The sequence below is a fragment of the Pseudomonas sp. IPO3774 genome (genome assembly GCF_013386835.1).
Taxonomy (GTDB): Bacteria; Pseudomonadota; Gammaproteobacteria; order Pseudomonadales; family Pseudomonadaceae; genus Aquipseudomonas.
In genome coordinates, this window is the sequence record NZ_JACAQY010000005.1 from 1 (window position 1) to 54,003 (window position 54,003).

A 54,003-nucleotide genomic window follows, 5' to 3' on the forward strand; every position below is an offset into this window, starting at 1 on the left:
GGCACCGAGTGGTGGGGCAAAGCGTTTTTTGGTTACTTTTTTAGGCGTTTGTAAAAAAGTGACCCGCTGTAAGAGCGGAACCATAAGTGGCCGTTACCGCAGCAACGGATATGTACACCCCACCCCACCCCACCTCACCCCAACTACCATCACCGCTCCACCGGCACCGAAAGCCCCGAATTCCCAAGCGCATGACTACGCGCATCAAAAAACCGCAACTCCACCTCCATCCCCTCAAACAACTCCGCAAAACGCCGCTTCTGCTGCTGGATAAACCCCGCACTGCGGCCAAACACCGAAATCGCCAACGTGCTGATCTTCGCCTGTCGAATCGCCTGCACCAGATGCACATCCTGCGCGCCGAGGTGATGCCCAAAGATGCATAGCCCACCTTCATGGCCCAACAACTGCTCATAACAGAACGACAAATAGTCAGAACTGCGAATGGTCTTCAGCTTCTCCTCAACCTTGCCCTCGCTGACAAACAACGGCACATCATCCAGCGTCTTGATCGTGTTGTTGATCGCAAAACTGCTAAGCAACGTGCTGTCAGTGGTCGGCAATTTACGCGCCGTACCATCAAGGTTACGCACCAGGTGCAGGCCACCATGCAGATACAAAATGCGCGTGGTGTCGCAAGCAGTATTACGCAGGTCAAAGCTCGCATCGGCACTGCGAAACAGATCGTCGATGCCCGGCGCATGCAGGATCGCCCAGTAGTTGAGCAGGTCGTAATTGCTGGTGAACACCGTCGGGTAACTCGCCAGCTCCTGATGGAGGGTCGCCAGTGTCGACGGCTTCACCAGGCGCCACGGAATATGCACGCTGTGGATCGTATTGATCAGCGCTTCCTTGATCGCGTAATAGCGATTACGCGGCGCAGCCGAGCTGACCGCCAGGGCCTTGTTGACCCGGCTGGTGGTTTTCAGTGCACCCAGCACCTGCTCGAAGCTGCGGGTCTGCATCGCGTCAAACACGCTGAGTTCGGACTGGCTCAGGGGTTTTTCTTCCACGGTGCGGGCGTTTTCGAACAGTGAGTCGTAGGCAAAATCTTCCCACACTGCGCGGCTGGCGCCGTTGCCGATCAGGATCCCGCTGATGGCGGTACTGCTGCGCAAGGCGTTCCAGTCTTCTAGGTGGGCATCAAAATCCTGGGAATCCTTCATTGCGGCGGGTCTACTCGAAATCGGCTGGGCGGTGACTTTATCACGAGCGGGCGTTGATCCTGGTCAAGATGCCGCAGGCAATCGAGGTCGATGCTGTAGGCATAACGACTTTAAAGGATTAGCCACCATGAGCAGCACCTTCTTCATTCCCGCCGTCAACATCATGGGCCTCGACTGCCTCGACGAAGCCATGACCGCGATTCGCAACTACGGTTTTCGCAGGGCGCTGATCGTCACTGACGCCGGGATGGCCAAGGCAGGTGTGGCCAGCATGATCGCCGAGAAGCTTGCGATGCAAGACATCGACTCGGTGATCTATGACGGCGCCAAGCCCAACCCGAACGTCGAGAACGTCGAAAAAGGCCTGGCGCTGCTGCAACAGAGTGCCTGTGATTTCGTGGTGTCACTGGGCGGTGGCTCACCCCATGACTGTGCCAAGGGCATTGCCCTGTGTGCGACCAACGGCGGGCACATCGGCGACTACGAAGGCGTCGATCAGTCGGCCAAACCGCAACTGCCGCTGGTGGCCATCAACACCACCGCCGGCACGGCCAGCGAAATGACCCGCTTCTGCATCATCACCGACGAAACCCGCCACGTGAAAATGGCCATCGTCGACCGCAACGTCACGCCGCTGCTGTCGGTCAACGACCCGGCGCTGATGGTCGGCATGCCCAAGGGCCTGACTGCCGCCACCGGCATGGACGCGCTCACCCACGCAATCGAAGCCTACGTGTCCACTGCCGCCAACCCGATCACCGATGCCTGCGCGATCAAGGCCATCGAGCTGATCAGCGCCAACCTGCGGATTGCGGTGCGCGACGGTAAAGACCTGGCCGCCCGGGAGAACATGGCCTACGCGCAGTTCCTCGCCGGTATGGCCTTCAACAACGCGTCCCTGGGGTTCGTGCACGCCATGGCGCACCAGTTGGGCGGGCTGTATGACTTGCCTCACGGCGTGTGCAATGCGGTGCTGTTGCCCCATGTGCAAAGCTTCAACGCCAGCGTCAGCGCCGAGCGCCTGAGCCATGTGGCACGGGCCCTTGGCGCAGATATCAAGGGTACGTCGGTGGAAGAGGGCGCCCAGGCGGCCATCGCGGCGATTCGCAGCCTGTCCCAGGATGTGGAAATTCCTGCCGGGTTGCGGGAGCTGGGCGCCAAGTTGCAGGACATCCCGCTGCTGGCGTCCAACGCCCTGAAGGACGCCTGCGGCCTGACCAACCCACGGCGGGCGGATCAGCGTCAGATTGAAGAGATCTTCCGCAGCGCGTTCTGATCAGTCCTGGCCATGGCGACGCACAGCAGTGCGCCGCCCGCCAGCGTCACGCATAACACCGCCAACGGCCAGGCCTGCTGACTCGCCAGCAGGCTGGCCACGCCACCGATCGCCGCAGCCATCAACTGATGCATAAAGCCGCTCAAGGCCATGGCGTAGGAGCCGCTCACCGGTGATTCATCATTGGCCAGGGACAGGCTGATGGGATAACTCATCGATTGGCCGAACACCGCCAGGCAATACGGCAGCCACAGCAGGATCGCCAGCCCATTGGCAAACAGGCTGCCCAGCAACATCGTCGCGCTGCCGCACATCACCAACGCCACGCCCCAACTCATCATCGACAGGCGCCCGGTGCGGGCGACGAGGCGATTGACCATCAACGCCCCCGCCAGATACGCCCCGCTGATCGGCCAGCCGAGCCAGCCATATTGCGCCGCGCTCCACTCGAAATGGCCCTGCAAAATCAACGGTGCGCAGGTATTGAACGCGATGATCACCCCGTAACCCAAACCGCCCGCCAACGCAGGCCGCAGGAACGCCGGATGACGCAGGATCGTGCCGTAGATGCGCCAGGCCGAGACGTGCCCGGCGGCTTTTTCCAGTGTTGCAAACACCACCCGTTGCAGCGCAATCATCAGGCCGACAGCCGCGACCGCCAGCCCATAAAAGATCGCCTCCCAACCAAACGCCACTTGCAACAGCGAGCCCACAAACTGCCCGATGCCCAGGGCGATCACGAACGTCTTGCCCAGCCACGACAAACCTTTGGCCAACAGGGCACCGCTGAAGCTGTCACGAACCAGCACCCGCGCCATCACCGACACACCGCCCGCACCGAGGCCTTGAACCAGGCGCAGGCCGAGGAACGATTCGAGGCTGTAGGCGGACGGAATCGCCGCACTGGCCAGCGCATACAACGCCAACGCTGCCAGCAACACCGGCTTTCTACCCAGGCGCTCACCGAGGCTGCCCCAGAGCAGCATCGGCAACGCCATGCCGATCAAGTACACCGCCAGGGCCAGTGCCACCTGGTCCTCTGCAGCGGTCAATGACAAGGCAATCGCCGGCACGGCGGGCAGATAACTGCTGATGCCAACCTGGGACAAAAAGGCCGCGCTGCAGGCAATGGCGAGGGTCGTGGTGCTTTTCAAGGGGCAAAAGATCCTGTTGAGCAGTAAGCTGCAAGCCGCAAGCTACAAGTTGCCAGTGGGTTTGTCTCTACCTTGCAGCCTGAAGCTAACCGCTTGTCGCTTAGGAACCAACCTTATGAGAGTTCTATTATTCGGCGCCACCGGCATGGTCGGCCAAGGCGTGTTGCGCGAGTGCCTGCTGGCCAGTGACGTGCAGGAAGTCGTCGCCGTCGGCCGTACCGCGCTGACCCAGGAACACGGCAAGCTGCATCAAGTGCTGCATGCCGACATGTTTGATTTCCAGCCCCTGGAGCATCTGCTGCAAGGTTTTGACGCCTGCTTCTTTTGCCTGGGCGTGTCCTCGGTGGGCATGGATGAAGCCAAGTACACCCATTTGAGCTACGACTTGACGCTGGTGGCCGCCAGCACCCTGGCGCGGCTTAACCCGCAGATGACCTTCATCTACGTGTCCGGCGCCGGGACTGACAGCAGCGAAACCGGCAAAACCATGTGGGCACGGATCAAGGGCAAGACCGAGAATGCGTTGCTGCGCCTGCCGTTCAAGGCGGTGTACCTGTTCCGTCCCGGGGTGATCCAGCCGTTGCACGGTGTGCGCTCGAAAACCCCGCTCTACCAGTCCATCTACACCGTGGCCGGCCCGTTGTTGTCGCTGCTGCGCCATGTGCGACCGGCCTGGGTGGTGAGCACTGAAACCGTTGGCCGCGCGATGCTCTCGGCCGTCCGGCACGGCGCACCTCTGCCGGTGGTGGAGCAGGCCGATATCAATCGCCTGGCCACCGAGCGCGCCTAGATGCTGCACAAAAGCCTGGTTCGCCGCCTTGACCTGATCACCCTGCAATTGTTTGTGGCAGTGCATGAGGAAGGCACGCTGACCCGCGCCGCCGCCCGTGAAGCCATCGCGGTCTCCGCGGCCAGCAAGCGCTTGATGGAGCTGGAACAGGTGCTGGGCGTCAGCCTGTTTGTGCGCCAGGCCAAGGGCATGCAGCTCACGGCTGCCGGCGAGACCTTGCTGCACCATGCACGGCAGATGCTGTTCAATGTCGAGAAGATGGGCCTGGAGCTGGGCGAACACAGTCACGGCGTGCGCGGTTATGTGCGGATGCTGGCGAACCTCTCGGCAATCATTCAGTTCCTGCCCGAAGACTTGCGCGACTTTTCCGCGCTGCATCCACAGGTGAAGGCCGACCTGGAAGAGCGGCCCAGCAACGGCGTGGTCCAGGGTGTGATTGACGGCGTTGCGGACCTGGGCATCTGTTCCAGCGACACCGATACCAAAGGCCTGCCCGGTGTGACCTATCGCCGGGACAAACTGGTGGTGCTGATGCCGGCGGATTACCCGTTGGCCTCGCGCAAGACCCTGACGTTCGCCGAGACGCTGGACAGCGACTACGTGGGGCTGCATTCCGCCAGTTCGATCAACATGCGCACCCATGCGGCGGCGCGGGAGGCGGGCAAGGTGCTGCGCTTGCGGATCCATGTGCCGGGCTTCGATGCCATGTGCCGGATGGTCCAGGCCAACATGGGCATCGGCATCCTGCCGCAAAAAGCCTATGAACTGTTTGGCCGGGCGTTGGGCTTGCACGCGGTGCCGCTGACGGATGCCTGGTCGGACCGCAGCCTGATCCTGGTGGTGCGTGACGAGGCGCAGCTGTCGCCGGTGAGCCGGTTGTTGTTCGATTACCTGCGGCGGGAGCAGGCGTAAGCAAACCCTGTGGCGAGGGCCCTTGCTGTGGCGAGGGAGCTTGCTGTGGCGAGGGAGCTTGCTCCCGCTGGGGCGCGAAGCGGCCCCAAAATCCAGGGAGCGCTACGCACTCCAGCGGGAGCAAGCTCCCTCGCCACAACCAGTCCTTACTCAAGCGTTCGCATTTGGCGAACGCTCGTTGCCAACTGACGGTTGGATTTCTACTGCCTGCGTCCTCTAGCCTTGGCCCCACATTCCAAGAACAAGAGGTACACCCCATGACGGCTCCCCTGAGCGGTATCAAGGTGATCGAGATCGGCACCCTGATTGCCGCGCCCTTCGCCGCCCGGCTGATGGCCGAGTTTGGCGCCGAGGTGATCAAGATCGAAGCCATGGGGCAGGGCGATCCGCTTCGCAAATGGCGAAAGCTTCACGAAGGTACGTCGCTGTGGTGGTACCTGCAATCGCGTAACAAAAAGTCCCTGGCCCTGGACCTCAAGTCGGCAGAAGGCCTGGACCTGGTCAAGCAATTGCTGGGCGATGCCGACGTGCTGATCGAAAACCTGCGCCCCGGCGGCCTGGAAAAACTCGGCCTGGGCTGGGACGTGCTGCACGCCCTCAACCCCAAGCTGACCCTGGTGCGCATCTCCGGCTACGGCCAGACCGGCCCTTACCGCGACCGCCCGGGCTTCGGTGCCATCGGCGAGGCCATGGGCGGGATTCGCTACACCACCGGCAACCCGGATTCACCACCGGCGCGGGTCGGCGTGAGCCTCGGTGATTCCCTGGCGTCGCTGCACGGTGTGATCGGCGCGCTGATGTCGCTGCTGCGGGTCAAGACCGGCCAGGGCGACGGCCAGATTGTCGACGTGTCCCTGGCCGAAAGCGTGTTCAACCTGATGGAAAGCCTGGTGCCGGAATACGACATGCTCGGCCATGTGCGCGAACGCAGCGGCGGCGCCTTGCCCGGCATCGCACCGTCCAACACCTACCTGACCGCCGATGGCGCCTATGTGGTGATCGCCGGCAACAGCGACCCGATCTACAAGCGCCTGATGCTCGCCATCGGCCGCGCCGACCTGGCCGAAGCGCCGGAGTTTGCCCACAACGATGGCCGCGCTGCCAAGAGCGGCCTGCTGGACGCCGCCATCACCCACTGGACCAGCAGCCTGCCCATCGACCAGGTGCTCAGTGCCCTGGAAGCCGCCGAAGTACCGGCGGGGCGCATCTATTCAGTGGCCGATATCGTCGCCGATCCGCACTACCAGGCCCGCGACATGCTGCTCAGCGCCGACCTGCCCGGCGGCCTCACGGTGAAGATGCCCGGTATCGTGCCCAAACTGTCGGAAACCCCCGGCGCGGTGAATTGGCAGGGCCCGAGCCTGGGCCAGCACACTGATTCAATCCTCGGCGACCTGGGCCTGAGCGGCGCCGATATTCAACGCCTGAAATCCTCGGGAGTGGTGCAATGAAAAACTATTCCGATGCCCTGGTCGTGCAGGAAGTCTCACCCCGTGACGGCCTGCAAATCGAGCCGACCTGGGTCGAGACTGTCGACAAGATCGCGTTGATCGATCAACTGTCCATGGCCGGGTTTTCCCGGATCGAAGCCGGCTCGTTCGTGTCGCCCAAGGCCATCCCTGCGTTGCGCGATGGTGAACAGGTTTTCCAGGGCATCACCCGTCATCCCGGGGTTATCTACGTGGCGTTGATCCCCAACCTCAAGGGCGCCCAGCGTGCCATCGAGTCCCGGGCCGATGAGTTGAACCTGGTGATGTCCGCCAGCCAGACCCACAACCTGGCGAATATGCGCATGCGTTGCGAGGCATCGTTGGCCGCATTCGGCGATATCGTGAGCTTTGCTGCCGAGCACCCGGTGCGCCTCAACGGCAGCATCGCTACCACTTTTGGTTGCCCGTTCGAGGGCAAGATCGATGAGGACCGCGTGCTGCAATTGGTCGACGCCTACCGCGAGCTGGGCATCCAGGGCATCAGCCTGGCCGACACCACCGGCATGGCCAATCCGCGTCAGGTCGAGCGCCTGGTCAAGCGTGTGCTCGAATGTGTTCCGGCGAGCGACCTGACCCTGCATTTCCACAACACCCGCGGCCTGGGTTTGTGCAATGTGCTGGCCGCCTACGAGGCCGGTGCGCGACGGTTTGATGCGGCATTGGGCGGCCTCGGCGGTTGCCCGTTTGCGCCCGGCGCGTCGGGCAATATCTGCACTGAAGACCTGGTCAACCTGTGTGATGAAGTCGGGATCCACACCGGCATCGACCTGCCGCACCTGCTGAAAATGTCGCGGCAACTGCCGGCCTTGCTGGGCCATGAGTTGCCGGGCCAGGTGGCCAAGGCCGGGCGCAATTGCGACCTGCATCCGCCACCGGCCTACATCGCCACCTTGTAAGCCGTAACCAGACAACAAAAACAATCGGACGCCTGCGAGCAGTCCGCTGGAGAGAATCGATGAGCCTTAATACGTTGGAGGCCGGCGTGCGCCCGGCCGCTGAACACGATGCCGAAAAAGCCCTGGTCAGCAAGGTCGCCTGGCGCCTGATGCCGCTGATCATGGTCTGCTATCTGTTCGCGTTTTTTGACCGCATCAACATCAGCTTCGCCAAGTTCCAGCTACAGGCCGACCTGAGCCTGAGTGACACTGCCTATGGTCTCGGCGCCGGGCTGTTTGTGGTGGGCTATGTGATCTTTGAAGTGCCGAGCAACATGATGCTGTACAAGGTCGGCGCCCGCCGCTGGATCGCTCGCATCATGATGTCGTGGGGGCTGGCGACGGCCGCTATGGTGTTCGTCACGGCCGAATGGCAGTTCTACGGCCTGCGTTTCATCATCGGTGCGATGGAGGCCGGGTTTGCCCCGGGCGTGCTGTATTACCTGACGTTGTGGTTCCCGCAGCACTACCGTGGGCGTATCACCTCGATGCTGTTCTTGGCGTCGGCGTTTGCCGGGCTGGTGGGCGCGCCGTTCTCCGGGCTGGTGCTGGAACACCTCGACGGTGTGCTGCAAATGCGCGGCTGGCACTGGTTGTTCTTGCTCGGTGGCTTGCCCTGTGTGGGCCTGGGGTTCCTGGTGCTCAAGCTGCTCAAGGATCGTATCGAGGATGCCCACTGGCTGACCCCGTCGGAGAAGACGTTGCTGGCCAGTCGCATTGCCGTGCATGAACCCCACAAGAGCGGTGGCTCGTTGCTGGCTGCATTGCGTATCCCAGGCTTCCTGATGCTGGGTTTTATCTACTTCCTGATCCAGGTGGCGTCCTACGGGTTGAACTTCTGGACGCCGCAACTGATCCGCAGCGCCGGCACCCAGAGCCCGGTGATGATCGGCTTGCTGACGGCGATTCCCTACGTCTGCGGCGCCATCAGCATGGTGGTGATCGGACGCTTGTCCGACGCCACCGGCGAACGTCGCAAGTTCGTCAGCGGCCTGGTGGCGCTGGGGGCGGTGGGGTTCTTCTGTGCCGGGATCTTTGCCGATCACACCACGTTCCTGATCGTCGCCCTGAGCTTGCTGGGCGCCGGGATCATCGCTTCGATCCCGACGTTCTGGACGCTGCCGCCGAAGTTGTTGGCCGGTGCCGGCGCGGGCGCTGCTGGCGGGATCGCGGTGATCAACACGTTGGGCCAGTTCGGCGGCATCGTCAGCCCGGTGATGGTCGGCCGGATCAAGGACCTCACTGGCAGCACCACGCCGGCGCTGTATGTCATCGGCGTGTGTGCGTTGCTGGCGGCGGCGCTGTTGCTGTGGGGCTTGCCTCAGAAGCTGCGCACCCTCGACAAGCGCTGATCAGCCGGCGGTCACCAGCGAGCGGGTGGGTGCGGCACTGAATTGAATCAGGGCCACACCGCCAATCAACATCAGCGCCCCGATCAACCGGGGCGCGGTCAATTGGCGTTCCACCAGCCCGAACAAGCCGAAGTGGTCCAGCATCAACGAGGCGACGATTTGCCCGGCCATCGCCAGGGCGATAAACCCCGAGGCGCCGAGCTTGGGCATCAGGATCAACGCCAGCGAAATGAAGCACACGCCGAACGCGCCGCCGCTCCACATCCACAGCGGCGCCTTGGTGATAAAACCCAGGTTGGGCAGCGGCAGGCGCAGGGCCAGGATCACCGGCAGCAGCACGATGATGCTCACCAGCAGCGAGGCCAGGGTGGCCCACAGCGGATGCCCCAGGCCGCGTCCCAGGTTGGCGTTTATCGCGCTTTGAAACGGCACCACTGCCCCGGCAAACGCGGCCAACAGCAACAAACCTACCCAATGCAACGTCGTCATGATCAATATCCCAGAGGTTTTGCTGGACTCTAGGCTATTCGTCGCGCAAATTTAAATTCCAAGTTCTTATGCAGAACATGCAGCTGATGAATGATCTACGACGCATCGACCTTAACCTGCTGGTGATCCTTGACGCCTTGCTCAGCGAGCAACACGTGACCCGTGCCGCCGAGCGCCTGCACCTGAGCCAGCCGGCGGTGAGCCACGCGCTGGCGCGGTTGCGGGACTTGCTCGGAGACGCGTTGCTGGTGCGCCAGGGCAGCTCGCTGGTGCCCACTGCTCGTGCTCTGGAACTGGCCATGCCGCTGGCGGAAGCGCTGGCCCAGGTACAGGCGCTGCTGGAGCCCAATCGTTTTGATCCGGCGTCGGCCAAGCGCACCTTCCGGGTCGCCATGTCGGACTACAGTGCGGCGATTTTCTTGCCGGGGCTGGTGCGCACCTTGCGCCGGGAAGCGCCGGGGATTGATTTGCAGATTATCCAGGCCAGTCGCGAAGGCATGCTTGACGGTGTGCTCAATGGCGATATCGACCTGGCGGCCGGGGTGTTTCCCGACATGCCTGCCGAGCTGCGCAGCACGCCGCTGTTTGAAGAGCATTACGTGTGCCTGGTGGACCGCGACAGCCTGCCGGCAAGCGGTGTACTCGACCTGCCCACCTATCTGGCGCGGCCCCACGTATTGCTGGAAATGCGTGGCAGCGGCACCCCGGAAATCGAACGGGCGCTGACGGCGATTCGTGAGCGCCGGCACGTGTCTATCAGCTTGCCTCATTGGGGTGTTGCGCCGCAGTTGATCCAGGGCACGGACCTGATTCTTACCGTGTCGTCTCGCGGGCTGCTGAACATTGATCACGAACAGTTGTTGGCGGTGCCGCCGCCGTTTCACATTCCGTCGTTTGCGTTTGTGCTGGCGTGGCATTCGCGGCGGGGTGGGGACGCGGCGTTGCAGTGGTTGAATGGGCAGGTGCAGGTTGTGATACAGGGTTGATCGGCGTTACCAACTGTTCGGTGGTTGGCGCCGTGTGTGAAATATTCGAAGAACCTGTAACCGTCCCTCGCGAATACGATATGGCACGAGATAGGGCCAGCGTGGCATCACCCACTCACGTGTACCAGGAACGCGTCCTTCTCGACCCATCGCCGGAAACTCAGCAACATGCTCAAGCCCCGTCCGGATGGCCTGAACAAACTCATAAGCCGCTTTGGGGTTTTCCTGGGCGATGAAAGCTGCTTCATCATCAAGATTTTTGAGTGCTGCCTTCAGCCACTCAACGCGCATTGGCACGCCATTTGTTTGCCACTGCGTCTACTTCGGCGGCAGTTGCAAAGTCACCCGCATCGGCTTCTTTCAACGCCTTTTGAATTTCCTCGATTTGCCATGCTTCACGCGTCAGGTATTCGCGTAACGCATCGACGGCGAGGAACGATTTGCTGCGCCCGGTGGCCTTGGCAAGGCTGGCGAGTGTTTCGGAGATGTCTTCAGGTAGACGTAATGACATGACCGACATAAGTGCCTCGATGTAGTGATGTGTAATACAACATACTACATTGTCACCGTTGCATCGTTGTGTCCCGTTCGTCAGGACTGCTCCTCAGTAAGCCCTGACGACCGTTCGTCGCACTAACAAGTTTTTTCTAAACCTTTGCCGCCCTGAAAATTCAGATTCAGAGCGGGGCTCGTTTCCCTGCACCTGTTTATTACCTGGAGGAACCCATCATGAGCCGCATGGCTATCCGGTTACGCACCGCCAGTTTCGCGATGCTGCTGGGCCTCGGCGCCAGCAATGCTTTCGCCCAGTCGCCTGCCGATTTCATCGAGCAGGCTTCGGCCAAGGGCATGGCCGATATCGAGACCAGCCGCATGGCACACGCCAAGACTTCGTCCCAGGAGATCAAGGACTACACCATCGAAGTCATCAATGAACGCACCCTGGCCAATCAGCACCTGGCGGCCATCGCCAAGAAGCTCGACTTGCCGGTGGCCCCACGGGACAAGATTGTCGACAAGGCCGAATCGCTGATGCCCGAGCTCAAGGACGGCGACTCCTTTGACGCCGCCTACACCGCCCAGCAGATCAAGGCCAACGAAGACGCGATCGCCTTGTTCAAGCAGGAGGGCGCCGAGTCCGATATCCCGGAAATAAAGGCTTTGGTGGATGAGACCTTGCCCAAGTTGGAAGAGCGCCTGGAGAAAGCCCGGGCGCTGGCGTCGACGTACGGTAAGGGTCACCAGGGCGACGGTTGATTGCCTTGAGTACCCCATGAAAAACGGTGGCTGGAGTGATCCAGCCGCCGTTTTTTTATGCCTGGTTCAGGTCCGTCTTGGACCGGCCATTGTCATCCGTTGTTTCGGTAACCAGCGTCGTCACAGTGATGGTTTCACTGTCGCCGATGGTCTTGTATTCCTTGCGCAGTTTCTCCAGTTCCTTGCGGTCCAGGCCGTCCAGGCTCAATACGGCGTTTTGTGCATCCTTGGTGGCGCGCAGCAACTCGTCAATCTTGATATGCAAAATGTCGTTGTCGCGGTTTTGCGTGTTCTGGATCAGGAACACCATCAGGAAGGTGATGATGGTGGTGGAGGTGTTGATGATCAGCTGCCACGTGTCGTTGTAGTGGAAATAAGGCCCGCTCAGACTCCACAGGAGGATCAATCCCACCGCCGCGTAGAACGTGCGGGCGCTGCCTGCCCAGCGGGACAGGGATTGTGAGATGGCGGAGAATTTCATGACCGTTTTCCTATAAGGGTGGGTGATGAAAATACTGACCGCAGGCGCGCTCTGAAATTTCTTTTTACAATTGAGGATCTGAACAAAGTTGTACGTTTTCCTGCTGGGGGTCAGCCGTGATCCTCCAGCGCCAGCAGATACTGCTTGGCCTCAAGCCCGCCGGCGAACCCGGTCAAGCCACCCGACGCACCAATCACCCGATGGCACGGCGCAACAATCGAAATCGGATTGCGCCCGTTGGCGGCGCCGACGGCACGCACGGCCTTGGGGTTGCCTATCTGCGCAGCGATCTGGCTGTAGCTGCGGGTCTCTCCGAACGGGATGGTCAACAGCGCCTGCCAGACTTTCTTCTGGAAGTCGGTGCCGGCGAAGTCCAGTTCCAGCTCGAAACGATTGCGGGCACCGGCGAAGTACTCCTTCAACTGTCGCTCGGTCTCCAGCAGTATTGGGCTGTTGCTGGCTTCTTGCAGGGTACCCAGGCGAACGCGATTGGGCCGCTCTTTTTCCCAGAGAATGGCGGTGAGTTTTCCGTCACGGGCCACGAGGGTGAGTTGGCCGACGGGGGAGGGCATGTATTTGTATTCGTAGGACATGGTCGGGCTCCTTGAGTGGGTATGGCTCTACTGTAGATAGGCCGGCCCAGGGTGGAACTACGTTTCTTGCGGTCGAATTCGCGAACGACTTAGAAGTTCCAGTAAACCCAATCGGCGTAATACGGATACCAATAAAACCACGAGAACCAGTACAGCGCCTTGAGTACCGATGCCGTGCCAATGACAAAAAATGAAGCGATGTTGAGCAGCGTGATGATCACGGCAAATACGGTTACACGCCGACTGGCATGCAGTTGGGCAAACCGGGCGCCATAAACGGAGGCCGTGATGGACGCCAGCACCAACACGAGTCCCAGCGCAAAGGGCAGCCTGAGGAACGAGAGCAGCAGAGGAGCGATCAGCACCCAGCCCAGTACCTTGCGCAGTACGGGGCTGGGCGTGCGGTGTGAGGGAGGGAGCATTGCGCGGTTCCTTGAAGTGCTGTTACCGGTCCTGTTGCAATACCTTGAGGGCAGCAGACGCAAGAAAGCCCGAACGGCTTTTTTCTTCCGGATGATGCAGGACGTATTCGTCAATGCGGTTCAGCAGGTAGCCGGGCAACGTGATATTGAGTTTCTGTGCCTTGCCCAGGTACTTGGTCACATCAATATCCACCACCGCCCACGTACAGCCGGCATATTGCGGGTTGGCGGCATGGAGGGTGACTTTCTGTGCTGTAGGAATGGGCGCACCGTCTTCTGCGAGGATCTCGAAGTGGCCTTCGATCGCTTCGCGAGCCATGGCCATGGCGTCGTCCAGATCATCTCCAGCTGAGAAGCAACCGGGAATGTCCGGGACTTCCACACCCCAGGCATGGTCCTCGTCACCGGTTAAAATTGCGATTGGGTACAGCATGTTTGTTGTCCTCCACGAACGTGTTAGCTGAGCAGAGCTTGTTTCAAAATGCTCTTTGCGGTCTTGTCCAGCAGGTCCTTTTTAGGATGGGGAATCGTCACGAGCCCCGGCTTTGTCGGGTGCTTGAAATGATGATGGCTGCCTCTGATTCGCACCAGATACCAGCCATCCGCAACGATGTGACCTATCAAATATCGGCTGTCCACAGCACCTCCTTGTGGTGTGTGTTGGTGGAGACTATAACTACTGAAAATAAATTATCAACACTCTACCTACCAGCGGTCGATGACCGGTGTTTCTGTAGGGCGTGTATGTAGTGTATGAGCGCATGGGGACGGTGCCCGGCGGAGGTATTGCGAGGTTTTTCGAGAGAACAATCAGGCTTTCTGACGAGCCTGCAGCAACTCATCAATTACCGTGAGAAATGCCGTGACCATCAAGCTGCTTGCGCCGCTACGCGTAAGAACGAGCAGCCGTGCATACGCTTCCGCGTCCACCAACGGCCGATACGTCACGCCCTTGTTCATCAAACTCTGCGTACATTCCGGCACCAGCGCCACACCTTGTCCCGCCGCCACCAGTGCAATGATCGAGGTAATTTGCCGTCCCGACGGCCCGGCCCTCAGTGGCAAACCTTTGTGCCGATAAAGCTGCTCAATGGACTGGTTAAGCCCCGAGCCATAATCGGCTGGGAACAGAATCAACGGGTACCCACTCAACTGCGCCAGGCTGACCTCGGCCTGGTTGGCCAACGGGCTGTCGCTGGACACCGCCGCCACCAGCCGCTCCTCACCCAACGACAACGCTTGCACCTCAGTCTGACCGTCCTGGGGCAGTAACCGGCTCAAGCCGATATCCAGGCGGCCATCAGCCACCTGTGCGCCCAGGCTGCCGGAGGCGCATTCCACCAGCGTCAGTTGCACATCGGGAAAGCGTTGGGCGAAGGCTTGAATCGCCTGGCTGAACAAGTCCGACAGGGCTATCGAACTGACGTAACCCAGCGCCAGCTGCCCGGCGGCACCCGCCGCCAGTTTGCCCGCGATGACTTCAGCGAGGTCGACCTGCTCCAGCACCGCCCGTGCGTAGGGCAGGAACGCGCGCCCCTGGGGAGTGAGCGAAACCGTGCGACTGGTGCGGTCGAACAGGCGAAATCCCAGCTCAGTCTCCAGCGCGGAAATCTGCCGGGTCAACGGCGGCTGGGCCAGGTGCAGGCGAATGGCCGCTCGGCCGAAGTGCAATTCTTCGGCGACGGTCAGAAAGTAACGCAGCTTGCGTAGGTCGAGCATCCTGGCCCCAGGGTATTGATCGGTTCAAAATCGGTATTGGTCTCGGGTGTGCGGGTCATTCTATAAAGGCCTCAGATAATAAAACGAGAGGTTTCATGAAACCGCGCCTGCATTGTGCCCGTCTTGCCCTGTTCCTGTGTGGCTGCGCGGCGTTTCTCAACCTCTACGCCACCCAGAGCATTTTGCAGAACCTTGCCGCCAGCTTTGAAGTGAGCGCCAGGGCGGCCGGTTGGAGCATTACCGTCACCACCTTGGCGGTAGCGCTGACCGCGCCCTTTGTCAGCCGCCTGACCGGGCGTTTTGAGCAACGCACGGTGATCTCGGCGGCCGCGCTGTTGCTGGCGTTGCCGGCTTTGATGACTGCCTATGCCAGCAGCTTTGCCGAACTGCTGGTGTGGCGCTTTATCGAAGGCATGCTGATCCCCGTGGTGTTCGCCACCAGCGTGGCCTACATCGGTGATCGCTGGCGCGGCGGCACCGTCACCGAAGTCACCAGCCTCTATGTGGCCGGCACCGTGCTCGGCGGGTTTGCCGGGCGCTTCGTCACCGGTGTGATGACCGAGTACGTCGGCTGGCGTGAAGCCTTCGAGCTGTTGGCAGTGTTGAGCCTGATGGTGGGCGGGTTTATCCAGTTCCTGCTGCCGGGCAATCCACCCCGAATTGCGCGACCTTCAACCACCTGGGCCGATGTGCTCGGCACGCCGCTGCTGGCAGCCTACGCCGTAGGATTTTGCGTGCTGTTCTCCCAAGTGGCGACGTTTACCTACGCTGGCCTTTACCTCAGCCAAGCCCCGTTCGACCTTGGCCCGGCGGCGCTGGGCACGATCTATATGGTGTTCCTGCTGGCCCTGGTAGTCATTCCCGTTGCCGGGCGCCTGAGCAAATCCCGCCCGCAATCCGAACTGCTGACGGCGGCTGCGGTGCTTGGCGTTTGTGGCTCGGGCCTGACCTTGCTGCCATCCCTGTGGTGCATCGTATGGGGCCTGGCCCTCAGCTCTACGGGCGTGTTCCTCGCCCAGGCCGCCGCCAGCGCCTTCACCACCGCCACCGCCCGCCACAACAAGGCCGGCGCCGTGGGCCTGTACCTCACCTGCTATTACCTGGGCGGCAGCTTCGGCGCCATCGTCCCGGCGCTGATCTGGGGGCGTTGGGGTTGGGTGGGGTGTGTGGCGCTGATCATCGGTTTCCAGCTACTGTCGTTGCTGATCGCCCTGGCGGGCTGGAAGCCCCTCCAACCTGAACTGAGCAAGACCTCATGAACGATGCCGTTGCCCTGCCGGTACCCGAGACTTCCGCCCGTCGCCGCTCGTTGATCGCCGGCTGCAGCGCCCACGCGATTCACGATGGCCTGACCGATGTGATCTACGTGCTGCTGCCGATCTGGCAAGCGCAGTTCGGCATGACCTACGCCCAGGTCGGCCTGCTGCGCGGTGCCTATTCCGGGATGATGGCGGTGTTTCAGTTGATGGCCAGTCGTGCCGCCAAACGCTGGGGACGCACGCCGATGCTGGTGGGCGGCACGGCGCTTGCCGGTGTTGCTTATCTGTTGGTGGGACAGGCGACCGGGTTGGGCATGTTGTTGCTGGCGCTGCTGTTGGGCGGGCTGGGGGCGAGTACCCAGCATCCGCTGGCTTCTTCGATGATCACCGACACCTACGAGAGCGGTGGTGGGGTCAAGGAAGCGCTGTCTCAATACAACTTCTCCGGGGACATTGGCAAAACCCTGGTTCCCGGGCTGGTCGGCCTGTTGCTGACCGTCATCAGCTGGCGCGCGAGCGTCACGCTTCTTGGAATGCTGGGATTGGCCGCGGCGGGGTTGCTGTGGTGGCTGATCCCAACGCAGGCAGCGGCGCCCACTTCCGGGAAAACCGCCAGGACACTGGTAGGAAGCGGCTCCGTCAGCGGCCTGCGTGCGCTGATCGTCACGGGCACACTCGACAGTGCCGTGCGCATGGGCTTTCTCACGTTTCTGCCCTTTCTTCTGCAAGCTAAAGGCGCCGGCACTGCGGGCATCGGTCTCGCGCTGACCATGCTGTTTATCGGCGGCGCCTTTGGCAAATTGCTCTGCGGCTACCTCGGCGCACGCATCGGCATGATGAAAACCGTGTGGCTGACGGAGAGCAGCACGGCGGTGTTGATCGTTGCGGCGGTGTACCTGCCGTTGAGCGGGTTGATGGTGATGTTGCCGGTGTTGGGGCTGGCATTGAATGGCACGTCGTCGGTGCTTTACGGCGCGGTCCCGGACCTGGCCGGCGCGGGTAAACGCGAGCAGGCGTTTGCCGTGTTCTACACCGGCACCATCGGCGGTGGCGCGTTGGCGCCGGTTCTTTTTGGCGGGCTGGGGGACTTGATGGGCGTGCCGGTGGCGGTGATGGTGCTGGCCGGGATGTTGTTGCTGACGTTGCCGTTGGCGTGGGTGGTGCAGCGGGGCTGCTCACTCAAATAATCGAATGATTGGCGACATGCCCCGGCTGTGCTTGCAGATCGATACCCAGTGCGTGAAGCACCTTGAGTACCGTTTCGAAGCGGGGCTTTGCTCCAGGGGCAAATGCCTTGTACAGACTCTCACGGCCCATGCCGGTATCGGTCGCGACCCGCGCCATCCCGCGAGCTTTGGCCACGTACCCGACGGCCCTGAGGAACTCCTCGTTATCGCCGTCGGCCAGAACTTGAGAAAGGTATTCGCTGATGGCTTCATCACTGTCGAGCAGTGCCGCCATATCAAATGTCGTCAGTGTTTGGCTCATGATCAAACTTCCTTTGCCAGTTTTTTTGCTCGCCGGATGTCGGCGTCTTGTGAGGATTTGTCGCCACCGGCCAGCAAGACGATGACGGTTCTTCCTCGCTGCGTGAAATACACTCGATAACCCAGACCGATATCTACGCGCATTTCCGAGACACCATTGCCTACCGTCTTTATATCGCCCAGATTGCCAGCAGATGCGCGATCGATGCGCCGGGCGATGGCGATTTTTGCGCGTAAATCACGTATTGCTGAATGCCAGGTAATGAAGGTCTGCGTTTGCTGGACATGATAGTTCACGGGTTCTCACTGTATCCATATGGATACTGGCTGGCAATAGGCATGAGCACGTGCGCGCGGCGCGGTTAGGCGCAGGAGAACGATGTGAGTAAGGCTAAGGATTCAAATGGTCTCTTGTTGCGAGCGATTGCAGTGTCGAAGTCTCTTGCAGTTGCTGGCGCCTAATCCATCAAGGATGCGATCCGCTGCGCATCCTCCGGCGTCGCCGGGTTGTACACCACCATATTCAGATCCTTGCGCCCATCGACCGCAAACACCGAATACTCAAATTCGATCGGCCCCAACACCGAATGGCGTATCCGCTTGATGCGATCACCATGGGCGCCCTGAACATCGTTTTCGCTCCACATCGCCTTAAATTCAGGGCTGCGTCGACACAGTTCATCCACCAGCGGCTGCACCTGCTCCGCCGCGCCTGAGCGCGCCGTATCAATCCTGAAAGCCCCCAACACAAACCGCGCCACGCTTTCCCAGTCGTATTGGGCCGCGCGGGAATTGGGATCAAGGAACATGAACCGCAGGATATTTCGCTGTTCCGGCGCCTGGGATCCGTAGTCCATCAACATCACCGTCGCCGCCTGGTTCCACGCCACCACGTCCCAGGTCGCCGTACGCAGGATCGCGGCGCTGGGGTTCAAGGCATCCAGTACCCGTTGCAGGCGTGGCGTCACCGTTTCGTTTTGCTGATAGCGCACTTCGGGTGGGCGTCCGAAGGCCAGCAGGAACAGATGCTCGCGTTCGATATCGGTCAACATCAGCGCATGGGCAATCCGCTCCAGCACTTCCACCGACGGCGCGCCGCCACGGCCCTGTTCGAGCCAGGTGTACCAGGTAGGGCTGATGTTCGCGCGTTGGGCCACCTCTTCGCGGCGCAAACCTGGCGTACGCCGTCGTGCCGATGAGAAGCCGAATGCCGCCGGATCAAGCCGGGTACGTCGGTCTTTCAGATAGCTGCCCAACTGGTTTGCGCTCATAGCCTGTTAGCCTCTATACCCTGATAACTTCACTACTTTACCCGTATAGGGCAAGCGCACAGATTAGTCTCTGAATACACACGGAGATACGGTTCATGCGCATATTTATAACGGGTGCCAGCGGATTTATCGGGTCGGCTGTCGTCAAGGAACTGATCGCGGCGGGCCATCAGGTGCTGGGGTTGTGCCGCTCGGATGACAAGGTGGCAGCGCTGGAGGCCGCCGGGGCTCAGGTACATCGTGGGTCGCTTGAGGACCTGGGAAGCCTCAAGTCTGGTGTTGCCCAGGCGGATGGCGTGATTCACCTGGCGTTCAATCACGACTTCTCGAAATTCGTCGCGAACTGCGAGGACGACCGCCGGGTTATCCAGGCGCTGGGAGAGGCACTTGCCGGGTCGGATCGACCGCTGATCATTACCTCCGGTGTCGGAATTGCGAGCACCGTGCCGGGGCAGTTGGCGACGGAGGATGGTGCGGTGGTTACCTCAGCGCAGATTCCTCGTGCAGCGTCGGAAGAAGCGGCTAACGCTGTAGCCGCGACGGGGGTGAATGTGTCGGTGATGCGTTTGCCTCAAGTACACGACACCGTCAGGCAGGGGCTGGTTAGCCCGGTGATCGAGTTGTATCGCGAGAAGGGCGTTTGCGCTTACATCGCCGACGGGAAAAACCGTTGGCCGGCGGCACATATTCTGGATGTGGCTCGGCTCTACAGGCTGGCGATTGAAAAGGCCGAGCCGGGCACGAGGTATCACGCGGTGGCGGAGGAGGGTGTGTCGCAACGGGAGATTGCCGAGGTGTTGGGGACGCGGCTTGGTTTGCCGGTTAAATCCATTTCGGCGCAAGAGGCTCAGGGGTTTTTTGGTTGGTTGGCAAGGTTTACCGCTCACGATATGCCTGCATCCAGTGCGATCACGCGCAAGACGTTGGGATGGGAACCGGTGGGGCCGGGGTTGCTTGCGGATCTTGCGCAGTTGGAGGGAACTGAAGGCTGAAGCGCGGATTGGCCTGAATATTTGAACCTTGCTCCATTGCCTACACAACCATCAGAATCGTCCCGGTTGTACGCCTTGGGCAACCTCTTTAAGGTTCGTCAGCCGCTGCCCATCAGCGGTCGGGTTTAGTAGCCCGGTGAAGTTTTGGCGTACGGCTGTTCTATCGGTCAGGCATCTTATTGCCTGTGCCTAATGGTAGCTGTGCGCAGGGCGTCTTCGGGCGCGCCGGTTCTGAAACTTCCCGGTCTACTAACCTGCGTACAGCTGCCACCCTATCTCCGTAGTACTGGGTGGTGGTCCTTCTTGAGGATCAACAGATGTGTACTGACTCGTATAACTCACCCGTAAGAATCTTCAGCGTACGTCCCGAAATCGGCACCGATGCATTGCTCGCCAACGCTTACGAAACCATTGCCGGCGCTGGCGCAATGACCAACGAATTTGCCGATAACCTGCCAGATAAGCATCGCAGTCTGGCCTTGGCGATTCAGCAAATGATTGAACTGGGGCTTTTACTGGTAGAAGCCGTGCAGGACCGAGTGGATCGGGTTTCTTGATTCTGTAAAAGGCTTTCCCTTCCAGGCCGCACATACCAAGGGAAGGGCAGCCCTCCAATATTTTTTTCTCTTTCGGCAGTAAGGCGCATTACATTGATTCGACACCCGCAACAGCTATCGGATCTGCTGGCGTTGGAGTTGGGGCTTTGACGAATAATTGGTGACGGTGATGCACGCATTTAAAGTGTTTGGCGCTAGAGTTATCGCGGTGTCGGTAGTGGCCATCGGAGCGATTTTTAACGGTGGAAATGCCTTTGCCCTGGATGCCACAAAACCCCCAGGCGACAACCTGTCCAACCTGAGCCGTGCCTACGTGCTTCAGGATTTCAATGCGCAAGGTCAGGCAGAAGAAGTCGCGATCGGCGAAAATCTTCAGAACGCCTATTTCTACACAAACTGTTATCGCACATCGGGATGCCATCAAGGCGTGCCTGAAGGAGCGCTGGTATTCAACACACCCTCGGGTCTTGACGCGACGCCCAACAGTCACTACCCCCGTGTTGAGCTGCGGGCAAAAAGAGAGTTCACCGCAGGTGGGGTGTTTGATAATACCCAGTCCGGCGAGCTTTATGTGGTGCAAAATCCAAGCACAAAATCGATCATTTTTGCCCAGATACATGGCGACAAGGCGGGAGGTTCGGAGCTGCTGAAGCTTCGCTGGGAAGGTGGCTCGATCATCGCCGGGACCAAAACGCGCTATGGGCAGAAGGAGCAACGGACAGTATTGCTGAAGGGGCTCGAGCTTAACGACAAGCTGAATTACAAGATTGAGGTCAAGGGCTCCGAGGGTGGCATGGTGCTGCTGGTTTCGGCTGCGGCGAATGGCAGGCAGGCCAGCCGGGAGTTCGATATTCCGCCATCGGGTTGGCAGGGCATCAATCTGTATTTCAAGGCCGGGAATTACAACCAGACCGCTGAGCAGGACGGCGGGGCAGCTATTGTTGCGTACACCTCCCTGGATGTTAGTTATCGATAAATAGGACAGTTTGGGGGGAGTTCCCCTCCTTGACCGATCCGTACCGTTATTTCTTGAAGTACATCATTGCATCAATAAACCGCTCAGCTTTTTGCTGAGTGTCGACCAGAGAAAAGTTCATGGTGCTACCCGCCTGATTTCGGGTAATCACCACCCAACGGCCGCGCTTGGAGTAAAGCGTCGCGGTACCAATTGAGTTGAAATAGATCCTGGTTTGTACCGACTTGGACGAGGTGACCGAGCTTCCGGCAGCTATTGCCCCGTTACCAATCGGTACTGCACTGGCAAACCCGCTGCTGGACGAGACGATGCCGTTGCCATAACCGATGTACTCGTCGGTGAAAAATACCTGCTCAGGCCTGGTCTTTTGCGGTTGCTCCATCAGGACCTGCTCGATTATTGATCTTGCCTGTTCCGCAGTGATGGGGGCCGGCGTGTATTCAACGACTTTGGCGGCGCAGCCGGTGATCAATAACATGACTGTAATAACGAAAGCCTTCATCCCTGATCCCTTGAAATTGATATTGGCAACTCTGCCACGGCGAACATGAGAGCAGCATGATTGCTGCACGTTGTACCAAATCCCACCCATAAAAAAACCGGTCACCAAGGACCGGTTTTTTTACACATCCCCCGTCAAAACCAGCCTGACGCAGGAGCAAAATCTGAGTGGAGCGGGTAGAGGGAATCGAACCCTCATCTAAAGCTTGGGAAGCTTTCGTTCTACCACTAAACTATACCCGCTCAGAGCGGCTGACTTTGTACCAGATGTGCTCGCGGATTTGAAGTTTTTCTTCGAAAATTCTGTGTTTTACGTGCCAACGGTCGATCATGGGCAGGCGGCCCCCCTGGGAAATCCGGCCCGCCCACAACCCCACCGCTCATACGGCAAACGCATGCTGTGGCTGTGACGCGTGGTACCGCAACCGGCTTGGCTGCTGCTCCGGTCTCAAAAAGCCCATCAACGCCTCCCGGCTATCCCGGCACGCGGCCTTGTGCTCCATATCCAGAAAGTGCCCGGTCGCCTGAATCGTGCCGAAGCTGCTTTTCGCAATATGTTGCCCAAACAGCTTGGCATCCTGGGCACTGGTGTACTCGTCCCATTCGCCGTTCAAGAACAACACCGGTATATCAATCTGCTTAGCGGCCTTGAGGTAGCACAGCCGGTCGCTGTTGAGCACGTGGCTGATGTGAAAGTGCATCTGCCCATACTCGTGCTCGGCCAGGCTGCTCACGTGTTTGTGATTGAAGCGTTTGAACAGCGACGGCAGGTGTTTGCCGATGGTGCTGTTGACCAGGTGGCCCACGCGGTCGCGGTCGAGGTTGCCGAGGTAGTCGACACCGCGCTCCAGGTAGTCGCGCATCGGGGCGTTGATCACCGGGGAGAACGAGCTGATCACGGCCTTTTCCACACGGCGCGGGCGGTGGGCGAGGGCGACGAGGGTCGCGGCGCCGCCCCAGGAAAAGGACAGCACGTGTTCGGCGGCGAAGTGGTCGATGAGTTCCAGAAGGATCTGGCCCTCGACTTCTTTCGTCAGCATATGCTCGTGGCGGTTGTGGATTTTGGAGCGGCCAGCGTAGGGCTGGTCATACAAAACCACGTTGAACGTCGGGTGCAGGCTTTTCACGGTCTGGGCGAAAGACGCAGTGGTGGCCATTGAGCCGTTGACCAGGATGATGGTCTTGGCTGCTGCGTCCGCGCGATAGAACTCCGTGTAAACCCGATACTGACCCTGTATATCCAGCACAGCGATTTCTGGCCTCATGTCGTAAGACTCCTGGCAAGCGGGTAATGCGCGCAGATCACTCTGCACGAGCTTTGTGACAGGTAGGCATACGCCTGGAAGTGAGGGCCCATGTCGATCCGGTACTGGCTGGCCGACGGGTGTTGTTATGGCGGGCAATTTGCCGTGAGAGGCCCGCAGGTCAAGCGTGCGGACGGGCAAAGTGTTTCTTGTAGGTAGGGGTGACTCGCCAGTCAGATTGCGGCTGGCTGGGTTGATTCAAGCATCAGGGATGCCAGTTCGCCAGTCGATGGCGTGGGTTTTTGCCATCATCGGCTGAACGGTCATCAGACCTGTTGGATTTCAGCCTCTGTAAGCGCCCGGTAATGGCCTGGCGCAAGGGCTGCGTCCAACTCCAGCGGTCCCATGCGTTCGCGGTGCAGGCGTATCACTTTGTTGTCGAAGTGCCCGAACATGCGCTTCACCTGGTGATAACGCCCTTCAATGATGCTCAGGCGCGCCGTTCTGGGGCCCAATAGTTCCAGTTCCGCCGGTTGGGTGGTGAGCTCTTCAAAGGCGAAGTACAGGCCGGCGGCGAAGGTGGCCGCGTATTGCGGGCCGATGTCCTGCTCGGTCTCGACGTAGTAGACCTTGGGCAGTTTGGTTTGCGGCTGGGTCAGGCGGCGCGACCACTGGCCGTCGTTGGTGATCAGCATCAGGCCGGTGGTGTTGAAATCCAGACGACCGGCGATGTGCAGCTCGTGCTTGTCCGGTTCATCCAGCAGGTCGAGCACCGTGGGGTGTTGCGGGTCGGACGTGGCGCTGACGCAGCCCTGGGGTTTGTGCAGCATGAAGTAACGCGCGGGTTTGCCGGCTTGCAGCACTTCGTCATCCAGCAACACACGGCTGAACTCGCTTACCGGGTGGTGCGGATCGCTGGTGGCCTGGCCGTCGACGCTGATCCGCCGCTCCACCAGCAACAGGCGAACCTGTTTACGGTTGAAACGGGGCAGGTTGCTGAGGAAACGATCTACGCGCATTACGACCGCTCGTTGCCGCGCAGTTGTTCGTCCACCTGAGCACAACGCGGGCACAGGCAGGCTTTATTGCGCAGTTCCGCCGGCAAGGCTTCGAGCACTGCGGGGTCGATGCTGACGGAATAGCACCAGCACGCCTGGTCGGCAGTGCGCGGGTCGGCCAGGACGCAATCGTTGCGGGCGCCGCAGGCGGGGCAGAGGGTTGGCGTGGTCATCGGTCGGTTCAGGCTGTATCGGACAAGGTCCCGGTGAAACCCGGTGTGCCTTGCACGATACAGCCCCGCCGCGTTATTGCAAATCACGCTCCAGCACCACCACCCGTTGGCCTGCGCCAATGCCGCTGCCGGGCTGCACCGGAATTTCCCGCACGGTGCCGGCGAACGGTGCGACTACCGGGATTTCCATTTTCATCGACTCCAGGATCACCAGCACATCTCCCGCCGCCACGCGTTCGCCAGCGCTGACCTGCACTTGCCAGAGATTGCCGGCGATGTGGCTGTCGATGCTGTATTCGTTGGCCTGCAAGGGCGTGTCTGCGCCCTGTGGTGCGGCGAGTTCCTCGCTGTCGAAATGCGCCTGGCCGCTGGCGATCCAGCGTTCGCGTTCGGCGTTGAACGCGCGCTGCTGTTGCCCGCGAAACGCGCCGATGCTTTCGGCTTCCTGCGCGAGAAAGGCCTGGTAATCCGTCAGGTTCAACTGGCTGTGTTCGATGCTCAGTTCAAACCGCCCAAGGGGGAAATCCCGGCGTATCTGCACCAGCTCATCGGCGCTCACCGGGTAAAAGCGGATCTGGTCGAAGAAGCGCAGCAACCACGGTTTGCCATCGAACGCGGCGACTTCCCGGTAGCGGTTCCACATCTGCAAGGTACGCCCGACGAACTGATAACCGCCGGGGCCTTCCATGCCGTACACGCACAGGTAGGCGCCACCGATGCCCACGGAGTTTTCGGCGGTCCAGGTGCGTGCCGGGTTGTACTTGGTGGTGACCAGGCGGTGACGCGGGTCCAGCGGCGTGGCCACGGGCGCGCCGAGGTAGACGTCGCCCAGGCCCATCACCAGGTAGCTGGCATCGAGCACGGTGTGGCGCACTTCGTCGAGGTTGGCCAGGTCGTTGATGCGGCGGATGAACTCCAGGTTGCTCGGGCACCACGGGGCATCCTTGCGCACGGTGGTCATGTATTTTTCGATCGCCAGTTGGCAGGCCGGGTCGTCCCAGGACAGTGGCAGGTGGACGATGCGCGACGGCACCTGCAGGTTTTGGCTGGCGCAGACGGCGTGCCATTCGGCGGTGATCAGCGCCAGGAGGTCGGCGAGGGTAAGTTGTTCGGGCTGGTAGTGGATTTGCAGGGAGCGGATGCCGGGTGTCAGGTCGATGACGCCGTGCAGGGCTTGTGCTTCGAGGGCTTGCATCAGGGCGTGGGCGCGAAAGCGCAACACCAGGTCGAGTTCCGGGGCGCCGATTTCCAGGAGCAGGTGGGTGTCGCCGGCGAGGCGGGCGACCAGGCGGGTGTCGGCCTGGCCGATGTCCAGAACAACAGGCGACTCAATCAAATGTGGGAGCGGGCTTGCTCGCGAAAGCATCGCCTCGGTTTGCCTGTCGGACCGAGTTGCCTGCATCGCGAGCAAGCCCGGCTCCCACACTTGATCCCATTTCAAGGCGAGGTCTCGGGCGGTCTTGATATCGACGGGGGTGAAGCAGATTTTGTCACCCGCCTTGAGCTGGCCCAGCTGCCACAAGTCCGCCTCGATCACCGTCACCGGGCATACAAACCCACCCAGGCTCGGGCCGTCGGGGCCGAGGATCACCGGCATGTCCCCGGTAAAATCCACCGCACCGATCGCATACGGATTGTCGTGAATATTCGACGGATGCAACCCCGCCTCACCGCCATCCGTACGCGCCCACAGAGGCTTCGGCCCGATCAACCTCACACCCGTGCGGCTGGAGTTGAAATGCACTTCCCACTGGGTGGCAAAGAACGTCTCGATGTACTCGGGCTTGAAGTATTCCGGCGCGCCGTGGGGGCCGTAGATCACCCGCAGTGTTCGCACCTCGCCAAGCGGTTCAGGCACTAGCGTATTGCCGCAACTGACATCCTCCAACGGCAGTAAGTGCAACACATCACCCGCCCGCAAAGCCCACCCGCCATGCCCACCAAACTGGCCAAGGGTGAAGGTACTTTTGCTTCCCAGATAATCCGGAACCTGCAGCCCGCCGCGCACGCAAAGGTAGCTGCGAGCTCCGGCCCCGGCGATGGTGCCCAGGCTCAAGGTTGCGCCCGCCGGGATCAGCAACGCGGTGTTCATCGGTACCGCTTCATCATTCAAGCGCAGCACAATGTCTGCACCCGTCACCGCCACCACCGCCGCACAATTGAAGCGCAGCAACGGCCCGCTCATGGTGATTTCCAGCGCAGCGGTGCCCTCGGCATTGCCCAGCAGGCGATTGCCCAGGCGCAGCGCGCGACTGTCCATCGGCCCCGACGGCGGCACGCCTACGGCCCAGTAACCGAGGCGCCCCGGATAGTCCTGCACACTGGTTTGCGTGCCGGCGCTGAGCACTTCAAACGTGTTGGCGTGGTACACCAAATCTTCAAGGCAGCGCGTCCACGGATGGCCACTGGCGAACGGTGTAGCGAGCAGAATCTGGCGCAGATAATCGCGGTTGGTTTCCACACCGTACAGTTGGCTGTTGCTCAGGGCTTGATGCAAATCCAGGCGTGCCTGTTCGCGGGTCGGCGCCCAGGTGATGAGCTTGGCGATCATCGGGTCGAAGTAGGGCGGAATCTCGCAACCGGCCTCCACCCACGTGTCGATGCGCAGGCCTTCAGCGACCGGGAAGTCCACATACGTCAAAAGCCCCGGGCTTGGCTGAAACTCCCGGCCCGGATCTTCGGCGTACAGGCGTGCCTGAATCGCGTGGCCGTGAGGCTTCAGTTGCAGTTCCCGCAATGGCGGCATTTCCCCGGCGGCCAATTGCACCATCCAGCGCACCAGGTCCACGCCCCACACTTGCTCGGTGACGCCATGCTCCACCTGCAACCGGGTGTTCACTTCCAGAAAATAGAAGCGGCCATCGGCGCTATCAAAGATAAATTCCACGGTGCCGGCGCTGCGGTAATCCACTGCCTTGGCCAGGGTGATGGCGGCACGGCACAGCTCATCCGCCATGCCGTCGGGCAGGTTCGGCGCCGGGGTTTCTTCAAGCACTTTCTGGTTGCGCCGCTGCACCGAACAGTCGCGCACGCCGAGGGCGATCACCTCGCCGCAGCCATCACCAAACACCTGCACTTCCAGGTGCCGGGCGTGCTGGATGTACTTCTCGATAAACACACCGGCATCGCTGAAATTGTTCTGGCCCAGGCGTTTCACCGCCTCGAAACAGTCGCGCAATTCATCGGCGCTGTGGCACACGCGCATGCCGATCCCGCCACCACCGGCGGTGCTTTTAAGCATGATCGGATAGCCCACGGTTTCCCCGGCCAGTAGTGCGGCGTCGAGGCTGTTGAGCAGCTCGGTGCCTTCCAGCAGCGGGATGTTGTGCTGCCTGGCCAACGCGCGCGCGGTGTGCTTGAGGCCGAATACCCGCAGCTGTTCCGGCGTCGGGCCGACGAAGGCGATGCCTGCTGTTTCGCAGGCTTCGGCGAAGGCGGCGTTTTCCGATAGAAAGCCATAGCCGGGATGAATCGCGGTGGCGCCACACGCCTTGGCCGTGGCGAGGATTTTCTCCACCGACAAATAGGTGCCGGCCGCCGCGCCTTCGCCCAGGCTGTAGGCCTCATCCGCTTGCTGGATATGCAGGCTCGCGGCATCGGCTTCGGAATACACCGCCACGCCCTTGACCGAAAGCTCACGCAAGGTGCGCAGGATGCGGCAGGCGATGGCGCCACGGTTGGCGATCAACAGTTTTTCGAACATGGCAAAACCCCGCAGGCCGATGAGTGCTCGGCCTTGTCCTGGGATGCGGGCCGTCCCGCAAATGTGGATGGCGCTGCGGTCGTCCGCAGCGCATGCAGTCAGTGTGGGAGGTGGAGTGTGGGAGCGGGCTTGCTCGCGAATGCGGTGGTTCAGTCAATACATCAGTCGCCTGATACGCCGCTTTCGCGAGCAAGCCCGCTCCCACACAATCTCGCTCCCACAGGTGATCTTCAGCGTTTTCGCAGGCACTGCCCGGCCCGGGCCTGGCACAGGGCGAACAACCACTGGCGCAACCGCTTGATCTTCAGTTCCATACCAGTAACTCCGCAGGGGTTGGGTTGTAGCCGTTGCACGGGTTGTTCAGTTGCGGGCAGTTGGAGATCAGTACGATCACGTCCATCTCGGCCCGCAGGTCGACGTACTTGCCGGGGGCGGAAATCCCGTCCTCGAAGGTCAACCCGCCATCGGCGGTCACCGGCACGTTCATGAAGAAATTGATGTTCGGCCCGATGTCGCTTTTACCCAGCCGGCCATCGTGGGCGCAGGCCCGCAGGTAGTTGTCGCGGCAGCTGTGCATGTAGCGTTTTTCCAGGGCGTAGCGCACGGTGTTGCTCTCTTGGGCGCAGGCGCCGCCAAGGGTGTCGTGGCGTCCGCAGGTGTCGTCGACGATGGTCAGCATTGGCTGGCCGAGGTTGGAATACAGCACGCTGCCGGTGCTCAGGTACACGCTGTTTTGCCGACGCAGGGTGCGCTGCACGTCGTAGCGTTCCCTGGGGTTTTTCAGGCTGTAGAACAGCGTGTCGACCGCCTGGTTGCCCTCAAGGTCGAGGATGCGCAGGGTCTGGCCGGCTTTGACTTCCATCAGCCAGGGGTCGCCGGCGGGAATGGTCGCGCGGTACACGGCCGCGTCCGGTTGTTTGGCGAGTGCGATAGACATGGCAGGTCCTCAGGCGAACAGACGGTCTGTGTTGATAAAGCCGCGCTCGTTTTCCGGGCGCGAGGTACGGCAGTGTTCGGCGACGCTTGGGTCGGCGTTCATCCAGCTGAGTTTCAGCGGCTGCGGCGCGTACTCGGGGTTGGGGTCCATGGGATGTTGCAGCGCGGTGAGCACCACCAGTGTGTCCATCGGTGCGTAGAGTTCGATGTAGTCGCCGGCCTTGGAGTGACCGGGGACAAAGTGCAGGCTGCCAGCTTCATCTACCGTGACTTTGCTGAACAGGTTGAGGGTCATCAGCAGGTCAGACAGCCCCAGGCCCCACTTGCCCAGTTCCACCAGCAGGTTGTCGGTGCCGTTGCGGTAGAAGCCGTTGCGCAGCTCTTGATAGCGGCCTTTGCCGTATTTTTCCGCGACCTCGGAGGCGCATGACACGCCGCCGATACTGTCACTCCAGCCGCAGGTGTCGGCGGTGATGGCAGCCAGCACGCGGCCCATGTCCGAGTACAGGCAATGGCCGTTGGTGAGCTTGGCGGTGTGTTGGCATTTGAGGCTGTCGGGCAGGTTCAGGCGCTCGGTTTTTTCATTGGCATTGAGCAGGGTCAGGCTGACGTTGGCGCCGCCGCGAATGTCGGTGAGGCGCAGCAGTTGGCCGCGCTTGAGTACAAAGGAACGGTGGCCGCCGCCGGGGAGCATTTCCTCGGCGAAAGGTGGGAACAATTGAGTTGAGTCGGTCATTTGGAAGTGGCTCCAAGTTCGGCGGCGATCGCCTTGCGGCGCTCGCTGTTCAAAGGGATGTCGTAGGTGATACGGGCGCCGTAGGCGCCGGGGGCGTGTGGGTCGAGGCGCACCTTGTCGAATACCAGCAAGCGGGTGCCGAGGCTGAAGCCTTCACTCAGGTCGTGGGTGACCATGAACACCGTCAGCCTGGTTTCGCGCCACAGCTCCAGCAACAGCAGGTGCATGTCTTTGCGAATGCCCGGGTCGAGGGCGCCGAAGGGTTCGTCCAGCAGCAACACGCGGGGCTTCATGATCAGCGCCTGGGCGATGGCCAGCCGCTGCTGCATACCGCCGGAAAGCTGCGCCGGGTACTTGTCCAGGGCATGGCCCAAACCGACTTTATGCAGCAGCGCTGCGGCCTGTTCCCGGGCCTGTTTTTTCGCGTTGCCGAACAGGCGGCCGAGCAACGCTGAACGCGGCAACTCAAGGCCCAGCGCAACGTTGTCCAGCACCGTCAGATGCGGGAACACCGAGTAGCGCTGGAACACCACGCCACGGCTGGCATCGGGTTCGGCGGCGAGCGGTTTACCGTCCAGCAGGATCTCGCCATGGCTGGCGGTTTCCTGCCCCAGCAGCAGGCGCAGGAAGGTCGATTTGCCGCAACCGGAGGTGCCGACCAGGGTGCAGAATTCGCCTTCAGCCACGTGCAGGTTCAGGCGCTCCAATACCACCTGGTCGCCATAGCGCTGCCACACATTGTTGACGTTGATAAAGCTCATGCCCGCGCTCCTTCGTACCAGGGGAACGCGCGCCGGGTCAGGGCCTTGAGGCCCCAGTCCATCAGCCAGGCCAGCAGGGTGATCCACACCACGTAGGGCAGGATCACGTCCATCGCCAGGTAGCGGCGCACCAGGAAGATCCGGTAACCCAAACCGTCGGTGGAGGCGATGGCTTCGGCTGCAATCAGGAACAGCCACGCCGAGCCGAGCATCAGGCGCAGGGAGATCAGCAAACGTGGCAGCAATTGCGGCAGCACCACCCGCAGCATCAGGGTCCAGGTGGAGGCGCCGAGGGTCTGTGCCTTCACCAGCAACTCCACGGGAATTTCCCGTGCCCGCTGTTCCAGGTCCCGCGCCAGGGCCGGGGTGATACCGATCACGATCAGCATCACTTTCGACAATTCCCCCAGCCCGAACACGATGAACAGGATCGGCAGGATCGCCAGCGGCGGCACCATCGACAGCACCGTCAGTAACGGCGACAACGGTGCGCCAAACAGCGGCAAGGTGCCGGCTGCAATGCCCAGGCACAGGCCGGCGAGGGCGCTGATGCCCAGGCCGATCGCCAGGCGGCGCAGGCTTGAGGCGCTGTCTTGCCACAGCACGTATTCACCGGTGCGAGTGTCGGCGCTGAAGGCCAGGCGTTTCACTGCGTCGCCCATTTGTGCGGCGCTGGGCAGCAGCTTGTCGTTGGGGTTGTCTGCCAGGCGCTCGGCCGAGCCCACGAAGTAGGCGAACAGCAGCAGGGCGAAGGGCAGCAGCACCAACAGCAGGCGACTGGAGCGTTCCGGGTGACGGTTGATCAGGCGCATGGCCGCGTCCTCTTACAGCGTGCCGTCGGCGGCCATCTGTACGTAGCTGGGGTCGAAATGCAGCTTGAGGTTGGCAGTGTCGCCGCGGGTCACGCCATTGGCGAAGCTCATGCCCACGGCGTTGGTGTCCTTGGCACCTTCACCCAGCAGGCCGTGTTTAAACGAGAACTCGGCGACTTTGCCCATGGTGGCGGGCAACTGCGCGCTGGTGGCAAAGGCCAGGGCTTCCTTGGGCGTGGCGAACAGCTTGGTGGTGTCCAGTTGCGACTGGAAGCCCTTGAGGTCGGTGCCGGAGGCCTTGGCCATGTGTTCCAGGGCGTCGGTGCTGGCGGCGTTTTTCGCGTTCATCAGCGCCACCACTTCAAACCAGGCGCCGGTCAACGCTTTGCCCAGCTTGGGGTTGTCCTTGAGGGTCTGGGTGTTGACCACCATCATGTCCATGATTTCGCCGGGCACTTTGCTGGAGTCGAACACTTCGGTGACACCGGGCTTGGCCTTGATCTCCGAGAGCATCGGGTTCCAGGTGGTGACGGCCTTGACCTGGTCGGTGTTGAAGGCGGCGGCGATGTCGGCGTCGGAGGTGTTGACCACTTTCAGGTCTTTTTCGCTGAGGTTGGCCGACTCCAGGGCGCGGGCCAGCAGATAGTGGGACACGGAGAGTTCCACCAGGTTGACGTTCATGCCCTTAAGGTCGGCGACGGTCTTGCCTTCACCTTTGATGACCACGCCATCGTTGCCATTGGAGAAGTCGCTGACCACCAGCGCGGTGCTGTCCACGCCGCCGGCGGCGGGAATGGTCAGGGCGTCCATGTTGGTCATGGTGCAGCCGTCGAACTGGCCGGCGGTGTACTGGTTGATGGATTCGACGTAGTCATTGAGCTGCACCATGTCGATCTTGATGCCGTACTTCTTGGCCCACTTGTCGAGGATGCCTTGGCTGCCGGCGTATTCCCACGGCATCCAGCCGGCATAGATCGTCCAGCACACGCTGAAATGGTCTTTGGGGGCGGCTTGGGCGGAAAAACTCACCACGGCGGCGAAGGCGGCGGCGAGCAGGGCGGGTAAACGTATCGAGGGCATGGATGCTTCTCCAGTTGATCAAGGGCGAGCAGGAGCAACGCGGCACCGTGAACGGTGGCTTGTCTCCCGGGCTTTTATCCCGCCGTGTAACCTCAACTGGAGGTCGCCGACTCTCGGACCAGCCACTCGCCTTAGCGAGCCGGAACCCTAGTCAGCCATTGCAAATTGTGGTGCCGCGAACCTGTGATGACTCCTGCACGGGAGAGGTAAAGCGAGAGTCGTGCCAAGTGGCACGGGTGCAGTAATGGCGTGGGTTGGCGCGAGGAGGGGGGGCGCAACGTGCGGTGAATATGCGTCGTGGTGGTGCGGGATTGCACTGCAATGAGGCGACCGGCAGATGTATCAATCTATGTCTAAATCGCACCAGATTCCGTTTTTGATGTCAGATATTTCGTCAGGCAGTGAAAGCTGTTTGCCGCCCCCCAGCGTCGCTGGGTGTGCTCTTCCGCGGTCCAGGAGGCCGCCATGTATCGTCGACTGCTTCTCATCGCTTTGCTCGGCTTGACCCTGTCTGCGTGCGCGCCTTATTACGGTGGCGGCCAGGCCTACTACGGTTCCGAGGTCTACACGGCGCCCGCGCCGGCGTATTACTACGGCGGCGGCCCGTATTACCATTACCGCCAGGGATACTACCCGCCACCGCAGCGTTATTACCCGTCGCCGCGTTATTACCAGCCGGCGCCGCGCTATTATCCTGCGGGGCCGCGCGCGGGTTATCGGCCTTACCCAAACCAGGGTTGGGGCAACAGTCACTGGGGTAATGGCGGCGGACATGGCCAGGGTGGTGGTCAGGGTGGAGGCCGTGGCGGCGGTCATCGCTGATAGGAATAATTGGAAAAACGGCGCTCAGGCGCCGTTTTTGTTTACCGTTGGTCGGCACTGTCATATTTGACAGCTATCCTGTGGGTTACGCCTGTAGTTAATTGGGAGCAGTCGCCTGTTTGGCGTATCGCTTCCAGCATCGACTGATGGAACCCATGACATGAACGTCAGCCCGCTCTACCTGTTATTTTTTGCTTTTCTTGGCGTCAGTACGTTGGCAGCAGCGCAATCCTGTCCTTACCCGAGTGCTGTACGGTACGTTGACGGTCACTTTCAGGGAACTGACAGCGACTCGCCATGGATAAGCCAGGCAATGAGCGGCGGGGAATTCGTGGAAACCTTTGTCGGCGCGCTTTTTACTCCAAGCGAGCAGGACGAGCGCAAGCATGGCTATCTGGAAAAGTGCATTTATAAAACCCTGAGGGGTAAGACAGTCACCCTGAGGTACGGCACGGCTCAAGCCGGGGGGGCGATGTCGCTGGCAGATACCACGCATTGGGTACCGGGCACCGATGCTTTCGGGCAACAGATTTTCCAGTGCGACGACCACCAACCCGATAATTGTGCCTTCACGTTCGAGGGCAAAAAAGCGCCGACGGGCGCTCAATAGTCAGACAGGTCCGCCAGCGGATGCCGCCCTTCCCAGACCTTGTGGAAGTGCGCCTGCACCACGGCCTCGGGGATCAAGTTGATGTCCGGCCAGTGCCAGTGTGGCTGCTGGTCCTTGTCGATCAACCGCGCCCGCACACCTTCGCTGAATTCCGGGTGACGGCAGCAGTTCAGGCTCAAGGTGTATTCCATCTGGAACACCTGGGCCAGGGACAGGTGCCGCGCTCGCTGGATCTGTTCCCACACCAGGTGCGCGGTCAGCGGGCAGCCTTCGTTCAGGGTCTTGCCTGCGCGGCGGAGCAGCGGGTCGGTGTGATCGCGTAACTGGCTCAAGGCTCGCCACGCACAGCGCACATCCCCCACGTCCAGCCACTCGTCGATCTGCCCACGGCGCGGCAGCCATTGGGCTTCGGGCAACTGGCCGGCGGCTTCCTGGGCCAGGGCCTTGAGCAGGCTGTTGAGCTGCATGTCGGTCTGTTCCTGCCAGTTCAGTTGCAGCAGGCCTTCAAGCAGTTCGTCTTGTTGTTCATCCAGCAGGAAACGGTCAGCCAGGCCCAGGTCCAGGGCGTCGCGGCCGTTCATATGGGCGCCGGTCAGGCCGAGGAACAACCCCAACTTGCCGGGCAGGCGAGACAGGAACCAACTGGCGCCCACGTCCGGGTACAGGCCGATGCTGATTTCCGGCATGGCCAGGCGGCTGCTTGGCGTGACGATGCGCACGGCGGCGCTTTGCAGCAAGCCCATGCCACCGCCCAGCACATAGCCGTGGCCCCAGCAGATCAGCGGTTTGGGGTAGGTGTGCAGGCGGTAGTCGAGTCGGTATTCCGCGGCGAAAAAATGCGCGGCCAGCGCCGGTACTTCGCCGGGATGTTCACGGCAGGCCTGGGCCAGGCTGCGCACTTCGCCACCGGCGCAAAAAGCCTTGGGGCCATTGCCGCGCAGCAGCACGCAGACGATTTGCGGGTCTTTGGCCCAGGCGTCCAGGCGTTCGCTCAGGGCCAGGATCATCGGCAACGACAAGGCATTGAGGGATTTTTCCGCGTCCAGGCTGGCGATGCCAACGCGGGCGCCGCCGGTGCCAATCAGCTCTTCGAAGTGCAGGTTCATCATGACCTCAATCGATAAAGTGAAGGTTCAGTATGATCGCTTCGCAGGAAAGTGCGGTATCTGCGTCAGATCAATTGACAAGCAAGGTCGGCTTTCCTAGGGTTCGCCTCATTCTTTTGACTAGACAGCGTAACCATGACCACCGACGACCGTATCAAACTCGAACCCAGCTGGAAACACGCCCTGCGTGACGAGTTCGACCAGCCGTACATGGCCCAGTTGCGGGAATTCCTGCGCCAGGAGCACGCGGCAGGCAAGGAGATCTACCCACCCGGCCCGATGATCTTCAACGCACTCAACTCAACGCCCCTGGACAAGGTCAAGGTGGTGATCCTCGGCCAGGACCCGTATCACGGCCCGGGCCAGGCCCACGGCTTGTGCTTCTCGGTGCAACCGGGCGTGCCGGCACCGCCGTCGCTGGTCAATATCTACAAAGAACTCAAGCGTGACCTGAACATCGACATTCCCAACCACGGCTACCTGCAAAGCTGGGCCGACCAGGGCGTGCTGATGATCAACACCACCATGACCGTGGAGCGCGCGAATGCCAACGCCCATGCGGGCAAGGGCTGGCAGTTCTTTACCGATCGGATTATTGAAGTGGTGAGCGAGCATCAGCCGCACCTGGTGTTCTTGCTGTGGGGCGCCCATGCGCAGGGCAAGCAGAAGCTGATCGACGCCACCAAGCACCTGGTGCTGACGTCGGTGCATCCGTCGCCGTTGTCGGCCTATAGAGGGTTTATTGGCTGCGGGCATTTCAGCCGCACCAACAAGTTTCTTGAGCAGAATGGCGAGACGCCGATCGAGTGGCGATTGCCGCCGGTTTGACATAGCTCCAATGTAGGAGCTGTCTCGCTAAAGCTCGACAGCTCCTACAATTGAACGTCTCTTGGGCTTCAGATTTTGTCTGGCTGCCGGTTCCAGTGCCGAAACAAAGGCTCCGCCAGAAACAGCACAAACAACAAACGCATCACCTGCATCGCCGTCACCAACGGCACCGACAGTTGCAGGGTTTCCGCCGTCAGGCTCATTTCCGCAATTCCGCCTGGCATCATGCCCAGTGTCAGCGAACGCAGGTCCAGATGTGTGAGTGCACTCAAGCCCACAGCCGCCAGCGTCGCAATCAACATGGTCAACGCCGTACCGATCAACGTACGTCCCATGAACAACGGCGCGCGCCGGAAGAACTGCCGGTTGAAGTGGCAGCCCAGGCCGCTGCCGATCAGCCACTGGCCGATCTGGCTGCCGCCGTCGGGCAGCCCGATGTGCAAGTCCCAGGTAATGCTGGCGGCGGCACTGACCAGCAGCGGCCCGAACAGCCAGGGGTTTGGCTGACGCAAGCGTTGCCAGCCCCAGGCCACCAGGGCGCCGACGGGAAACAGCAGCGCCAGCCAGGTCCAATCCACCGTCGCCGGATGAAACTGCGGGGCACCTTCCCCCAGCAAATACTTGAACGCCGCCGGCACGCAGAGCACCACCACCAATACCCGCAAACTCTGGCCCGCCGCGACGCGGCTGAGCACTGCGCCATTGCGTGCGCCGAGGTTGACCATCTCCCCCGATCCACCTGGCATGCTCGAGAAAAACGCCGTGGCGCGGTCTTCACCGCTGCGGCGCATCAACCACACACCCACAATGCTGGAGAGGCTGGTGACCAGCGCGCCGAAGAAGATCAGGCCGAAGTGGCTCATCACCTGCTCGATCACCACCGGGGTGAAGTGCAGGCCGATGCCGATGCCCACCACCCATTGGCCGCATTTGCGGCCGCCGGGAATTTCCGCGAGCTGCCAGGGTGTCAGGCAGCGCACCAGGATGATCGCCAGTAACGAGCCGACCATGTACGGCAGTGGCCAGCCGATCTGGCTGGCGAGATACCCGCCCAGCAGACCGACCAGCGGTGTTGCCCACCAGTTTCTGAACGTGGCCTCAGACATCGGCCACGGCACGACGCTGCAGGGAACGCTTGCGCCAGATGCGCAGGAGCGGGAACAACAGCATCAAGGCCGTCAGTACCCACACGCCGAAGGTGATCGGGCTCGACCAGAGGATCTGCAATTCGCCGTTGGAAATCGACAGCGCACGACGCAGGTTCTGCTCCATCAACCCGCCGAGGATAAAGCCCAGCAGCACCGGCGAGAGCGGGAAATCCAGCTTGCGCAGGATGTAGCCGAAGATGCCGATGCCGACCATCAGGAACAGGTCGAAGGTGGTGGCGTGAACCGCGTACACACCGATCGCAGTGATGATGGCGATCACCGGCACCAGTGCCCAGTTCGGCACGGCAAGGATGCGGGTGAAGATGCGGATCATCGGGATGTTGAGGATCACCAGCATGATGTTGGCGATAAACAACGAGGCGATCAGGCCCCAGACGATGTCCGGTTGCTGTTGGAACAGCAGCGGGCCGGGGGTGATGTTGTACAGCGACAGGGCGCCGATCATCACCGCCGTGGTGCCCGAGCCGGGTACGCCGAGGGTCAGCATCGGCACCAGGGCGCCGCAGGCGGAAGCGCCGATCGCGGTTTCCGGAGCCGCCAGGCCGCGCATGTCGCCCTGGCCGAATTTACCGCTGGCACCGGCCAGGCGTTTTTCGGTCATGTAGGCCACGGCCGAGGCCAGTGTGGCACCCGCGCCCGGCAAGACACCCATGATGAAACCCAGCAGGCCGCAGCGAATATTCACGACGAATACCGCGCAAGCTTCCTTCAGGTTGAACATCATGCGTCCGGTGGCTTTCACGGCTTCCTGGCCACGGTGGGTTTTTTCCAGCAGCAACAGGATCTCGCTGATGGAGAACAGGCCCAATACAAGCACCACGAACTGGATGCCGTCGGTCAGGTGGATGTTATCGCCGGTGAATCGGTAAACGCCGCTGTTGGCATCGATACCCACTGCTGACAGAAACAGGCCGATCAAGGCCGCGACAAAGGTCTTCAGCGGCTTGTCACCGGCCATGCCGCCCAGGCAGACGATGGCAAACACCATCAGTACGAAATATTCCGCCGGGCCGAAGGCAATCGCCCATTTGGCCAGCAGCGGGGCGAACAGCACCATGCCGCAGGTGGCGATAAACGCACCGATGAACGAACTCCACGCCGACAGCGACAACGCCACGCCCGCCAGGCCTTTGCGAGCCATCGGGTAGCCGTAGAGGGTGGTCATCACGGTGGAAGCTTCACCCGGGATGTTCAACAGGATCGAGCTGATGCGCCCGCCGTATTCGCAGCCCAGGTACACGGCCGCCAACAGGATCAAGGCCGACTCAGGCGGCAGCCCCAGGGCAAATGCGATGGGGATCAACAGCGCTACGCCGTTGATCGGCCCAAGGCCCGGCAACAGGCCGACCACGGTGCCGATCAAGGTGCCGCACAGTGCGGTGATCAGGTTGTAAGGGGTCAGTGCAACGCCGAAGCCCTGGCCCAAATAGCTGAACGTATCCATATCAGTTCTCCAGAACTTCAAGCAGGCCGAGCGGCAGCGGTACATCCATGGCCTTGTCGAACAGCAGGTAAAGACCGATGCTCATCAAGGTCACGATCACCACGCTGGGCATCCAGCGGCCGCCATACAGGCGCGCCATCGGAATGCCGATCAGCATGCTGCTGAGGATGAAACCCAAGGGTTCGAAGGTGCCGGCAAACACCAGCAGCAACCCGACGCAGATGCCGATCTTGATCAGGGTCTGGCGGTCCAGCGCGGGCTCTTCTTCTGTGTGCTTGGTGGGCTGTGGACGAAACAGCATGTAGATCAGGCCCAGGCCCATCAGCCCGAGCATCAGCAGCGGGTAGGCCCGAGGCCCTACCGGCTCGTAGGAAAACGACGCCTGATATGGCCAGGCCATCAGTGCGAGGCCGGCACAGACCAGCAACATCACTGAGGCGAAAATGCGTTGTAAGAGCATGGGAAACTCCTTGGAGACTCTTGTAGGCGCGAGCTTGCTCACGAAGAACGCCAGGACGTCGCGTTTATACAGGCAGCACGCGTCATCGTTGAAGTTTTTCGCGGGCAAGCCCGCCCCCACAGAGGGGCGATTACTGGATCAGGCCGAACTCTTTGGCCAGCACTTTGTAGTCAGCCACCTGTTTCTTCACGTAGGTGTCCAGCTCCGGGCCGGTCATGGCGAACGGGAACAGCTCGCGCTGGTCACGCAGCTTGGCGAACTCTTCGGAAGCCAGCAGTTTGTCGAAGGCGTCTTTCCACCAGGCATAGTCTTCGTCGCTGACTTTTGGCCCGAGGTAGAAGCCACGCACCACCGGCCAGACGATGTCGTAGCCTTGTTCCTTGGCGGTCGGGATGTTCTTCATTTCCGGCTCGTCCAGGCGTTCGTCGGAGAACACCGCCAGCAGGCGCATGTCACCACTGAGGATGTGCGGCATGGAGTCGGAGATGTCGGTACTGCCTACCTGGATATGGCCGCCTAGCAGGGCGGTGGCGATCTCGCCGCCGCCTTCCAGTGCCACGTAGCGCAGGTCACGCGGGTTGATGCCGGCGGCCTTGGCGATCAGGGCGGTTTGCATCCAGTCCTGGCTGCCGACGGTGCCGCCGGAACCGATGACCACGCTGCCCGGATCTTTCTTCAGGGCCTTGACCAGATCGTCGAGGTTTTTGTAGGGCGAATCGTTTTTCACCGCGATGGCACCGTAGCTGGTGCCGACGGCCGCGAGCCAGCGCACGGCGCTTTCATCGAAGCGGCCAAATTTGCCCTGGGCCAGGTTCAACAGCGAGCCGCTGGACCACGCCACCAGCGTGCCGGCGTCGGCCGGACGCTGCGCCACGACGGCGTTGTAGGCCACCGCGCCCACGCCGCCGGGCATGTAGGTCACGCGCATCGGCTTGCTCAGCAGTTTCTCGTTGACCAGCGCGCTCTGCGCCAGTTTGCAGGTCAGGTCGAAACCACCGCCAGGGGACGCCGGGGCGATGCACTCCGGGCGCTTGGGCTCGGCGGCCAGCAGTTGGCTGGCGAACAGCATGCAGCTGGCCGTCAGGGCAAATTTACGCAGTGAAAGGGTCATGTTCATCTCCATCATTGTTGTTATGAGGTTGCTGTTACCAGAGTGCGACGCTGTAGCTCACCAGCAGGCGCACTTCATCCGCATCACGGGCCGAATAGTTGGAACGGTAGGTGGCATTGCGCAGACGCACGGCCACGTCCTTGAACGTGCCGCTTTGCACCACGTAGCGGATCTCGCTGTTGCGTTCCCACTCCTTGCCGGTCTCGCCGTTCTTGAGCTTGATGTTGTCACCCGACAGGTAACGGCTCATGAAACTCAGGCCGGGAATCCCCAGCTTGGCGAAGTCGTAGTCGTAGCGGGCCTGCCAGGAGCGTTCTTCGGCCCCGGCAAAGTCGTTGATCTGCACGAAGTTGACAAGGTAAGGATCGCTACCGTCCACGTAGGGAAAGGCGCTGTCGCCGGACATGTGCTGGTAACCGGCGCTGAGCTTATGGCCATTGAGGGCATAGCTGAAGAGGCCGTTGAGGGAGGTGTTGTCGATCTTGCCGCCGCGCGCCGCGCCGGTGTCGTCACTGACGGCCAGGCGGAGGTCGGCGCCGAAGGTGCCGGGGCCCATCGGGCGCGAGGCCACGAGGCCGAGGAAATGCTGGCGGTACACGTCGTCGAGTTGGGCGAAGTGGTAGCTACCGGTGATCTTGTCGGCGAACTTGTAGTCCACGCCGCCGAAGTCGAAATGCTTGCCGGTGGCGCCGCTGAGGAAGCGGCTGTTTTTGTTGTTGAGGCCGATGTCTTCGTAGTTGGTGTCGTCGCGGTCCTTGGCCTTGTTCAGGCGGCCGCCGGTGAACACCAGGTTCTTGAATTCCCTGGAACTGAGCAGGCCGCCTTCAAACGTCTGCGGCAGGATGCGCCCGTCGTTGGGCTTGAGGATCGGCAATTCGGGGATCAGCGCGCCGATCTTCAGCTCGGTGGCGGAGATCTTCACTTTGCCGGTCAGGCCGAGTTTGGAATATTCGTTGGCGGCGCGGCCGTCGTCGTGGGTCGGCAACAGCCCGGTGCCGGTGCGGTCGGGGCTGGAGTCGAGCTTGACCCCGAGCATGCCCAGCGCATCCACGCCGAAGCCGACGGTACCGTCGGTATAGCCCGACTGCAGGTTGAGCATGAAGCCCTGGGCCCACTCGTCGCGCTTGGATTGTTGTGCGCTGGTGCCGTCGCGAAAGTCGCGGTTGAAGTACATGTTGCGGGTTTCGAGGGTGGCGGTGCTGTCCTCGAAAAAGGCGGCCTGGCCTGCGGGCGAAAAGCCGGCGAGGGCGGCGGCACTGGCAAGGGCGGTCTGGGTGATACGAGAAGAACGAGCAGGCGGCTGTGTGCGCAGCATCGTGGGTGTACTCCGTTATTGTTCTTATTTTGGCGAAAACGCTTCGAGGCGTTTTTCGGGCGCTATGGGTGAAATAGCTCGGCAGGCGAAACCCACCGTGGCTGGATGCTAAAGGGCGAAGCTTTCACTAACCTTTCAGTCGCCTTTCAATGTTTTCGGGCTTCACAGCGCAGGCCGCGCCTGTAAACTCCCCGGCAAAGCGTGGCGCCGACCACCCCCGAACGAGGTAAAAACCCATGCGTGTCCTTCTGGTCGAAGACCATCTGCAGCTAGCCGAAAGTGTCGCCCAGGCGCTCAAGAGCACGGGTTTGACCGTCGACGTGTTGCACGATGGAGTGGCGGCGGACCTGGCCTTGAGCAGCGAGGAATACGCGGTGGCGATTCTCGATGTGGGCCTGCCGCGCATGGACGGTTTCGAAGTATTGGCGCGCCTGCGGGCCCGTGGGAAAAATCTGCCGGTGTTGATGTTGACCGCACGCAGTGATGTGAAGGACCGCGTGCATGGCCTCAACCTGGGCGCGGATGACTACCTGGCCAAGCCGTTCGAACTGACGGAGCTGGAAGCCCGGGTCAAGGCGCTGCTGCGCCGTAGCGTGCTGGGCGGTGAGCGGCAACAGGCGTGTGGCGTGCTGATTTACGACCTGGATACGCGGCGCTTCACCCTGGGTGGTGAACTGCTGACCCTGACCTCCCGCGAGCAGGCGGTGCTTGAGGCGCTGATCGCGCGCCCGGGCCGGGTCATGAGCAAGGAGCAACTGGCTTCCCAGGTGTTTGGCCTGGATGAAGAGGCCAGCCCCGATGCCATCGAAATCTACGTGCACCGCCTGCGCAAGAAACTCGATGGCCAGCCTGTAGCCATCGTCACCTTCCGTGGCCTGGGGTACCTGCTGGAAGCCCGCGATGCATAAGCCCAGCAGCCTGCGCTGGCGCCTGCTGTGGAACCTGGCGCTGTTGCTGGTGGTGTTGATGATTGCCAGCGGCTTGAGCGCTTACTGGAATGGGCGCGAGGCGGCGGACACGGCTTACGACCGAACGCTGTTGGCCTCGGCGCGGACCATTGCGGCCGGCCTGTCCCACCGCGACGGTACCTTGAGTGCCGATGTGCCCTACGTCGCCCTGGATACGTTCGCCTACGACAGCGCCGGGCGGATCTACTACCAGGTCAACGATATTCACCAGAAGCTGATCTCCGGCTACGAAAACCTGCCGGGCCCGCCGCCGGGAACTCCACGCACCGATGACTATCCGGCGCTGGCGCGCTTTTATAACGCCAAGTATCAGGGCCAGAACGTGAGAGTGGTCAGCCTGCTCAAGGCAGTCTCCGAACCGAACATGAACGGCATGGCGGAAATCCGCGTGGCCGAAACCGACGAAGCGCGGGTGGCGATGGCGCGCAGCCTGATGGCCGATACCTTGCTGCGCCTGGGGATGCTGGCCATCGGTGCATTGTTGTTGGTGTTCTTTGCCGTGAGTGCGGCGCTGCGGCCGTTGGAGCGCTTGCGCACGGCCGTGGAAGAGCGTCAGCCCGATGACCTGCGGCCATTGCCGCTGGTGGAGGTGCAGCATGAATTGGGCCCGCTGGTACATGCGCTCAACCATTTCACCGAACGCCTGCGCGGGCAGTTCGAGCGCCAGGCACAGTTTATTGCCGATGCCGCCCATGAGCTGCGCACTCCGTTGGCAGCGCTCAAGGCACGCTTGGAGCTTGGCCTGCGTGCCGAAGACCCGGCTACCTGGCGCACCACCCTGGAAACCGCAGCCCAGGGCACTGATCGCCTGACTCACCTGGCCAATCAATTGCTCTCGCTGGCGCGCATCGAAAACGGCGCCCGGGCGATTGCCGAAGGCGGGGCGCAGTTGCTGGACCTGAGCCAGTTGGCTCGCGAGCTGGGCATGGCCATGGCGCCGCTGGCCCATGCGCGTGGCGTGGCCCTGGCGCTGGAGGCGGATGAACCGGTGTGGCTGCGGGGCGAGCCCACCTTGTTGAACGAGTTGTTGAGCAACCTGGTGGACAACGCCCTGGCCCACACGCCCCCGGGCGGCAACGTGATCCTGCGGGTCACGGCGCCGGCGGTACTTGAGGTGGAAGATGACGGCCCGGGCATCCCGCTGGATGAGCGGGACCGAGTGTTCGAGCGCTTCTATCGGCGCAGCCAGCAGGGCTTGGGGGCGGGCTTGGGGTTGGCGATTGTTGGCGAGATCTGCCGGGCACACCTGGCGCAGATCAGCTTGCATGACGGAGAGTTGGCGGGGTTGAAAGTGCGGGTCAGTTTTATCGCGGGGTAATCAGTAGAACATTGACCGTGCTTCATCCAGCTCGGCGCGCAAGGTGTCGCTGTAGGGGTCGAGTCGCAGTTTCTTGATCGCAGGTACCGTCGATATCGGTACGCTGGCCAGCGGGTGGTCAGTGTCGCGGTGGCAATACAACACGGCGACCTGCACCAGGTCGATATAGTCCAGGCGCTCGGAGTCGCGCTCAAGGTTCATGTACTGCGCCGGCAGGTTCACCAGCATTTCCGGGAAGTCCCAGCGCCGCAGCAGCTTGTCCCCCAGCAACGGGTGGATGCTTTCAATCACGTGATCGAGGCTGACCGGATCGGACAGCAGTTCATAGTGATCTTCGGCGAAGGTCAGGATCGGTAGCACGCCAATCTGGTGCACCAGCCCACCCAGCGCCGCCTGGTCAGGCTTCAACTGGCTGTGGTTGCGGCACAACGCATAGCTCACGCCGGCCACTTCCAGGCTGCGCCGCCAGACGTCGCGCATCTTCTGTTCGACCACTTCGGAACGGGCGTGGAAGATCTGTTCCATCACCAGGCCGATCGCCAGGTTGCTGCTGTAGTTGGTGCCCAGGCGGGTGATGGCGGTGTGCAGGTCGGTGACTTCCTGGGTCGCGCGCAACAGCGGGCTGTTGACCACTTTGATCAGCCGCGCCGACAAGGCGGTGTCGCGGCCGATCACTTTGCTCAGGTGGCTGATGCTGATGTCCGGGTCTTCGGCGGCCTGGCGAATGTTCAGGGCCACTTCCGGCAGCGTTGGCAGAACCAGGTCATCGTTATCGATGGCCACAACCAACGCCTGTTGGACTTTTTCCGCCAGCTTGTTCATTCAAGATCTCTAGGGTGTAGCAAAAAGGTACGACGATCAGCGCTGGATCTCGCGATCACGGTCCAGCTGGTAGGGCAGGTCGAGCAGCTGAAGGCCCGGGCCTTCCAGCGTGCCTACATGCACATCGCCACTCTCTGCTGCTTCGGCTTGCAGCACCGCTAGAAGTTCAATCGCCTGATCGGCACGGGCGGCAAGCACCACCTCGCCGATGGCGCTGTTGTGATTCGGGGAAAACAGTGGGGTGCCGGGCTCAGGCAGCTCGCCGGCATTCAGGCTCAGGCGATACAGGCGACGCTTGAGTTTGCCCAAATACTGCATGCGCGCGACGATTTCCTGGCCGGTGTAGCAGCCTTTCTTGAAGCTGACGCCGCCGACGGCTTGCAGGTTGAGCATCTGCGGGATGAACAGTTCGCGGGTCTGGGGCATGACCTGGCCGATACCGGCACGGATCTGGCACAGCAGCCATTGGTTCAGTTCACCTTCGTGCAATTGTGCGGCGAGTTGGCTGTGCAGGGTTTGAGCTTGGGCGGCGGGGGCCCAGAGTTCGGCACGGCCAGGCGATACGCGGATGGCGATCAGGTCGTCGCTGCGCACCACGCTGTCGGTCTCGGCGGGTAGTTGGAGGCCGAGGCCGGCCAGTACCTGATCGGCATCCGACACACCGAAACGCGCCCAGGCAGCGCTTTCGTCGGTGAGTTTGGATTTGGAGAACACGGCGTACTTTTTCAGGTCCGCCAGTTGTGGCTCCAGCAGTTCGGTGGCCATGGCCAGCAACACGCCATCGCCTTGCAGCAGGATGCGGAAGCTCGACTGCATGCGCCCTTTCTGGGTGCAGCGCGCGCCCAGGCTGGCCTGGGTGTCACTCAGGTAGTTGAGATTGCAGGTCAGTTGTCCCTGGAGGAACTTGGCAGCGTCGGAACCGCGGACGGCGAGAACGCCTTCGTGGGACAGGGGGCAGAAAAAAGCAGAGTCAGCCATGGGTCATCGCAGGTTAAAAAGTCATGAGTGCATCATAGAGGGGCGCCCGGCAAATGGATAGTTTCCGTATGGCCGACCAAAGCCGACTGTTCCAGGCAGCTTCGGCCTGTATACTTGCGCTCTATTTGAGGAGCGCTCCATGGTCGAAGATGTAGAACTCAATCGCCTCTACTGGCACAGCCGCCGCGGCATGCTTGAACTGGACGTGTTGCTGGTACCGTTCGTCAGGGAGGTCTATCCGCACCTCAACGACGTCGACCGCGACTGCTACCGCAAGCTGCTGGAATGCGAGGATCAGGACATGTTCGGCTGGTTCATGGAACGCGCCGAATCGGAAGACCCGGAGCTGCAGCGCATGGTTCGGATGATTCTGGATCGTGTCCAGCCCAAGTAATACGTTCGAATGCCGCTGGCACGCCTCCGGGCAGTTGCTGGCGGCTTATCTTTTCGCCCAGGCGTTCGCACTGGGTGCGCTGTGGTTTCTCGATGTGTCCCCGTGGTTCGGAGCCTTTGGCGCCTTGTTGTGCCTGGCCCATGCCGGTTGGGTATTGCCGCGTCATATCCTGCTGACTCACCGTTCGTCGATCCGTGGCCTGCGTCGCGACGAGGATGGCTGGCAGTTGTGGAGCGCCTCGCGTGGCTGGCACAGCGTGCAACTGCGCCCCGACAGCCTGGCGTTGCCGTTGATCGTGGTGCTGCGCTTTCGGGTGCAGGGTGACTGGCGGGTGCGTTCGATCTGCGTGCCACGGGATTCGCAGGCTACCGATGTGCATCGGCGCCTGCGGGTGCGCTTGAAGTTCAGCCGCCGTAGGTGGTTGGCACCAGAATAGTGTCGCGCGCTTCGGGCAGCATTTGCGGGTAGTCGAGGGTGTAATGCAATCCCCGGCTTTCCTTGCGCTCCATGGCCGAGCGGATCATCAGTTCCGCCACCTGGGCCAGGTTGCGCAGCTCGATCAGGTCGCGGCTGACTTTATAGTTGCTGTAGAACTCGTCGATCTCATCCAGCAACAGTCGAACCCGGTGCTGCGCCCGCGCCAGGCGCTTGTTGGTGCGCACGATGCCCACGTAGTCCCACATGAAGCGCCGCAACTCGTCCCAGTTGTGGGCGATGATCACGTCTTCGTCCGAATCGGTCACCTGGCTGGCGTCCCAGCGGGGCAGGGCGGCCGGCACCGGAATGCGCGGCAGCTGTTCAAGGATGTCGGCGGCGGCGGAGCGGGCGTACACGAAACACTCCAGCAACGAATTGCTGGCCATGCGGTTGGCGCCGTGCAGGCCGGTGAAGCTGGTTTCGCCAATGGCGTACAGGCCGGGCACGTCGGTGCGGCCGTTCTGGTCGACCATCACGCCGCCGCAGGTGTAGTGCGCCGCCGGGACGACCGGGATCGGGCCCTTGGTGATGTCGATATTGAACGCCAGGCAGCGCTCGTAGACCGTCGGGAAATGGGTCTTGATGAAGGCTTCGGGCTTGTGGCTGATGTCCAGGTAGACGCAGTCGATGCCCAGGCGCTTCATTTCATGGTCGATGGCCCGGGCGACGATGTCTCGCGGGGCCAGTTCTGCTCGTGGGTCGAAGCGCTGCATGAAACGTTCGCCGTTGGGCAGCTTCAGGTGTGCGCCTTCGCCGCGCAGGGCTTCGGTGATCAGGAAGCTCTTGGCCTGCGGGTGATACAGGCAAGTGGGGTGGAACTGGTTGAATTCCAGGTTCGCCACCCGGCAGCCCGAACGCCAGGCCATGGCAATGCCGTCACCGCAGGCGCCGTCGGGGTTGCTGGTATAGAGGTAGACCTTCGCTGCGCCGCCCGAGGCGAGAATGGTGAAGCGCGCGCCGTAGGTGTCGACTTCGCCGCTGGCCCGGTTGAGCACGTAGGCGCCGAGGCAGCGTTCGCCCGGCAGGCCAAGGCGCTTTTCGGTGATCAGGTCGACGGCGACCCGCTGTTCCAGCAGTTCGATGTTGGGGCGTTGCCGGGCCTGGGCGAGCAGGGTCTTGAAGATCGCGGCGCCGGTGGCGTCGGCGGCATGGATGATCCGCCGATGGCTGTGGCCGCCTTCGCGGGTCAGGTGGAACTCGAAGCCGCCGTCGTCGGTGCCGGAATGTTCGTCGCGGGTGAAGGGCACGCCCTGGTCGATCAGCCACTGGATGGCTTCGCGGCTATGCTCGACGGTGAAACGCACCGCTTCTTCATTGCACAGGCCGCCGCCGGCATTCAGGGTGTCTTCGACGTGGGATTGCACGGTGTCGGTGTCATCGAGCACCGCGGCGACACCGCCCTGGGCCCAGAACGTCGAGCCATTGGCGAGGTCGCCCTTGCTCAGTACGGCTATGCGCAGGTGGCCCGGCAGGGTCAGTGCAAGGCTCAAGCCCGCGGCGCCGCTGCCAATCACCAGGACATCGTGTTGAAACTGTTGGCTCATTTGAAGGATTCCGCAAAAAGCGATCCGTAGGGGGCGCAAACAGGACGCCTGGATCGGCGAATCAAAGGGTGACACGGCCCACTAGTATATAGAGGGGGGGAGCGGCACAATAGCCGGGCATTCGTGGCATTGTGAGACTACGGGCAACGAACTGCACGGCTTTCATGAAACGGACAGCGATTGGGATGGGAACTTTTTGCATAGGCCCCGACTCAATAGCAGGATGCCCGAAAGCTGGGAACACGCTGGATTTGCTGAGCCGCGTCTGTGTCAGGCGCGTCAGGAAACTGGCGACAGATTATTCGCGCAGCCGGCATTGCCCGCGCTGCGTTTTTCGTGTGTGCCAAATCAGTGCGCGCCGGAAACTTGCTTGGAGGGGGAGAACTTTTGCGAAAAGTCCGAGTCTATGTTTGCAAGCCTGATCGATTAGTTATGCAAGCCTCCTTCAAGTACAACGAGGAGTGTTCATGCTAACCCAGGAAGAGGATCAGCAGCTGGTCGAGCGCGTTCAACGCGGCGACAAGCGGGCATTTGATCTGCTAGTGCTGAAATACCAGCACAAAATTCTCGGGTTGATCGTGCGGTTTGTGCACGACACCCATGAAGCGCAGGACGTTGCACAGGAAGCCTTTATCAAGGCGTACCGTGCACTCGGTAATTTCCGCGGTGACAGTGCGTTTTACACGTGGCTGTATCGCATCGCCATTAACACGGCGAAGAACTATCTGGTTTCTCGCGGTCGCCGCCCGCCGGATAGTGATGTTAGTTCGGAAGATGCTGAATTTTATGATGGTGATCACGGCCTCAAGGATCTCGAGTCGCCGGAGCGTGCATTGCTGCGCGACGAGATCGAAGGAACCGTCCATCGCACTATTCAACAACTGCCAGAAGATTTGCGTACGGCGTTAACTTTACGTGAATTCGATGGTCTGAGTTACGAAGACATTGCGAGCGTCATGCAATGTCCGGTGGGTACCGTACGTTCCCGGATCTTCCGGGCTCGGGAAGCCATCGATAAAGCCCTGCAGCCGTTGTTGCAGGAAAACTGAGACAGCGGCGACAGCCAAGAGAGGAACCGCCATGAGTCGTGATGCCCTGCAGGAATCGCTGTCCGCAGTGATGGATAACGAAGCGGATGAACTGGAACTTCGTCGAGTGCTTAATGCATTTGATGATGCCGAAACCCGTGATACCTGGTCTCGTTACCAAGTCGCTCGGGCGGTGATGCACAAGGATCTTCTAATCCCTCGTCTGGATATTGCTGCGGCCGTTTCTGCTGCACTGGCTGATGAAGCCGTTCCGGCAAAAGCTGCTCGCGGTCCTTGGCGTAGCCTGGGCCGTCTGGCAGTCGCTGCTTCGGTGACCGTCGCTGTATTGGCAGGTGTTCGCCTGTACAACCAGGACGAAATCGCCGGTGCCGAACTGGCCCAGCAGACCCAGCAACCGGTCATGGCCGGCCCGCAGGTCAAGGGTCCAGCCGTACTGGCCGGCTACAAGGAAAGCTCCGATACCACCGGGCCTATGGCCAACGGTGTACTTCAAGGGCAATCCGGCTGGCAGGATCAGCGTCTTCCAGGCTACCTGCGCCAACACGCACAGGAATCGGCCTTGAAAGGCACTGAAAGCGCTCTGCCTTACGCCCGCGCTGCAAGCCTGGAAAACCGCTAGTTCGCCAAGGAGCTTTATGCGCGCCATACCGCTCCTTGCGCTTTTGCTCAGTGGCTGGTTTGCAGTCCCCGCCCATGCCGATGAAGCCCAAGACTGGCTGACGCGTCTTGGGCGGGCGGAGCAGCAGCAAAGCTTTCAGGGCACCTTCATCTACGAGCGTAACGGTAGTTTTTCTACCCATGACATCTGGCATCGTGTCCAGAATGGTCAGGTCCGTGAGCGGCTTTTGCAGCTCGATGGTTCTGCCCAGGAAGTCCTGCGCGTCGATGGCCGTACCCAATGCGTGAGCGGCACGCTGGTTGCCGGGCTTGGGGGCTCCCCCAATACCTCTGCGCGTACCCTTGATCCGCAAAAACTCAAAGCGTTCTACGATCTTGCCGTCATCGGCAAATCGCGCGTGGCCGGTCGGAATGCGGTGATCGTCTCCGTGACCCCCCGCGATCAATACCGTTATGGTTTTGAGCTGCATCTGGATCGTGAAACTGCGCTGCCATTGAAGTCATTGTTGCTTAACGACCAGGGCCAGTTGCTGGAGCGTTTCCAGTTCACCCAGCTCAATACATCGGTGCCTGACGATCGTGATTTGCAGCCCAGTGGCGAATGCACGCTGGTGGCGGTGACCAACGCCAAGGCCCCGGAGGTCGAGATCCCTCAGGATTGGCGCCTCGACTGGTTGCCACCAGGCTTTCAGCTGGTCAACAGCAGTGCCCATAAAGACTCCCACACCAAGGTAACCGTCAGCAGTCTGATGTATGACGATGGTCTGGCGCGTTTTTCGGTATTCCTGGAGCCGCTTAACGGTGCGACCGTAAACGAGACCCGCACCCAGTTGGGCCCGACAGTCGCCGTTTCACGGCGGTTGAATACCCTGGAAGGCGAGGTGATGGTGACCGTCGTCGGCGAGATCCCGATTGGCACCGCCGAGCGAATAGCGCTGTCACTACGCAGTGGCACCGTGCCCGCCAAGCCTTGAGTTGTTAATCCTATGTTCATCCTGATATTTCAATGTTGCGCAGGAGATAGTCGATGCCTGCCTCTGCCGAGAGCATGAAATGTCTGGATCATTTTTTTCACTTGCTAATATCCCCTATGTTTTTTATAGGTCAGGGCTTAACGGCCCTGGCCTTGTTTTGTTCGCGGAACAAAAATGTCGGTCGCAGTTTTTCGGCGTTTATTGAACCCTGTCGCTCAACCCTGCTCGTCGTAACGGGAGCTGTATGTCGATACCACGTTTGAAGTCTTACCTATCCATAGTCGCCACGGTGCTGGTGCTGGGTCAGGCCGTTACCGCGCAAGCGGCCGAGCTGCCTGACTTCACCCAACTGGTGGAGCAGGCGTCGCCTGCCGTGGTGAACATCAGTACTACGCAGAAGCTGCCGGATCGTAAGGTCTCCAACCAGCAGATGCCCGACCTGGAAGGCCTGCCGCCGATGCTGCGGGAGTTCTTCGAACGCGGCATGCCCCAGCCGCGCACGCCGCGTGGCGGTGGTGGCGGCCAGCGTGAGGCCCAGTCCCTGGGCTCGGGCTTCATCATCTCGCCTGACGGCTACATCCTCACCAACAACCACGTGATTGCCGACGCCGACGAGATCCTGGTGCGCCTGGCGGACCGCAGTGAGCTGAAAGCCAAACTGGTGGGCACCGACCCACGTTCCGACGTGGCCCTGCTGAAAATCGAAGGCAAGGACCTGCCGGTGCTGAAACTGGGCAAATCCCAGGACCTGAAAGCCGGCCAATGGGTCGTCGCCATCGGTTCGCCGTTTGGTTTTGACCATACTGTGACCCAGGGTATCGTCAGCGCCATCGGTCGCAGCCTGCCGAACGAAAACTACGTGCCGTTCATCCAGACCGACGTGCCGATCAACCCGGGCAACTCCGGCGGTCCGTTGTTCAACCTGGCGGGTGAAGTCGTTGGCATCAACTCGCAGATCTACACCCGCTCCGGTGGTTTCATGGGCGTTTCGTTCGCGATTCCGATCGATGTGGCCATGGACGTTTCGAACCAGCTGAAAACCGGTGGCAAAGTCAGCCGCGGCTGGCTGGGCGTGGTGATCCAGGAAGTGAACAAGGACCTGGCTGAATCCTTCGGTCTCGACAAGCCGGCCGGTGCCCTGGTCGCGCAGATCCAGGACGATGGCCCTGCTGCCAAAGGTGGCCTGCAAGTCGGTGACGTGATCCTGAGCATGAACGGCCAGCCGATCGTCATGTCTGCGGACTTGCCACACCTGGTGGGCGCGCTCAAGGCCGGCAGCAAGGCCAAGCTGGAAGTGATTCGTGACGGCAAGCGCCAGAACGTCGAACTGACCGTCGGTGCGATCCCGGAAGAAGGCGCGGCGCTGGATGCGCTGGGCAACAGCAAGCCAGGTGCCGAGCGCAGCAGCAATCGCCTGGGCATTGCTGTAGTCGAGTTGACCGACGAACAGAAAAAGAGCTTCGACCTCAAGAGCGGTGTAGTGATCAAGGAAGTCCAGGACGGTCCTGCCTCCCTGATCGGCCTGCAACCAGGTGATGTCATCACCCACCTGAACAACCAGGCTATCAACTCCACCAAAGAGTTCACCGACATCGCCAAGGCGCTGCCGAAGAACCGTTCGGTGTCGATGCGCGTCCTGCGTCAGGGGCGTGCCAGCTTCATTACCTTCAAACTGGCCGAGTAATCCGCTAGTCCAATAAAAAGCCCCGCTCTCGATGTTCGAGAGCGGGGCTTTTTTGTGGCTGAAAGGTTTAGCCCATCATGTCTTTGATCATGCGTTCCTGGTCGATCAGTTCACGCTGGCGTGCGTCGATACGTGACGAAAGCGGGAAGTTGCTGCCGGCGCGACGCTTGGCGAAATCCAATTGCTGGATGGCCTGCTTGAAATCTCCCACCAGCGCGAAGTACTCGGCCCGGGCCTGATGCAGGCCGATGATATTGCCCGACAAGCCACGGGTTTCCGCAACCTGGTACCAGACGTCCGGATCGTCCGGGCGAGACTTCAACAATCCTTCCAGGGCTTTTTCCGCGTCAGCGTTGCGGTTCTGCTTGAGCAGCAGATCCACACGAACCTGGTTCAGCGGATAGTTGCCTGGATATTGCGTCAACATTCGGTCCGTACGCTGCTGGGCATCCGGCAGGCGATTGTTGGTCATGTCCAGCTCGATCTGCGCCAGGTTGTAGGTGATGTCGTTGGGCGCCTTGGCCAGCAGCGGCTTGAGGTTTTCCCGGGCCAGGTTGAACTGGGCACCCTTGATCTGAGCGATGGCGAGGCCATAACGCGCGATATCGTTCTTCGGATTTTCATCCAGCTGGGCCTGGAAACGTTTGGCGGCCAGCCCCGGGGTGTCTTCGTAATACAGTTGCACTCGAGCACGGATCAGTTGATAGCGCAGGCTGTCCTCAATGCCACCCAGCTTGGCTTGCTCCGCACGGTTGCGGGTGTCGGCGATCCGCGATTCGGTTACCGGGTGAGTCAGCAGGAATTCAGGCGGCTTGGCATCGAAACGGTACTGGCGCATCAAGCGCTCGAACATGGTTGGCATGGACCGTGGGTCGTAGCCGGCTTTCTCCAGGTTGAGAATGCCGATGCGGTCAGCCTCTTGCTCGTTTTGCCGGGAAAAGCGCCGTTGCTCCTGGATCGCGGCGGCCTGGCTGCCGGCGATCGCGGCAATGCCCGCATCGCCTGCGCCAGCGGCGGCAGCGATGATGCCGCCGAGCAGCGCAGCCATCATCGGGATCTGCATGCGCTGCTGTGCTTCCACGCCTCGTGCGAAGTGACGTTGGGACAAGTGAGCCAATTCGTGGGCCAGTACCGAGGCATATTCGCCTTCGGTCTGGGCGTTGAGGAACAGGCCGCCGTTGACCCCGACGATGCCACCCGGTGCGGCAAAGGCGTTCAACTGCGGGCTGTTGATCAGAATGAATTCCAGGCGCCGGTCATTGACCTGGCTGGTTTCCACCAGCTTATAAACGCTGGATTCGACGTAATCCTTGAGCTGCGGGTCGTTGAGTTGCGAGACCTGGCCACGCAGGTAGGCCAGCCATGCCCGACCCAGATCGTATTCCTGTTTTGGCGAGACAATGGCAGAACTGGCGTCGCCAAGTGACGGCAGGTCGTCGGCGAAGCCTGGAGAGGCAAGCAGGCAAGCCAGCGTCAGCAGGGTAGGGCGCAAAAAAGTCATGCACAAAGCCTTTCGACAAAGAGCTTACTGTAGCCGGACACTGAGCTTCGGACCAGATATTCTAAGCGCCCTCGACGCCCACCCGGAGTTAGACCATGACCGACGCTGTAGCCTTCGATGCCGAACTGGATGCCAGTGGCCTTAACTGCCCGCTGCCCTTGCTCAAGGCCAAGCTGGAGCTCAATCGGCTGGCCAGCGGCGCGGTGCTCAAGGTGATCGCCACGGACGCTGGCTCCCAGCGGG

The 54,003-nt window shown here is 61.2% G+C and carries 59 protein-coding genes, 1 tRNA gene and 1 riboswitch (1 of these 61 only partly in view); of the genes, 25 read left to right on the forward strand and 35 right to left on the reverse strand.

The window, feature by feature from the left end:
* Nucleotides 1-149: 149 nt before the first annotated feature.
* Nucleotides 150-1,166 carry a DUF4917 family protein gene (locus tag HYE77_RS01605; RefSeq protein WP_003212103.1) on the reverse strand — a complete coding sequence of 339 codons (1,017 nt, stop codon included), beginning with the start codon at nt 1,164-1,166 and terminating at the stop codon, nt 150-152.
* Nucleotides 1,167-1,293: 127 nt separating this feature from the next.
* Between HYE77_RS01605 and yiaY the strand changes: the two genes are divergently transcribed.
* Nucleotides 1,294-2,442 (forward strand): L-threonine dehydrogenase, encoded by a 1,149-nt coding sequence (gene yiaY, locus HYE77_RS01610; protein ID WP_177068313.1) that lies wholly within the window; start codon nt 1,294-1,296, stop codon nt 2,440-2,442.
* Here the strand turns inward: yiaY and HYE77_RS01615 are convergent.
* Nucleotides 2,409-3,596, reverse strand: coding sequence for an MFS transporter (locus HYE77_RS01615; protein ID WP_177068314.1), 1,188 nt, complete (start codon nt 3,594-3,596; stop codon nt 2,409-2,411). The two genes, yiaY and HYE77_RS01615, sit on opposite strands and share 34 nt — an antisense overlap.
* A gap of 115 nt (nt 3,597-3,711) precedes the next feature.
* On the opposite strand from HYE77_RS01615, the gene HYE77_RS01620 reads away from it, so the two are divergent.
* From HYE77_RS01620 to HYE77_RS01640, 5 genes are all read left to right on the forward strand, one after another.
* Nucleotides 3,712-4,386 carry an NAD(P)H-binding protein gene (locus tag HYE77_RS01620; RefSeq protein WP_003212096.1) on the forward strand — a complete coding sequence of 225 codons (675 nt, stop codon included), beginning with the start codon at nt 3,712-3,714 and terminating at the stop codon, nt 4,384-4,386.
* Entirely contained in the window at nt 4,387-5,298 is a 912-nt protein-coding gene (locus HYE77_RS01625) for a LysR family transcriptional regulator (protein WP_003212094.1), read from the forward strand.
* Nucleotides 5,299-5,555: 257 nt separating this feature from the next.
* The gene (locus HYE77_RS01630; protein ID WP_087692626.1) at nt 5,556-6,749 is read left to right on the forward strand and encodes a CaiB/BaiF CoA-transferase family protein; all 1,194 of its coding nucleotides are present in this window, start codon (nt 5,556-5,558) and stop codon (nt 6,747-6,749) included.
* On the forward strand, nt 6,746-7,684 hold the full coding sequence (locus tag HYE77_RS01635) for a hydroxymethylglutaryl-CoA lyase (protein WP_177068315.1): 939 nt from the start codon (nt 6,746-6,748) through the stop codon (nt 7,682-7,684). Before HYE77_RS01630 ends, HYE77_RS01635 begins: the two co-directional genes overlap by 4 nt.
* Nucleotides 7,685-7,743: 59 nt before the next feature.
* Nucleotides 7,744-9,075, forward strand: coding sequence for an MFS transporter (locus tag HYE77_RS01640; protein WP_177068316.1), 1,332 nt, complete (start codon nt 7,744-7,746; stop codon nt 9,073-9,075).
* On the opposite strand, the gene HYE77_RS01645 is transcribed toward HYE77_RS01640, so the two are convergent.
* On the reverse strand, nt 9,076-9,564 hold the full coding sequence (locus tag HYE77_RS01645) for a DMT family transporter (RefSeq protein WP_003212086.1): 489 nt from the start codon (nt 9,562-9,564) through the stop codon (nt 9,076-9,078).
* Nucleotides 9,565-9,632: 68 nt separating this feature from the next.
* On the opposite strand from HYE77_RS01645, the gene HYE77_RS01650 reads away from it, so the two are divergent.
* Complete coding sequence (locus tag HYE77_RS01650) at nt 9,633-10,550, forward strand: LysR family transcriptional regulator (RefSeq protein ID WP_008437802.1); 918 nt, start codon at nt 9,633-9,635, stop codon at nt 10,548-10,550.
* Nucleotides 10,551-10,556: 6 nt separating this feature from the next.
* Here HYE77_RS01650 and HYE77_RS01655 read toward each other — a convergent pair whose 3' ends face one another.
* Nucleotides 10,557-10,841, reverse strand: a complete 285-nt coding sequence (locus HYE77_RS01655; RefSeq protein WP_008437803.1) for a type II toxin-antitoxin system RelE/ParE family toxin — start codon at nt 10,839-10,841, stop codon at nt 10,557-10,559.
* A complete protein-coding gene (locus HYE77_RS01660) occupies nt 10,831-11,070 on the reverse strand; it encodes a CopG family ribbon-helix-helix protein (RefSeq protein ID WP_008437804.1) in 240 nt (79 codons plus the stop codon). Before HYE77_RS01660 ends, HYE77_RS01655 begins: the two co-directional genes overlap by 11 nt.
* 209 nt (nt 11,071-11,279) lie before the next feature.
* Between HYE77_RS01660 and HYE77_RS01665 the strand changes: the two genes are divergently transcribed.
* Nucleotides 11,280-11,807, forward strand: coding sequence for a DUF4142 domain-containing protein (locus tag HYE77_RS01665; RefSeq protein ID WP_003212082.1), 528 nt, complete (start codon nt 11,280-11,282; stop codon nt 11,805-11,807).
* A 55-nt stretch (nt 11,808-11,862) separates the two neighbouring features.
* Here the strand turns inward: HYE77_RS01665 and HYE77_RS01670 are convergent, their stop codons facing one another.
* The 6 genes from HYE77_RS01670 to HYE77_RS01695 form a co-directional block, all read right to left on the reverse strand.
* On the reverse strand, nt 11,863-12,288 hold the full coding sequence (locus HYE77_RS01670) for a low affinity iron permease family protein (protein WP_003212079.1): 426 nt from the start codon (nt 12,286-12,288) through the stop codon (nt 11,863-11,865).
* A gap of 110 nt (nt 12,289-12,398) precedes the next feature.
* Entirely contained in the window at nt 12,399-12,881 is a 483-nt protein-coding gene (locus HYE77_RS01675) for a methylated-DNA--[protein]-cysteine S-methyltransferase (protein WP_177068317.1), read from the reverse strand.
* 89 nt (nt 12,882-12,970) lie between these two features.
* Complete coding sequence (locus tag HYE77_RS01680; protein WP_003212076.1) at nt 12,971-13,303, reverse strand: hypothetical protein; 333 nt, start codon at nt 13,301-13,303, stop codon at nt 12,971-12,973.
* A 22-nt stretch (nt 13,304-13,325) separates the two neighbouring features.
* On the reverse strand, nt 13,326-13,736 hold the full coding sequence (locus HYE77_RS01685; RefSeq protein ID WP_177068318.1) for a type II toxin-antitoxin system HicB family antitoxin: 411 nt from the start codon (nt 13,734-13,736) through the stop codon (nt 13,326-13,328).
* Between the two features lie 23 nt (nt 13,737-13,759).
* Nucleotides 13,760-13,942, reverse strand: a complete 183-nt coding sequence (locus tag HYE77_RS01690) for a type II toxin-antitoxin system HicA family toxin (RefSeq protein WP_003189411.1) — start codon at nt 13,940-13,942, stop codon at nt 13,760-13,762.
* A gap of 171 nt (nt 13,943-14,113) precedes the next feature.
* Nucleotides 14,114-15,022, reverse strand: a complete 909-nt coding sequence (locus tag HYE77_RS01695) for a LysR family transcriptional regulator (RefSeq protein ID WP_087692622.1) — start codon at nt 15,020-15,022, stop codon at nt 14,114-14,116.
* Between the two features lie 95 nt (nt 15,023-15,117).
* Here HYE77_RS01695 and HYE77_RS01700 point away from each other — a divergent pair, with 95 nt between their 5' ends.
* Both HYE77_RS01700 and HYE77_RS01705 read left to right on the forward strand, forming a co-directional pair.
* On the forward strand, nt 15,118-16,281 hold the full coding sequence (locus HYE77_RS01700; RefSeq protein ID WP_177068319.1) for an MFS transporter: 1,164 nt from the start codon (nt 15,118-15,120) through the stop codon (nt 16,279-16,281).
* On the forward strand, nt 16,278-17,468 hold the full coding sequence (locus HYE77_RS01705; protein WP_177068320.1) for an MFS transporter: 1,191 nt from the start codon (nt 16,278-16,280) through the stop codon (nt 17,466-17,468). Before HYE77_RS01700 ends, HYE77_RS01705 begins: the two co-directional genes overlap by 4 nt.
* Here HYE77_RS01705 and HYE77_RS01710 read toward each other — a convergent pair.
* From HYE77_RS01710 to HYE77_RS01720, 3 genes are all read right to left on the reverse strand, one after another.
* Nucleotides 17,461-17,769 carry an addiction module antidote protein gene (locus HYE77_RS01710; RefSeq protein WP_003212064.1) on the reverse strand — a complete coding sequence of 103 codons (309 nt, stop codon included), beginning with the start codon at nt 17,767-17,769 and terminating at the stop codon, nt 17,461-17,463. The two genes, HYE77_RS01705 and HYE77_RS01710, sit on opposite strands and share 8 nt — an antisense overlap.
* A gap of 2 nt (nt 17,770-17,771) precedes the next feature.
* Nucleotides 17,772-18,065 carry a type II toxin-antitoxin system RelE/ParE family toxin gene (locus tag HYE77_RS01715; RefSeq protein ID WP_087692619.1) on the reverse strand — a complete coding sequence of 98 codons (294 nt, stop codon included), beginning with the start codon at nt 18,063-18,065 and terminating at the stop codon, nt 17,772-17,774.
* 161 nt (nt 18,066-18,226) lie between these two features.
* Nucleotides 18,227-19,039 carry a helix-turn-helix transcriptional regulator gene (locus HYE77_RS01720; protein ID WP_008437810.1) on the reverse strand — a complete coding sequence of 271 codons (813 nt, stop codon included), beginning with the start codon at nt 19,037-19,039 and terminating at the stop codon, nt 18,227-18,229.
* A gap of 95 nt (nt 19,040-19,134) precedes the next feature.
* On the opposite strand from HYE77_RS01720, the gene HYE77_RS01725 reads away from it, so the two are divergent.
* The 3 genes from HYE77_RS01725 (at nt 19,135) to HYE77_RS01735 (ending at nt 21,564) form a co-directional block, all read left to right on the forward strand.
* Nucleotides 19,135-20,031, forward strand: a complete 897-nt coding sequence (locus tag HYE77_RS01725; RefSeq protein WP_003212059.1) for an SDR family oxidoreductase — start codon at nt 19,135-19,137, stop codon at nt 20,029-20,031.
* 317 nt (nt 20,032-20,348) lie between these two features.
* Nucleotides 20,349-20,588, forward strand: coding sequence for a DUF6124 family protein (locus tag HYE77_RS01730; protein WP_003212057.1), 240 nt, complete (start codon nt 20,349-20,351; stop codon nt 20,586-20,588).
* 169 nt (nt 20,589-20,757) lie between these two features.
* Nucleotides 20,758-21,564, forward strand: a complete 807-nt coding sequence (locus HYE77_RS01735) for a polysaccharide lyase family 7 protein (RefSeq protein WP_177068321.1) — start codon at nt 20,758-20,760, stop codon at nt 21,562-21,564.
* Between the two features lie 46 nt (nt 21,565-21,610).
* Here the strand turns inward: HYE77_RS01735 and HYE77_RS01740 are convergent, their stop codons facing one another.
* From HYE77_RS01740 to HYE77_RS01790, 11 genes are all read right to left on the reverse strand, one after another.
* A complete protein-coding gene (locus tag HYE77_RS01740; RefSeq protein ID WP_177068322.1) occupies nt 21,611-22,066 on the reverse strand; it encodes a hypothetical protein in 456 nt (151 codons plus the stop codon).
* 168 nt (nt 22,067-22,234) lie between these two features.
* A tRNA-Gly gene (locus HYE77_RS01745) sits at nt 22,235-22,308 on the reverse strand.
* Nucleotides 22,309-22,445: 137 nt separating this feature from the next.
* Nucleotides 22,446-23,330 (reverse strand): alpha/beta fold hydrolase, encoded by an 885-nt coding sequence (locus tag HYE77_RS01750; protein WP_003212046.1) that lies wholly within the window; start codon nt 23,328-23,330, stop codon nt 22,446-22,448.
* A gap of 305 nt (nt 23,331-23,635) precedes the next feature.
* Nucleotides 23,636-24,328 (reverse strand): pseudouridine synthase, encoded by a 693-nt coding sequence (locus tag HYE77_RS01755; RefSeq protein WP_177068323.1) that lies wholly within the window; start codon nt 24,326-24,328, stop codon nt 23,636-23,638.
* Nucleotides 24,328-24,540 carry a cysteine-rich CWC family protein gene (locus tag HYE77_RS01760; protein WP_008437822.1) on the reverse strand — a complete coding sequence of 71 codons (213 nt, stop codon included), beginning with the start codon at nt 24,538-24,540 and terminating at the stop codon, nt 24,328-24,330. Before HYE77_RS01760 ends, HYE77_RS01755 begins: the two co-directional genes overlap by 1 nt.
* Nucleotides 24,541-24,613: 73 nt before the next feature.
* Complete coding sequence (uca, locus tag HYE77_RS01765) at nt 24,614-28,243, reverse strand: urea carboxylase (RefSeq protein ID WP_177068324.1); 3,630 nt, start codon at nt 28,241-28,243, stop codon at nt 24,614-24,616.
* A gap of 304 nt (nt 28,244-28,547) precedes the next feature.
* Nucleotides 28,548-29,180: an urea amidolyase associated protein UAAP2 gene (locus HYE77_RS01770; RefSeq protein WP_177068325.1), complete on the reverse strand. Its 633-nt coding sequence runs from the start codon at nt 29,178-29,180 to the stop codon at nt 28,548-28,550.
* 9 nt (nt 29,181-29,189) lie between these two features.
* Complete coding sequence (locus HYE77_RS01775; RefSeq protein ID WP_003212035.1) at nt 29,190-29,915, reverse strand: urea amidolyase associated protein UAAP1; 726 nt, start codon at nt 29,913-29,915, stop codon at nt 29,190-29,192.
* Nucleotides 29,912-30,676: an ABC transporter ATP-binding protein gene (locus HYE77_RS01780; protein WP_177068326.1), complete on the reverse strand. Its 765-nt coding sequence runs from the start codon at nt 30,674-30,676 to the stop codon at nt 29,912-29,914. Before HYE77_RS01780 ends, HYE77_RS01775 begins: the two co-directional genes overlap by 4 nt.
* Nucleotides 30,673-31,488 carry an ABC transporter permease gene (locus HYE77_RS01785; protein WP_003212030.1) on the reverse strand — a complete coding sequence of 272 codons (816 nt, stop codon included), beginning with the start codon at nt 31,486-31,488 and terminating at the stop codon, nt 30,673-30,675. The genes HYE77_RS01780 and HYE77_RS01785 overlap by 4 nt, the downstream gene beginning before the upstream one ends.
* Before the next feature lie 12 nt (nt 31,489-31,500).
* Nucleotides 31,501-32,568, reverse strand: a complete 1,068-nt coding sequence (locus HYE77_RS01790; protein WP_003212027.1) for a putative urea ABC transporter substrate-binding protein — start codon at nt 32,566-32,568, stop codon at nt 31,501-31,503.
* Nucleotides 32,569-32,629: 61 nt separating this feature from the next.
* A riboswitch (guanidine-I (ykkC/yxkD leader) is annotated at nt 32,630-32,730 on the reverse strand.
* A 303-nt stretch (nt 32,731-33,033) separates the two neighbouring features.
* Between HYE77_RS01790 and HYE77_RS01795 the strand changes: the two genes are divergently transcribed.
* Both HYE77_RS01795 and HYE77_RS01800 read left to right on the forward strand, forming a co-directional pair.
* On the forward strand, nt 33,034-33,390 hold the full coding sequence (locus HYE77_RS01795) for a hypothetical protein (protein ID WP_003212026.1): 357 nt from the start codon (nt 33,034-33,036) through the stop codon (nt 33,388-33,390).
* A gap of 160 nt (nt 33,391-33,550) precedes the next feature.
* The gene (locus HYE77_RS01800) at nt 33,551-34,000 is read left to right on the forward strand and encodes a DUF3757 domain-containing protein (protein WP_177068327.1); all 450 of its coding nucleotides are present in this window, start codon (nt 33,551-33,553) and stop codon (nt 33,998-34,000) included.
* Here HYE77_RS01800 and HYE77_RS01805 read toward each other — a convergent pair.
* The gene (locus HYE77_RS01805) at nt 33,994-35,106 is read right to left on the reverse strand and encodes an enoyl-CoA hydratase/isomerase family protein (RefSeq protein WP_177068365.1); all 1,113 of its coding nucleotides are present in this window, start codon (nt 35,104-35,106) and stop codon (nt 33,994-33,996) included. The genes HYE77_RS01800 and HYE77_RS01805 overlap by 7 nt on opposite strands.
* Nucleotides 35,107-35,241: 135 nt before the next feature.
* Here HYE77_RS01805 and ung point away from each other — a divergent pair, with 135 nt between their 5' ends.
* Nucleotides 35,242-35,934, forward strand: a complete 693-nt coding sequence (gene ung / locus HYE77_RS01810) for a uracil-DNA glycosylase (RefSeq protein WP_003212020.1) — start codon at nt 35,242-35,244, stop codon at nt 35,932-35,934.
* Between the two features lie 68 nt (nt 35,935-36,002).
* Here the strand turns inward: ung and HYE77_RS01815 are convergent, their stop codons facing one another.
* From HYE77_RS01815 to HYE77_RS01835, 5 genes are all read right to left on the reverse strand, one after another.
* Nucleotides 36,003-37,040, reverse strand: a complete 1,038-nt coding sequence (locus HYE77_RS01815; protein WP_003212018.1) for an AbrB family transcriptional regulator — start codon at nt 37,038-37,040, stop codon at nt 36,003-36,005.
* Nucleotides 37,033-38,547, reverse strand: a complete 1,515-nt coding sequence (locus HYE77_RS01820; RefSeq protein WP_177068328.1) for a tripartite tricarboxylate transporter permease — start codon at nt 38,545-38,547, stop codon at nt 37,033-37,035. Before HYE77_RS01820 ends, HYE77_RS01815 begins: the two co-directional genes overlap by 8 nt.
* Before the next feature lies 1 nt (nt 38,548).
* Nucleotides 38,549-39,007 (reverse strand): tripartite tricarboxylate transporter TctB family protein, encoded by a 459-nt coding sequence (locus HYE77_RS01825; RefSeq protein WP_008437838.1) that lies wholly within the window; start codon nt 39,005-39,007, stop codon nt 38,549-38,551.
* A 130-nt stretch (nt 39,008-39,137) separates the two neighbouring features.
* Nucleotides 39,138-40,124, reverse strand: a complete 987-nt coding sequence (locus HYE77_RS01830; protein ID WP_166742143.1) for a tripartite tricarboxylate transporter substrate binding protein — start codon at nt 40,122-40,124, stop codon at nt 39,138-39,140.
* Between the two features lie 28 nt (nt 40,125-40,152).
* Nucleotides 40,153-41,433: an OprD family porin gene (locus HYE77_RS01835; RefSeq protein ID WP_008437839.1), complete on the reverse strand. Its 1,281-nt coding sequence runs from the start codon at nt 41,431-41,433 to the stop codon at nt 40,153-40,155.
* A 236-nt stretch (nt 41,434-41,669) separates the two neighbouring features.
* On the opposite strand from HYE77_RS01835, the gene HYE77_RS01840 reads away from it, so the two are divergent.
* Together HYE77_RS01840 and HYE77_RS01845 are read left to right on the forward strand one after the other, a co-directional pair.
* Nucleotides 41,670-42,341 carry a response regulator gene (locus HYE77_RS01840; protein ID WP_003212008.1) on the forward strand — a complete coding sequence of 224 codons (672 nt, stop codon included), beginning with the start codon at nt 41,670-41,672 and terminating at the stop codon, nt 42,339-42,341.
* A complete protein-coding gene (locus HYE77_RS01845; protein ID WP_177068329.1) occupies nt 42,334-43,719 on the forward strand; it encodes a sensor histidine kinase in 1,386 nt (461 codons plus the stop codon). Before HYE77_RS01840 ends, HYE77_RS01845 begins: the two co-directional genes overlap by 8 nt.
* Here HYE77_RS01845 and HYE77_RS01850 read toward each other — a convergent pair whose 3' ends face one another.
* Together HYE77_RS01850 and HYE77_RS01855 are read right to left on the reverse strand one after the other, a co-directional pair.
* The gene (locus HYE77_RS01850) at nt 43,720-44,541 is read right to left on the reverse strand and encodes an HDOD domain-containing protein (protein ID WP_177035873.1); all 822 of its coding nucleotides are present in this window, start codon (nt 44,539-44,541) and stop codon (nt 43,720-43,722) included. It lies immediately after the preceding gene.
* Between the two features lie 36 nt (nt 44,542-44,577).
* Entirely contained in the window at nt 44,578-45,519 is a 942-nt protein-coding gene (locus HYE77_RS01855; RefSeq protein WP_177068330.1) for a folate-binding protein YgfZ, read from the reverse strand.
* A gap of 139 nt (nt 45,520-45,658) precedes the next feature.
* Here HYE77_RS01855 and HYE77_RS01860 point away from each other — a divergent pair, with 139 nt between their 5' ends.
* Both HYE77_RS01860 and HYE77_RS01865 read left to right on the forward strand, forming a co-directional pair.
* On the forward strand, nt 45,659-45,913 hold the full coding sequence (locus HYE77_RS01860; RefSeq protein ID WP_003212000.1) for a succinate dehydrogenase assembly factor 2: 255 nt from the start codon (nt 45,659-45,661) through the stop codon (nt 45,911-45,913).
* Complete coding sequence (locus HYE77_RS01865; protein ID WP_177068331.1) at nt 45,897-46,349, forward strand: protein YgfX; 453 nt, start codon at nt 45,897-45,899, stop codon at nt 46,347-46,349. Before HYE77_RS01860 ends, HYE77_RS01865 begins: the two co-directional genes overlap by 17 nt.
* Here the strand turns inward: HYE77_RS01865 and nadB are convergent.
* Nucleotides 46,318-47,934 (reverse strand): L-aspartate oxidase, encoded by a 1,617-nt coding sequence (nadB, locus tag HYE77_RS01870; protein WP_003211997.1) that lies wholly within the window; start codon nt 47,932-47,934, stop codon nt 46,318-46,320. The genes HYE77_RS01865 and nadB overlap by 32 nt on opposite strands.
* Before the next feature lie 467 nt (nt 47,935-48,401).
* Here nadB and rpoE point away from each other — a divergent pair, with 467 nt between their 5' ends.
* The 4 genes from rpoE to HYE77_RS01890 all read left to right on the forward strand — a co-directional run bounded on the left by rpoE (nt 48,402) and on the right by HYE77_RS01890 (nt 52,259).
* The gene (gene rpoE / locus HYE77_RS01875) at nt 48,402-48,983 is read left to right on the forward strand and encodes an RNA polymerase sigma factor RpoE (protein ID WP_003172477.1); all 582 of its coding nucleotides are present in this window, start codon (nt 48,402-48,404) and stop codon (nt 48,981-48,983) included.
* Between the two features lie 31 nt (nt 48,984-49,014).
* Complete coding sequence (locus HYE77_RS01880) at nt 49,015-49,602, forward strand: sigma-E factor negative regulatory protein (protein ID WP_003172479.1); 588 nt, start codon at nt 49,015-49,017, stop codon at nt 49,600-49,602.
* Nucleotides 49,603-49,618: 16 nt separating this feature from the next.
* Nucleotides 49,619-50,575 (forward strand): MucB/RseB C-terminal domain-containing protein, encoded by a 957-nt coding sequence (locus HYE77_RS01885; protein WP_177068332.1) that lies wholly within the window; start codon nt 49,619-49,621, stop codon nt 50,573-50,575.
* 244 nt (nt 50,576-50,819) lie between these two features.
* Nucleotides 50,820-52,259, forward strand: coding sequence for a DegQ family serine endoprotease (locus HYE77_RS01890; RefSeq protein WP_003211993.1), 1,440 nt, complete (start codon nt 50,820-50,822; stop codon nt 52,257-52,259).
* Nucleotides 52,260-52,326: 67 nt separating this feature from the next.
* Here HYE77_RS01890 and HYE77_RS01895 read toward each other — a convergent pair whose 3' ends face one another.
* Nucleotides 52,327-53,760 carry a M48 family metalloprotease gene (locus HYE77_RS01895; RefSeq protein WP_087692605.1) on the reverse strand — a complete coding sequence of 478 codons (1,434 nt, stop codon included), beginning with the start codon at nt 53,758-53,760 and terminating at the stop codon, nt 52,327-52,329.
* Between the two features lie 95 nt (nt 53,761-53,855).
* Here HYE77_RS01895 and HYE77_RS01900 point away from each other — a divergent pair, with 95 nt between their 5' ends.
* Nucleotides 53,856-54,003, forward strand: partial view of a sulfurtransferase TusA family protein gene (locus HYE77_RS01900; RefSeq protein WP_003211989.1) — the 5' portion only. The gene runs 92 nt beyond the window's last position; the window shows 148 of its 240 coding nt (coding positions 1-148); the start codon lies at nt 53,856-53,858; its stop codon lies beyond the right edge, outside the window.

Excerpts from the sequence above, each read along its gene's own strand:
- HYE77_RS01705 (WP_177068320.1), top strand. The coding sequence starts at position 16,278 with ATGAACGATGCCGTTGCCCTGCCGGTACCCGAGACTTCCGCCCGTCGC.
- HYE77_RS01645 (WP_003212086.1), bottom strand. The coding sequence starts at position 9,564 with ATGACGACGTTGCATTGGGTAGGTTTGTTGCTGTTGGCCGCGTTTGCC.
- HYE77_RS01890 (WP_003211993.1), top strand. The coding sequence starts at position 50,820 with ATGTCGATACCACGTTTGAAGTCTTACCTATCCATAGTCGCCACGGTG.
- HYE77_RS01805 (WP_177068365.1), bottom strand. The coding sequence starts at position 35,106 with ATGAACCTGCACTTCGAAGAGCTGATTGGCACCGGCGGCGCCCGCGTT.
- HYE77_RS01845 (WP_177068329.1), top strand. The coding sequence starts at position 42,334 with ATGCATAAGCCCAGCAGCCTGCGCTGGCGCCTGCTGTGGAACCTGGCG.
- HYE77_RS01880 (WP_003172479.1), top strand. The coding sequence starts at position 49,015 with ATGAGTCGTGATGCCCTGCAGGAATCGCTGTCCGCAGTGATGGATAAC.
- HYE77_RS01775 (WP_003212035.1), bottom strand. The coding sequence starts at position 29,915 with ATGACCGACTCAACTCAATTGTTCCCACCTTTCGCCGAGGAAATGCTC.
- HYE77_RS01700 (WP_177068319.1), top strand. The coding sequence starts at position 15,118 with ATGAAACCGCGCCTGCATTGTGCCCGTCTTGCCCTGTTCCTGTGTGGC.
- HYE77_RS01730 (WP_003212057.1), top strand. The coding sequence starts at position 20,349 with ATGTGTACTGACTCGTATAACTCACCCGTAAGAATCTTCAGCGTACGT.
- HYE77_RS01885 (WP_177068332.1), top strand. The coding sequence starts at position 49,619 with ATGCGCGCCATACCGCTCCTTGCGCTTTTGCTCAGTGGCTGGTTTGCA.
- HYE77_RS01790 (WP_003212027.1), bottom strand. The coding sequence starts at position 32,568 with ATGCCCTCGATACGTTTACCCGCCCTGCTCGCCGCCGCCTTCGCCGCC.
- HYE77_RS01755 (WP_177068323.1), bottom strand. The coding sequence starts at position 24,328 with ATGCGCGTAGATCGTTTCCTCAGCAACCTGCCCCGTTTCAACCGTAAA.
- HYE77_RS01655 (WP_008437803.1), bottom strand. The coding sequence starts at position 10,841 with ATGCGCGTTGAGTGGCTGAAGGCAGCACTCAAAAATCTTGATGATGAA.
- nadB (WP_003211997.1), bottom strand. The coding sequence starts at position 47,934 with ATGAGCCAACAGTTTCAACACGATGTCCTGGTGATTGGCAGCGGCGCC.
- HYE77_RS01695 (WP_087692622.1), bottom strand. The coding sequence starts at position 15,022 with ATGCTCGACCTACGCAAGCTGCGTTACTTTCTGACCGTCGCCGAAGAA.
- HYE77_RS01820 (WP_177068328.1), bottom strand. The coding sequence starts at position 38,547 with ATGGATACGTTCAGCTATTTGGGCCAGGGCTTCGGCGTTGCACTGACC.
- HYE77_RS01635 (WP_177068315.1), top strand. The coding sequence starts at position 6,746 with ATGAAAAACTATTCCGATGCCCTGGTCGTGCAGGAAGTCTCACCCCGT.
- HYE77_RS01895 (WP_087692605.1), bottom strand. The coding sequence starts at position 53,760 with ATGACTTTTTTGCGCCCTACCCTGCTGACGCTGGCTTGCCTGCTTGCC.
- HYE77_RS01860 (WP_003212000.1), top strand. The coding sequence starts at position 45,659 with ATGGTCGAAGATGTAGAACTCAATCGCCTCTACTGGCACAGCCGCCGC.
- HYE77_RS01735 (WP_177068321.1), top strand. The coding sequence starts at position 20,758 with ATGCACGCATTTAAAGTGTTTGGCGCTAGAGTTATCGCGGTGTCGGTA.
- HYE77_RS01650 (WP_008437802.1), top strand. The coding sequence starts at position 9,633 with ATGCAGAACATGCAGCTGATGAATGATCTACGACGCATCGACCTTAAC.
- HYE77_RS01760 (WP_008437822.1), bottom strand. The coding sequence starts at position 24,540 with ATGACCACGCCAACCCTCTGCCCCGCCTGCGGCGCCCGCAACGATTGC.
- HYE77_RS01670 (WP_003212079.1), bottom strand. The coding sequence starts at position 12,288 with ATGAAATTCTCCGCCATCTCACAATCCCTGTCCCGCTGGGCAGGCAGC.
- HYE77_RS01780 (WP_177068326.1), bottom strand. The coding sequence starts at position 30,676 with ATGAGCTTTATCAACGTCAACAATGTGTGGCAGCGCTATGGCGACCAG.
- HYE77_RS01680 (WP_003212076.1), bottom strand. The coding sequence starts at position 13,303 with ATGCTCCCTCCCTCACACCGCACGCCCAGCCCCGTACTGCGCAAGGTA.
- HYE77_RS01725 (WP_003212059.1), top strand. The coding sequence starts at position 19,135 with ATGCGCATATTTATAACGGGTGCCAGCGGATTTATCGGGTCGGCTGTC.
- HYE77_RS01770 (WP_177068325.1), bottom strand. The coding sequence starts at position 29,180 with ATGTCTATCGCACTCGCCAAACAACCGGACGCGGCCGTGTACCGCGCG.
- rpoE (WP_003172477.1), top strand. The coding sequence starts at position 48,402 with ATGCTAACCCAGGAAGAGGATCAGCAGCTGGTCGAGCGCGTTCAACGC.
- HYE77_RS01825 (WP_008437838.1), bottom strand. The coding sequence starts at position 39,007 with ATGCTCTTACAACGCATTTTCGCCTCAGTGATGTTGCTGGTCTGTGCC.
- uca (WP_177068324.1), bottom strand. The coding sequence starts at position 28,243 with ATGTTCGAAAAACTGTTGATCGCCAACCGTGGCGCCATCGCCTGCCGC.
- HYE77_RS01850 (WP_177035873.1), bottom strand. The coding sequence starts at position 44,541 with ATGAACAAGCTGGCGGAAAAAGTCCAACAGGCGTTGGTTGTGGCCATC.
- ung (WP_003212020.1), top strand. The coding sequence starts at position 35,242 with ATGACCACCGACGACCGTATCAAACTCGAACCCAGCTGGAAACACGCC.
- HYE77_RS01660 (WP_008437804.1), bottom strand. The coding sequence starts at position 11,070 with ATGTCGGTCATGTCATTACGTCTACCTGAAGACATCTCCGAAACACTC.
- HYE77_RS01740 (WP_177068322.1), bottom strand. The coding sequence starts at position 22,066 with ATGAAGGCTTTCGTTATTACAGTCATGTTATTGATCACCGGCTGCGCC.
- HYE77_RS01840 (WP_003212008.1), top strand. The coding sequence starts at position 41,670 with ATGCGTGTCCTTCTGGTCGAAGACCATCTGCAGCTAGCCGAAAGTGTC.
- HYE77_RS01675 (WP_177068317.1), bottom strand. The coding sequence starts at position 12,881 with ATGTCCTACGAATACAAATACATGCCCTCCCCCGTCGGCCAACTCACC.
- HYE77_RS01785 (WP_003212030.1), bottom strand. The coding sequence starts at position 31,488 with ATGCGCCTGATCAACCGTCACCCGGAACGCTCCAGTCGCCTGCTGTTG.
- HYE77_RS01795 (WP_003212026.1), top strand. The coding sequence starts at position 33,034 with ATGTATCGTCGACTGCTTCTCATCGCTTTGCTCGGCTTGACCCTGTCT.
- HYE77_RS01685 (WP_177068318.1), bottom strand. The coding sequence starts at position 13,736 with ATGCTGTACCCAATCGCAATTTTAACCGGTGACGAGGACCATGCCTGG.
- HYE77_RS01750 (WP_003212046.1), bottom strand. The coding sequence starts at position 23,330 with ATGAGGCCAGAAATCGCTGTGCTGGATATACAGGGTCAGTATCGGGTT.
- HYE77_RS01800 (WP_177068327.1), top strand. The coding sequence starts at position 33,551 with ATGAACGTCAGCCCGCTCTACCTGTTATTTTTTGCTTTTCTTGGCGTC.
- HYE77_RS01605 (WP_003212103.1), bottom strand. The coding sequence starts at position 1,166 with ATGAAGGATTCCCAGGATTTTGATGCCCACCTAGAAGACTGGAACGCC.
- HYE77_RS01835 (WP_008437839.1), bottom strand. The coding sequence starts at position 41,433 with ATGCTGCGCACACAGCCGCCTGCTCGTTCTTCTCGTATCACCCAGACC.
- HYE77_RS01630 (WP_087692626.1), top strand. The coding sequence starts at position 5,556 with ATGACGGCTCCCCTGAGCGGTATCAAGGTGATCGAGATCGGCACCCTG.
- HYE77_RS01665 (WP_003212082.1), top strand. The coding sequence starts at position 11,280 with ATGAGCCGCATGGCTATCCGGTTACGCACCGCCAGTTTCGCGATGCTG.
- HYE77_RS01815 (WP_003212018.1), bottom strand. The coding sequence starts at position 37,040 with ATGTCTGAGGCCACGTTCAGAAACTGGTGGGCAACACCGCTGGTCGGT.
- HYE77_RS01640 (WP_177068316.1), top strand. The coding sequence starts at position 7,744 with ATGAGCCTTAATACGTTGGAGGCCGGCGTGCGCCCGGCCGCTGAACAC.
- HYE77_RS01625 (WP_003212094.1), top strand. The coding sequence starts at position 4,387 with ATGCTGCACAAAAGCCTGGTTCGCCGCCTTGACCTGATCACCCTGCAA.
- HYE77_RS01720 (WP_008437810.1), bottom strand. The coding sequence starts at position 19,039 with ATGAGCGCAAACCAGTTGGGCAGCTATCTGAAAGACCGACGTACCCGG.
- yiaY (WP_177068313.1), top strand. The coding sequence starts at position 1,294 with ATGAGCAGCACCTTCTTCATTCCCGCCGTCAACATCATGGGCCTCGAC.
- HYE77_RS01620 (WP_003212096.1), top strand. The coding sequence starts at position 3,712 with ATGAGAGTTCTATTATTCGGCGCCACCGGCATGGTCGGCCAAGGCGTG.
- HYE77_RS01855 (WP_177068330.1), bottom strand. The coding sequence starts at position 45,519 with ATGGCTGACTCTGCTTTTTTCTGCCCCCTGTCCCACGAAGGCGTTCTC.
- HYE77_RS01710 (WP_003212064.1), bottom strand. The coding sequence starts at position 17,769 with ATGAGCCAAACACTGACGACATTTGATATGGCGGCACTGCTCGACAGT.
- HYE77_RS01830 (WP_166742143.1), bottom strand. The coding sequence starts at position 40,124 with ATGAACATGACCCTTTCACTGCGTAAATTTGCCCTGACGGCCAGCTGC.